The organism is Paenibacillus sp. 01T431 (assembly GCF_056398625.1).
The window spans coordinates 288,357-344,812 of sequence record NZ_JBFTPT010000006.1; the positions used below are offsets into that span (position 1 = coordinate 288,357).

General features: G+C 41.7%; 72 protein-coding genes (1 of these 72 only partly in view). 11 read left to right on the plus strand and 61 right to left on the minus strand.

The genetic code is table 11. From position 1 onward, the window contains the following. A protein-coding gene (locus tag AC1DM9_RS13410; RefSeq protein WP_477580371.1) for a nucleotidyltransferase crosses the window boundary here: on the plus strand, positions 1–319 show its 3' end. Its footprint begins 932 nt before the window's first position; the window shows 319 of its 1,251 coding nt (coding positions 933–1,251); its start codon lies off the left edge, out of view; the stop codon is at positions 317–319. A gap of 20 nt (positions 320–339) precedes the next feature. Here the strand turns inward: AC1DM9_RS13410 and AC1DM9_RS13415 are convergent, their stop codons facing one another. Next, complete coding sequence (locus tag AC1DM9_RS13415) at positions 340–1,395, minus strand: YlbL family protein (protein ID WP_477580373.1); 1,056 nt, start codon at positions 1,393–1,395, stop codon at positions 340–342. Between the two features lie 208 nt (positions 1,396–1,603). Between AC1DM9_RS13415 and AC1DM9_RS13420 the strand changes: the two genes are divergently transcribed. Beyond that, positions 1,604–2,875 carry a nucleoside recognition domain-containing protein gene (locus tag AC1DM9_RS13420; protein WP_477580375.1) on the plus strand — a complete coding sequence of 424 codons (1,272 nt, stop codon included), beginning with the start codon at positions 1,604–1,606 and terminating at the stop codon, positions 2,873–2,875. Between the two features lie 39 nt (positions 2,876–2,914). Here the strand turns inward: AC1DM9_RS13420 and coaD are convergent, their stop codons facing one another. The 7 genes from coaD to AC1DM9_RS13455 form a co-directional block, all read right to left on the minus strand. Further along, entirely contained in the window at positions 2,915–3,418 is a 504-nt protein-coding gene (gene coaD, locus AC1DM9_RS13425; protein ID WP_076268326.1) for a pantetheine-phosphate adenylyltransferase, read from the minus strand. Further along, complete coding sequence (rsmD, locus tag AC1DM9_RS13430; protein WP_441881336.1) at positions 3,405–4,001, minus strand: 16S rRNA (guanine(966)-N(2))-methyltransferase RsmD; 597 nt, start codon at positions 3,999–4,001, stop codon at positions 3,405–3,407. The genes coaD and rsmD overlap by 14 nt, the downstream gene beginning before the upstream one ends. A 53-nt stretch (positions 4,002–4,054) precedes the next feature. Then, entirely contained in the window at positions 4,055–4,255 is a 201-nt protein-coding gene (locus AC1DM9_RS13435) for a hypothetical protein (RefSeq protein WP_076268324.1), read from the minus strand. A gap of 131 nt (positions 4,256–4,386) precedes the next feature. Next, positions 4,387–4,785 (minus strand): (deoxy)nucleoside triphosphate pyrophosphohydrolase, encoded by a 399-nt coding sequence (locus tag AC1DM9_RS13440; protein WP_477580378.1) that lies wholly within the window; start codon positions 4,783–4,785, stop codon positions 4,387–4,389. Next, positions 4,782–5,621 carry an HNH endonuclease gene (locus AC1DM9_RS13445; protein WP_477580380.1) on the minus strand — a complete coding sequence of 280 codons (840 nt, stop codon included), beginning with the start codon at positions 5,619–5,621 and terminating at the stop codon, positions 4,782–4,784. Before AC1DM9_RS13445 ends, AC1DM9_RS13440 begins: the two co-directional genes overlap by 4 nt. A 345-nt stretch (positions 5,622–5,966) precedes the next feature. After that, on the minus strand, positions 5,967–6,278 hold the full coding sequence (locus tag AC1DM9_RS13450) for a YolD-like family protein (RefSeq protein WP_477580566.1): 312 nt from the start codon (positions 6,276–6,278) through the stop codon (positions 5,967–5,969). A 56-nt stretch (positions 6,279–6,334) separates the two neighbouring features. Continuing rightward, complete coding sequence (locus tag AC1DM9_RS13455; protein ID WP_477580382.1) at positions 6,335–6,580, minus strand: hypothetical protein; 246 nt, start codon at positions 6,578–6,580, stop codon at positions 6,335–6,337. Between the two features lie 322 nt (positions 6,581–6,902). Between AC1DM9_RS13455 and AC1DM9_RS13460 the strand changes: the two genes are divergently transcribed. From AC1DM9_RS13460 to AC1DM9_RS13475, 4 genes are all read left to right on the plus strand, one after another. Next, on the plus strand, positions 6,903–7,781 hold the full coding sequence (locus tag AC1DM9_RS13460; RefSeq protein WP_477580384.1) for an ATP-dependent DNA ligase: 879 nt from the start codon (positions 6,903–6,905) through the stop codon (positions 7,779–7,781). Beyond that, positions 7,778–7,978 (plus strand): hypothetical protein, encoded by a 201-nt coding sequence (locus tag AC1DM9_RS13465; RefSeq protein WP_477580386.1) that lies wholly within the window; start codon positions 7,778–7,780, stop codon positions 7,976–7,978. The genes AC1DM9_RS13460 and AC1DM9_RS13465 overlap by 4 nt, the downstream gene beginning before the upstream one ends. A 278-nt stretch (positions 7,979–8,256) precedes the next feature. Continuing rightward, positions 8,257–8,652 carry a DUF3888 domain-containing protein gene (locus AC1DM9_RS13470; RefSeq protein ID WP_477580388.1) on the plus strand — a complete coding sequence of 132 codons (396 nt, stop codon included), beginning with the start codon at positions 8,257–8,259 and terminating at the stop codon, positions 8,650–8,652. A gap of 191 nt (positions 8,653–8,843) precedes the next feature. Then, on the plus strand, positions 8,844–9,341 hold the full coding sequence (locus tag AC1DM9_RS13475) for a hypothetical protein (RefSeq protein WP_477580390.1): 498 nt from the start codon (positions 8,844–8,846) through the stop codon (positions 9,339–9,341). Positions 9,342–9,551: 210 nt separating this feature from the next. On the opposite strand, the gene AC1DM9_RS13480 is transcribed toward AC1DM9_RS13475, so the two are convergent. The 36 genes from AC1DM9_RS13480 to AC1DM9_RS13655 all read right to left on the minus strand — a co-directional run bounded on the left by AC1DM9_RS13480 (position 9,552) and on the right by AC1DM9_RS13655 (position 41,850). Further along, a complete protein-coding gene (locus tag AC1DM9_RS13480) occupies positions 9,552–10,274 on the minus strand; it encodes a DNA-methyltransferase (protein WP_477580392.1) in 723 nt (240 codons plus the stop codon). Between the two features lie 99 nt (positions 10,275–10,373). After that, positions 10,374–11,132 carry a peptidoglycan recognition protein family protein gene (locus tag AC1DM9_RS13485; protein WP_477580394.1) on the minus strand — a complete coding sequence of 253 codons (759 nt, stop codon included), beginning with the start codon at positions 11,130–11,132 and terminating at the stop codon, positions 10,374–10,376. Then, on the minus strand, positions 11,116–11,352 hold the full coding sequence (locus AC1DM9_RS13490) for a hypothetical protein (RefSeq protein ID WP_477580396.1): 237 nt from the start codon (positions 11,350–11,352) through the stop codon (positions 11,116–11,118). Before AC1DM9_RS13490 ends, AC1DM9_RS13485 begins: the two co-directional genes overlap by 17 nt. After that, a complete protein-coding gene (locus tag AC1DM9_RS13495) occupies positions 11,352–11,609 on the minus strand; it encodes a hemolysin XhlA family protein (protein ID WP_477580568.1) in 258 nt (85 codons plus the stop codon). Before AC1DM9_RS13495 ends, AC1DM9_RS13490 begins: the two co-directional genes overlap by 1 nt. A gap of 59 nt (positions 11,610–11,668) precedes the next feature. Continuing rightward, complete coding sequence (locus tag AC1DM9_RS13500) at positions 11,669–11,875, minus strand: hypothetical protein (RefSeq protein ID WP_477580398.1); 207 nt, start codon at positions 11,873–11,875, stop codon at positions 11,669–11,671. Between the two features lie 68 nt (positions 11,876–11,943). Continuing rightward, positions 11,944–12,477: a hypothetical protein gene (locus tag AC1DM9_RS13505; RefSeq protein WP_430059958.1), complete on the minus strand. Its 534-nt coding sequence runs from the start codon at positions 12,475–12,477 to the stop codon at positions 11,944–11,946. Positions 12,478–12,518: 41 nt separating this feature from the next. Then, positions 12,519–14,627 carry a phage tail spike protein gene (locus tag AC1DM9_RS13510; protein ID WP_477580400.1) on the minus strand — a complete coding sequence of 703 codons (2,109 nt, stop codon included), beginning with the start codon at positions 14,625–14,627 and terminating at the stop codon, positions 12,519–12,521. Between the two features lie 9 nt (positions 14,628–14,636). Next, positions 14,637–15,152, minus strand: a complete 516-nt coding sequence (locus tag AC1DM9_RS13515) for a phage distal tail protein (RefSeq protein ID WP_477580402.1) — start codon at positions 15,150–15,152, stop codon at positions 14,637–14,639. A 10-nt stretch (positions 15,153–15,162) separates the two neighbouring features. Next, positions 15,163–15,294, minus strand: coding sequence for an XkdX family protein (locus AC1DM9_RS13520; RefSeq protein ID WP_477580404.1), 132 nt, complete (start codon positions 15,292–15,294; stop codon positions 15,163–15,165). Beyond that, on the minus strand, positions 15,287–15,631 hold the full coding sequence (locus tag AC1DM9_RS13525; protein WP_477580406.1) for a hypothetical protein: 345 nt from the start codon (positions 15,629–15,631) through the stop codon (positions 15,287–15,289). The genes AC1DM9_RS13520 and AC1DM9_RS13525 overlap by 8 nt, the downstream gene beginning before the upstream one ends. 11 nt (positions 15,632–15,642) lie before the next feature. Next, positions 15,643–19,842 (minus strand): hypothetical protein, encoded by a 4,200-nt coding sequence (locus tag AC1DM9_RS13530; RefSeq protein ID WP_477580408.1) that lies wholly within the window; start codon positions 19,840–19,842, stop codon positions 15,643–15,645. Between the two features lie 15 nt (positions 19,843–19,857). Beyond that, positions 19,858–20,250 carry a phage tail fiber protein gene (locus tag AC1DM9_RS13535; RefSeq protein ID WP_477580410.1) on the minus strand — a complete coding sequence of 131 codons (393 nt, stop codon included), beginning with the start codon at positions 20,248–20,250 and terminating at the stop codon, positions 19,858–19,860. A 14-nt stretch (positions 20,251–20,264) separates the two neighbouring features. After that, positions 20,265–20,819 carry a phage tail domain-containing protein gene (locus AC1DM9_RS13540; RefSeq protein ID WP_477580412.1) on the minus strand — a complete coding sequence of 185 codons (555 nt, stop codon included), beginning with the start codon at positions 20,817–20,819 and terminating at the stop codon, positions 20,265–20,267. Further along, positions 20,816–25,720 (minus strand): transglycosylase, encoded by a 4,905-nt coding sequence (locus AC1DM9_RS13545; RefSeq protein ID WP_477580414.1) that lies wholly within the window; start codon positions 25,718–25,720, stop codon positions 20,816–20,818. Before AC1DM9_RS13545 ends, AC1DM9_RS13540 begins: the two co-directional genes overlap by 4 nt. Before the next feature lie 92 nt (positions 25,721–25,812). After that, the gene (locus AC1DM9_RS13550; protein ID WP_477580416.1) at positions 25,813–26,016 is read right to left on the minus strand and encodes a hypothetical protein; all 204 of its coding nucleotides are present in this window, start codon (positions 26,014–26,016) and stop codon (positions 25,813–25,815) included. A gap of 46 nt (positions 26,017–26,062) precedes the next feature. Continuing rightward, complete coding sequence (locus AC1DM9_RS13555) at positions 26,063–26,377, minus strand: hypothetical protein (RefSeq protein WP_477580418.1); 315 nt, start codon at positions 26,375–26,377, stop codon at positions 26,063–26,065. A gap of 47 nt (positions 26,378–26,424) precedes the next feature. Continuing rightward, entirely contained in the window at positions 26,425–27,207 is a 783-nt protein-coding gene (locus AC1DM9_RS13560; protein WP_477580420.1) for a hypothetical protein, read from the minus strand. 29 nt (positions 27,208–27,236) lie between these two features. Then, on the minus strand, positions 27,237–27,413 hold the full coding sequence (locus AC1DM9_RS13565) for a hypothetical protein (RefSeq protein WP_430059938.1): 177 nt from the start codon (positions 27,411–27,413) through the stop codon (positions 27,237–27,239). Positions 27,414–27,418: 5 nt separating this feature from the next. After that, a complete protein-coding gene (locus tag AC1DM9_RS13570) occupies positions 27,419–27,853 on the minus strand; it encodes a hypothetical protein (protein ID WP_477580422.1) in 435 nt (144 codons plus the stop codon). 4 nt (positions 27,854–27,857) lie between these two features. Next, positions 27,858–28,439 (minus strand): hypothetical protein, encoded by a 582-nt coding sequence (locus AC1DM9_RS13575; RefSeq protein WP_477580424.1) that lies wholly within the window; start codon positions 28,437–28,439, stop codon positions 27,858–27,860. Then, positions 28,436–29,005 (minus strand): hypothetical protein, encoded by a 570-nt coding sequence (locus AC1DM9_RS13580; protein WP_477580426.1) that lies wholly within the window; start codon positions 29,003–29,005, stop codon positions 28,436–28,438. Before AC1DM9_RS13580 ends, AC1DM9_RS13575 begins: the two co-directional genes overlap by 4 nt. A gap of 6 nt (positions 29,006–29,011) precedes the next feature. Further along, the gene (locus tag AC1DM9_RS13585; protein ID WP_477580428.1) at positions 29,012–29,398 is read right to left on the minus strand and encodes a hypothetical protein; all 387 of its coding nucleotides are present in this window, start codon (positions 29,396–29,398) and stop codon (positions 29,012–29,014) included. A gap of 43 nt (positions 29,399–29,441) precedes the next feature. Continuing rightward, a complete protein-coding gene (locus AC1DM9_RS13590; protein ID WP_477580430.1) occupies positions 29,442–29,831 on the minus strand; it encodes a hypothetical protein in 390 nt (129 codons plus the stop codon). A gap of 16 nt (positions 29,832–29,847) precedes the next feature. Beyond that, a complete protein-coding gene (locus AC1DM9_RS13595; protein WP_477580432.1) occupies positions 29,848–30,864 on the minus strand; it encodes a major capsid protein in 1,017 nt (338 codons plus the stop codon). A gap of 15 nt (positions 30,865–30,879) precedes the next feature. Then, entirely contained in the window at positions 30,880–31,248 is a 369-nt protein-coding gene (locus AC1DM9_RS13600) for a head decoration protein (protein WP_477580434.1), read from the minus strand. Position 31,249: 1 nt separating this feature from the next. Beyond that, positions 31,250–32,524, minus strand: a complete 1,275-nt coding sequence (locus AC1DM9_RS13605; RefSeq protein ID WP_477580436.1) for a hypothetical protein — start codon at positions 32,522–32,524, stop codon at positions 31,250–31,252. 5 nt (positions 32,525–32,529) lie between these two features. Next, positions 32,530–33,978: a hypothetical protein gene (locus AC1DM9_RS13610; RefSeq protein ID WP_477580438.1), complete on the minus strand. Its 1,449-nt coding sequence runs from the start codon at positions 33,976–33,978 to the stop codon at positions 32,530–32,532. Between the two features lie 20 nt (positions 33,979–33,998). Further along, on the minus strand, positions 33,999–35,453 hold the full coding sequence (locus AC1DM9_RS13615) for an AAA family ATPase (protein WP_477580439.1): 1,455 nt from the start codon (positions 35,451–35,453) through the stop codon (positions 33,999–34,001). Next, the gene (gene terS / locus AC1DM9_RS13620; protein ID WP_477580441.1) at positions 35,446–36,165 is read right to left on the minus strand and encodes a phage terminase small subunit; all 720 of its coding nucleotides are present in this window, start codon (positions 36,163–36,165) and stop codon (positions 35,446–35,448) included. The genes AC1DM9_RS13615 and terS overlap by 8 nt, the downstream gene beginning before the upstream one ends. Positions 36,166–36,411: 246 nt before the next feature. Next, entirely contained in the window at positions 36,412–37,014 is a 603-nt protein-coding gene (locus AC1DM9_RS13625; protein WP_477580443.1) for a tyrosine-type recombinase/integrase, read from the minus strand. A gap of 62 nt (positions 37,015–37,076) precedes the next feature. Next, on the minus strand, positions 37,077–37,787 hold the full coding sequence (locus AC1DM9_RS13630) for a hypothetical protein (RefSeq protein WP_477580445.1): 711 nt from the start codon (positions 37,785–37,787) through the stop codon (positions 37,077–37,079). Between the two features lie 125 nt (positions 37,788–37,912). After that, positions 37,913–38,149 (minus strand): hypothetical protein, encoded by a 237-nt coding sequence (locus AC1DM9_RS13635; protein WP_477580447.1) that lies wholly within the window; start codon positions 38,147–38,149, stop codon positions 37,913–37,915. A 792-nt stretch (positions 38,150–38,941) separates the two neighbouring features. Next, positions 38,942–40,036 (minus strand): GTP pyrophosphokinase, encoded by a 1,095-nt coding sequence (locus tag AC1DM9_RS13640; RefSeq protein WP_477580449.1) that lies wholly within the window; start codon positions 40,034–40,036, stop codon positions 38,942–38,944. A gap of 198 nt (positions 40,037–40,234) precedes the next feature. Then, positions 40,235–40,627 carry a hypothetical protein gene (locus AC1DM9_RS13645; RefSeq protein ID WP_477580451.1) on the minus strand — a complete coding sequence of 131 codons (393 nt, stop codon included), beginning with the start codon at positions 40,625–40,627 and terminating at the stop codon, positions 40,235–40,237. Positions 40,628–40,715: 88 nt separating this feature from the next. Further along, a complete protein-coding gene (locus AC1DM9_RS13650) occupies positions 40,716–41,381 on the minus strand; it encodes a phiTE_072 family protein (RefSeq protein WP_477580453.1) in 666 nt (221 codons plus the stop codon). Further along, complete coding sequence (locus tag AC1DM9_RS13655; RefSeq protein WP_477580454.1) at positions 41,374–41,850, minus strand: hypothetical protein; 477 nt, start codon at positions 41,848–41,850, stop codon at positions 41,374–41,376. Before AC1DM9_RS13655 ends, AC1DM9_RS13650 begins: the two co-directional genes overlap by 8 nt. Before the next feature lie 146 nt (positions 41,851–41,996). Here AC1DM9_RS13655 and yjcZ point away from each other — a divergent pair, with 146 nt between their 5' ends. Beyond that, positions 41,997–42,092, plus strand: a complete 96-nt coding sequence (gene yjcZ, locus AC1DM9_RS13660) for a sporulation protein YjcZ (protein ID WP_477580456.1) — start codon at positions 41,997–41,999, stop codon at positions 42,090–42,092. A gap of 404 nt (positions 42,093–42,496) precedes the next feature. Here the strand turns inward: yjcZ and AC1DM9_RS13665 are convergent, their stop codons facing one another. From AC1DM9_RS13665 to AC1DM9_RS13730, 14 genes are all read right to left on the minus strand, one after another. Further along, positions 42,497–43,231 carry a DNA-methyltransferase gene (locus AC1DM9_RS13665; protein ID WP_477580458.1) on the minus strand — a complete coding sequence of 245 codons (735 nt, stop codon included), beginning with the start codon at positions 43,229–43,231 and terminating at the stop codon, positions 42,497–42,499. A gap of 9 nt (positions 43,232–43,240) precedes the next feature. Next, the gene (locus AC1DM9_RS13670; protein ID WP_477580460.1) at positions 43,241–43,783 is read right to left on the minus strand and encodes a site-specific integrase; all 543 of its coding nucleotides are present in this window, start codon (positions 43,781–43,783) and stop codon (positions 43,241–43,243) included. Positions 43,784–43,960: 177 nt separating this feature from the next. After that, positions 43,961–44,434: a DUF2538 family protein gene (locus AC1DM9_RS13675; RefSeq protein ID WP_477580570.1), complete on the minus strand. Its 474-nt coding sequence runs from the start codon at positions 44,432–44,434 to the stop codon at positions 43,961–43,963. Between the two features lie 26 nt (positions 44,435–44,460). After that, positions 44,461–44,709, minus strand: coding sequence for a hypothetical protein (locus AC1DM9_RS13680; RefSeq protein WP_477580461.1), 249 nt, complete (start codon positions 44,707–44,709; stop codon positions 44,461–44,463). A gap of 407 nt (positions 44,710–45,116) precedes the next feature. Beyond that, positions 45,117–46,115: a DnaD domain-containing protein gene (locus tag AC1DM9_RS13685; RefSeq protein WP_477580463.1), complete on the minus strand. Its 999-nt coding sequence runs from the start codon at positions 46,113–46,115 to the stop codon at positions 45,117–45,119. Between the two features lie 15 nt (positions 46,116–46,130). Beyond that, positions 46,131–46,451, minus strand: coding sequence for a hypothetical protein (locus AC1DM9_RS13690; protein WP_477580465.1), 321 nt, complete (start codon positions 46,449–46,451; stop codon positions 46,131–46,133). A 132-nt stretch (positions 46,452–46,583) separates the two neighbouring features. Beyond that, positions 46,584–46,778, minus strand: coding sequence for a hypothetical protein (locus tag AC1DM9_RS13695; protein WP_477580467.1), 195 nt, complete (start codon positions 46,776–46,778; stop codon positions 46,584–46,586). Further along, positions 46,762–47,121, minus strand: a complete 360-nt coding sequence (locus AC1DM9_RS13700) for a hypothetical protein (protein WP_477580469.1) — start codon at positions 47,119–47,121, stop codon at positions 46,762–46,764. Before AC1DM9_RS13700 ends, AC1DM9_RS13695 begins: the two co-directional genes overlap by 17 nt. Continuing rightward, positions 47,118–47,249: a hypothetical protein gene (locus AC1DM9_RS13705; protein WP_477580471.1), complete on the minus strand. Its 132-nt coding sequence runs from the start codon at positions 47,247–47,249 to the stop codon at positions 47,118–47,120. Before AC1DM9_RS13705 ends, AC1DM9_RS13700 begins: the two co-directional genes overlap by 4 nt. Continuing rightward, positions 47,246–47,569, minus strand: coding sequence for a hypothetical protein (locus AC1DM9_RS13710; protein ID WP_477580473.1), 324 nt, complete (start codon positions 47,567–47,569; stop codon positions 47,246–47,248). The genes AC1DM9_RS13705 and AC1DM9_RS13710 overlap by 4 nt, the downstream gene beginning before the upstream one ends. A gap of 58 nt (positions 47,570–47,627) precedes the next feature. Further along, positions 47,628–47,765, minus strand: a complete 138-nt coding sequence (locus tag AC1DM9_RS13715) for a hypothetical protein (protein ID WP_477580475.1) — start codon at positions 47,763–47,765, stop codon at positions 47,628–47,630. A gap of 61 nt (positions 47,766–47,826) precedes the next feature. Continuing rightward, the gene (locus AC1DM9_RS13720) at positions 47,827–48,078 is read right to left on the minus strand and encodes a helix-turn-helix domain-containing protein (protein ID WP_477580477.1); all 252 of its coding nucleotides are present in this window, start codon (positions 48,076–48,078) and stop codon (positions 47,827–47,829) included. Between the two features lie 162 nt (positions 48,079–48,240). Beyond that, positions 48,241–48,435 carry a helix-turn-helix domain-containing protein gene (locus tag AC1DM9_RS13725; RefSeq protein ID WP_477580479.1) on the minus strand — a complete coding sequence of 65 codons (195 nt, stop codon included), beginning with the start codon at positions 48,433–48,435 and terminating at the stop codon, positions 48,241–48,243. 77 nt (positions 48,436–48,512) lie between these two features. Then, positions 48,513–48,710 (minus strand): helix-turn-helix domain-containing protein, encoded by a 198-nt coding sequence (locus AC1DM9_RS13730; protein WP_477580481.1) that lies wholly within the window; start codon positions 48,708–48,710, stop codon positions 48,513–48,515. Positions 48,711–48,861: 151 nt separating this feature from the next. Between AC1DM9_RS13730 and AC1DM9_RS13735 the strand changes: the two genes are divergently transcribed. From AC1DM9_RS13735 to AC1DM9_RS13750, 4 genes are all read left to right on the plus strand, one after another. Next, positions 48,862–49,260 carry a helix-turn-helix domain-containing protein gene (locus tag AC1DM9_RS13735; protein WP_477580483.1) on the plus strand — a complete coding sequence of 133 codons (399 nt, stop codon included), beginning with the start codon at positions 48,862–48,864 and terminating at the stop codon, positions 49,258–49,260. 70 nt (positions 49,261–49,330) lie between these two features. Next, complete coding sequence (locus tag AC1DM9_RS13740; RefSeq protein ID WP_477580485.1) at positions 49,331–49,957, plus strand: ImmA/IrrE family metallo-endopeptidase; 627 nt, start codon at positions 49,331–49,333, stop codon at positions 49,955–49,957. Continuing rightward, positions 49,954–50,334, plus strand: coding sequence for a hypothetical protein (locus AC1DM9_RS13745; RefSeq protein WP_477580487.1), 381 nt, complete (start codon positions 49,954–49,956; stop codon positions 50,332–50,334). Before AC1DM9_RS13740 ends, AC1DM9_RS13745 begins: the two co-directional genes overlap by 4 nt. A gap of 20 nt (positions 50,335–50,354) precedes the next feature. Next, entirely contained in the window at positions 50,355–51,530 is a 1,176-nt protein-coding gene (locus tag AC1DM9_RS13750) for a tyrosine-type recombinase/integrase (RefSeq protein WP_477580489.1), read from the plus strand. Positions 51,531–51,594: 64 nt separating this feature from the next. Here the strand turns inward: AC1DM9_RS13750 and AC1DM9_RS13755 are convergent, their stop codons facing one another. The 3 genes from AC1DM9_RS13755 to AC1DM9_RS13765 form a co-directional block, all read right to left on the minus strand. Then, positions 51,595–52,719 carry a retron St85 family RNA-directed DNA polymerase gene (locus AC1DM9_RS13755; RefSeq protein WP_477580491.1) on the minus strand — a complete coding sequence of 375 codons (1,125 nt, stop codon included), beginning with the start codon at positions 52,717–52,719 and terminating at the stop codon, positions 51,595–51,597. Positions 52,720–52,946: 227 nt separating this feature from the next. Next, positions 52,947–53,258, minus strand: a complete 312-nt coding sequence (locus tag AC1DM9_RS13760) for a hypothetical protein (protein WP_477580493.1) — start codon at positions 53,256–53,258, stop codon at positions 52,947–52,949. Beyond that, positions 53,255–54,148: a phosphoribosyltransferase-like protein gene (locus AC1DM9_RS13765; protein WP_477580495.1), complete on the minus strand. Its 894-nt coding sequence runs from the start codon at positions 54,146–54,148 to the stop codon at positions 53,255–53,257. The genes AC1DM9_RS13760 and AC1DM9_RS13765 overlap by 4 nt, the downstream gene beginning before the upstream one ends. Positions 54,149–56,456: the final 2,308 nt, after the last annotated feature.

Here is a 56,456-nt window from a genome sequence, read left to right on the forward strand (position 1 = left end):
AACGAAGCTGCAGCGTTCACTTCTTGCTATTCTGCTTGGACATCAGAAATCTGATTTCACACCGGATAAGCTTGCTTCGGGTGTTGAATATATAAGAGTGCTTGGTTTTACGGAAAAAGGCAAGCTTTTATTGCGACGCATGCGAAATTGTGCCAAATTGCCTGTGCTGCAAAGCGCAGCAAGAGCACCAAAGCCCTTCCGTTATTTGGAGCTTGATACACAAGCGAGCAGTGTCTATTCACTAGGCGTACCGGGCATTCATGCCCCTCAATCGTTATTCCGTGATTTTACGGAAAGACCCGTAACCATCGATTCCTAATCGAAATAAATAAATGAAAATTACCTTTCGTTCCCAGCGAGATAAACTTTTACTTGCTCCACAGCTTCCTTCAGCGTACTAACGCTGACCACCTTCATCGAGGCGTTAAGCGCTTTTGCTTTCGCCTCGGCATCCTTATAGTTATCAGAAGGAACAAGAAACAGCTCCGCGCCTTCCTCGATTGCAATGACAACTTTTTGCTTTATTCCACCGATAGCTCCGACCTCTCCGAGTGGAGTAATCGTGCCTGTCGCCGCAATGCGATGACCTCCCGACAAATCACCGTTCGTTAGCAGATCCAGGGATTGCAAAGCAAAAACGAGACCGGCCGATGGCCCCCCAATATCGCCTACTTTTATACTGATGCGGTTATTGTGATCCGATGGGTCCAAGCCGCGTTGTTCCGTCAAGTTTACGATGCCCAGAACACTCAAGAGCTGCTCGTTAGTCGAAACAGTTTTTAATGTATCCGATGAGTAAGAGACCTGTAGTTGCTGCCCTTTGCGCTCCACATCAAATAAAACGTTTTGCTGCTTATCATACCCTCTCAGCGTCTCAAACAAATCTGCCAAGCTGTTCGGCGGTTTTTCGCCATGAATGCTTAAAAGCTTATCTCCTGCTTTGAATGAACTTTTCAAAGGGTGATCGATAGGATTTACTTCCGTAATAACAACGCTGTTCAGCTTGCTTGCATAGGGTAAACCTGCGTAATGATAAGCAGCTTCAATCGCATTGTTTTGCGAGCCCTGCATGATGATGCTGAGCCTTTGTGCATACTCTTCTTTTGTGTATCCTTGCAGCACATCTCGTTTGAGATGCACATCCATATTCGAATTCCACATCGATTGAATAGTCCGCAAAAAATTAGGCTCCGTCATTTTCACTGCTGTCAGCAAAAAGTCGCCTTTTCCTAAAGCATCTCCCTTTTCAATCGTTACCATCGGTTTAACAGGTACAGCTATCCCCGGCTCATAAACAACATAGGGCGTTGGAGCATATAACAATACCCACATCAAAGCCGCTGTCGATACAGCGATCGTTGCTATTCTGCGAAAATCTGATCGTTGTTTTTGCAATCGCACACCCCGTTCAAACTTCCAATTTGCAAGTCAAATATAGCATTAACTATTCTGAGGCAGACAAGCTGCTCCAAATGGTCTATCCATGACTTTATACGCGTACTATTTAACGTATATGATTGTCCATCTCATGATGCCCTAGCCCTGCCTTTCGGCGTGTCGCATCATTTCTATTTTTGCAGCAGATTAAAGGAGTGGAGTAGCATTGGCTAAAACAGTTATGTTAGCGTTCCTGTCCATATTGCTCGTTGTTGCCATCATCATTCAGCCAGATGCTGCGTTTCAAGCCTCGCTTCAAGGACTCACCGTCTGGTGGAATATTGTATTCCCCGGTTTATTGCCGTTTCTCGTATTGTTTGAGCTTATTGCAGCCTTTGGGCTCACACATGCGCTAGGCTCTCTGCTCCAGCCGCTGATGAGCAGACTGTTTAAACTGCCAGGTGAAGCCGCGCTTGCGATAGTTCTTGGTTGGATGGGTGGTTATCCCGCGGGAGCAGAAGCGACAGCTTCCTTACGCAAAAGAAACGTCGTGACAAAACAACAGGGCCAGCGGCTGCTAGCCCTCGCTCATATGCCAAACCCATTATTTATGCTTGTCGTTATTGGCGCAGGCTTTCTGCACAAGCCCATTGTAGGTGCCATTATTGCTGCAGCCGTATGGATATCCGCGCTATGGGTCATGTTTATAATGACGCTGTTCAGCCGTAAAGAGAAGCCAGGTCAGGAGCGGTCAGATCAGGAACAGCCTGGTCATCAACTAGGTCAGAAACTATCAGCCACAGCCAATGACGTGGAGCATCGCAGCACTATCCTTCATCGTGCAGCAGAGGCATTTCGCCTCGGAAGAGAGCAGGATGGCCGCAGCTTCGGCAAAGCGCTTGGCGATTCTGTTGCAGCAAGCGTTCAGAAGCTTATGATGATCGGCGGATTTATGATTTTTGCAGCTGTGCTTGCAAAATTATCAGAGCCGCTGCTCTCTCCTTGGCTGGATAAGGCTGGGCTAAACTTTATTAGCCAGGCTTTTTTTGAAGGTCATATGGGTGCTTATGCGGCTGCGATCTGGGATGCTCCCGGAGCCGGTATGCTCGGAAATGCTGCCGCTATCGCAACTGTGCTTGCATGGAGCGGACTAAGCGGCATTTTACAAGCTGGATACTCCATTACGGGGACGGACCTTAAGCTGCTCCCATTCGCATTATGGAGAATCATTCATGCTCTCCATGCCTGTGTATTTATGATCATCCTGTGGAAGCCGCTCACTTCAATGCTTCGTCCGATACTCGCACCTGGAGCAACGCCAACGTTGGCGCCATCTAATCCTTACTCTATACAACACACTGTCGCTGAAATCATAAATGCAAATGATTTACCATTTTTATGGCTGTTATCCATATCAGCCTGCATCCTACTTACTCTTATGGGACTGTTTGTATCCCTCATTCTTCTGCCATTCCGGAGAACAGGTAAATCGATATAATCCAAAATAAGATAAACAATGGCTTTTTCAAACATTTATTTAAATTTTCGAGTTATATTTCTCTCTTAGCTGCTTCTCCACAATTGGCGGTACCAGCTCATGCACTGCGCCGTGAAATTGTGCGATCTCTTTGACGATGCTTGAGCTTAAGTAGGAATACTTCGGATTCGTCATCATAAACATCGTATCTATTTCATCATCAAGCAAATGATTAGTTGAAGCGAGCTGCAGCTCGTATTCAAAATCAGTTACTGAACGAATGCCTCTAATAATGACATTAGCTTGCCGTGTTTTCATAAATCGAACGAGCAAATCCCGGAAACTGTCAATTTCCACATTTGGAATATCGCGCGTCACTTCTGTAAGCAGCGCTTTGCGCTCCTCCACGCTGAACAAAGGATTTTTACTCGAATTGTTCAATACAGCAACGATTAACCGATCAAATTGCTTGGCAGACCTTCGAATAATATCCAAATGGCCATAAGTTACAGGGTCAAACGTGCCGGGATATACAGCAACGCGCTCTTGTTTATTCGTTAACATCGGATTCACTCCCGTCTTGATGACTGTCATCGCTGTAATATTGATATATAGAAACGGCAATATCCCCGTATTTCGCATGCTTCAGTTGGTCAAAATATTCCAGCTTCTCCGGGTAACGGTGAGCTGCATCGTGCTCGACTACGATAATCGCATCCGGCTCAAGCATCTGATTTTGGGCAAGCTGTGTCATAAGACTATCCATCGTAATCATTTTGTATGGCGGGTCAAGAAAAACAAGCCGGAACTTTTGCTCCCGCTTCGCTAGCGCTTTCAATGCGCGCTCCGCATCATTTTTATAAATTTCAGCAGCGCTTCCCATCTTCGCCGTTTCAACATTTTGACGGATCGTATCAATGCTTATTCTTTCCCGATCAACAAAAACAGTACGTTCTATGCCTCTGCTCCAAGCCTCAATACCTAATCCACCTGTACCTGCGAACAGATCCAGTGCCATTCCTCCGTCAAAGTAAGGTCCGATCATACTAAAAATAGCTTCCTTAACCTTATCCGTTGTCGGTCTCGTATTCATACCAGGCACAGCCTTAAGCGTGCGGCCCTTGGCCTCGCCCGCAATGACTCTCACTTGCAATTGCCCCCTTCTATCTCATTCCCGCCTATCGTACCATAGAATCCCGTTCATAATAAAGCAGTTGCAACTCGAAAATTGTGGACGCCGCTTGCCCATATCTGTACGACGATATTTTTTTCATTTTGAACAAGTATATTTACCAGTAATAAGGACAAAATAAATTTATCGGCGTCGCAAGATGTCGTAGACAACCGCGGAGAAGACTTACGTTTCCCCATAAGCTCTTCGTCCGGTTTCTCCTCTCCCATGAAAAGGGCGCTCCGAAAGGGGCGCCCGATTTTTTGTGTAAAGCCTTATGTAGCAAGGGTTTTACACTCGCTCGATTTTCTTCAATTACAAGTTGTCGCCCAATTGTCGCCCGTTTTATAAAATAAAAAAATCAACGATCTATCATACCAAGTAGTTTGTTGACTGTTGGAATGTCTGCCGGTGCCCAATTATATGAAGGTAATTCCTTTATATGTACCCATTCCACTCTCTCATGTTCCCTTGCTGTTGGAATACCTGATTCAATGATTGCTAAATATGTTATCAACCTAACTGTTATTTCTTCATATTCATGAGTGACATCTGCTATCTCCTCAAGCACCTGAATTTCACAGCCTAATTCTTCATGTATTTCTCGTATTAAAGCTGTATTCTTCTCTTCCCCTGATTCTACTTTTCCACCTGGGAACTCCCACATCCCTGGGAGAGACATTCTGTCAGATCGTAAAGCAGCGAGTACATAACCCATGTCATCTTTGATTACTGCACCAACTACAATAATTTGTTTCATACTAATTCACCTACTAATTGTTGGGCTTTTTGTTTAAGTATTTGGACATCATTTTGATTATCAACGATGTGCATTTTTTTATGACAGTTAGGACATAATGCAACAGTGTTCAGTATAGAATCTTCTCCACCTCGAGATAACCACTCAATATGATGAGTTTCTAAATAAGGATCTCCATTCTTTTTGTTAAATGGAGCATTCAATTCACATAATTGACACTTTCCATTAGCCCTTCTCCTAGCATATTCAGACACAAATTCATCTCTCTCATATGTTGTAACCGTTGTTTGCCTTTGTGATCTCCCTCTTCCAGCCCTCAGCGCCCTATTCCTTAATTCAGCATCAGTTAATTTCTTAGCTTGTTTTTCATGCTTATCTCTTAATTCATTTATAGTCTCAATAGGTAGTTTAACTTGCTGAGTTTCATCGACCAATTTAACAGGAAAAACCCAGACTTTTCGTAGTTGTTTCCTATCATCTAATTGCTCTTCAGCATAAGGCTTTTCAGATAAATAAACTTGACCAATGAATGTATACTGACCAGATTTAAATACTTCGAATAAATAAACCTCTACAGAATTATGATTTGATTCATTCAAAGTCCTATTTTGCATAAATGTAAGGCTCTGATCCCCAGTACGCCCCATACCTGTATAGTGGAAAACTCCATTTATCCATCGATCATCGTAAAATCCATCCGTATGGTCTGATACAATTACTAATGTATTTGTAACATTAGATTTTCTCATCCCACCTTGAGGGGAACATTTAAAGATATTACAAAGTTGTTCATTGTTAATAATAATTCCTGGTGACAAACCGTGATTAAATGTCATTACTTATATCCCCTTTTCTTTCATAGCCAACCTAATTAGAATTCTTAGTTCACTAAAAAATCCCTGCTCATTCCATATGTTATCTTAAAAATAAAATGAATTGAATCTCTTCCGGGACGCCATTAAGAACTACCTAGATCATTTTAATGATTTACATAAACCCGCTAAAGCCTTGATTAACAAGGATTTAGCGGGTTTTCTTTTGTTTTGCAGATCGTAAGAATACGATAGAATACGATAGGTTTTGATTTTTTTTTACACTTTTTTTACACACTTGTTTAATGTACATAAAGATAAGGAAAAGCCCTTATTAATTATAAGGGCTTTTCAACTTCTTCAATATAATTAACTACCTGCTGACTGTACCTTCATTATATCCATAAACGGAACCTTAATCATATCACCATGATTTTCTACATGAACCGACTTTGTTCGCGAGTCCATCTTTGTTATTTTTCCAATCACAGGTTGATCCCAGTTCCAAACAATTAGCTTTATTTGCAATTCTTCTTTTTGGGCTTCGACCAGACGCTCACCCAATTCCTCCATCTCAAATTCATCTCTCGTTGGTCTTTTCGGTCCTTTTGCTTTTGCCATGTCTACATCCTCCAATTCTTTACGCTGCCTATTTATTGCTACAACATGCTCAGGTAACATCATGCGGCTACTAGACCACATTTTATTGCTCTCTGGATCTAATCGATTAACCTTCTTCATTTAATCCATCCTCGGGGCATTACCGGCTTAGCTGCTTCGCGGTTATATAGCACTTTGAACGTATTAGCTTTTCTATCCCATAAAATAAATCCATCTTTGACTAGTTCGTTAATTGCATCTTTCACCTGTTCCTCTGTCCGCTGAGCCTTTTGACTTAAATAATTGACATCTATTATAGAAGGATCGTTACGGTACACGTTCCACATGACTGTTAAAACTTTGCGCGCTGCATCATCAAGCATGCTGTTTAATCAACTCCACATCAATTATGCTTTCTACATTAAATACACGTGGCGCATTTGCACTTAGGCAAAAGGCTCTGACCTTTCCATTGCGCACGGATAATACCTGAATTGATCGAATTGATATATTCTTTTTTCGGTCATTATAGATGATTTGTACTGTCTGGCCGATATATTTTTCAATCATGACCATCACTCCAATACGAATACTTGTTCTTATAATATACACGAACACACGTTCTTTGTTCAAGTTGTTAGAATTATTTTTTCTTATGTGTCAATCATAATTGAAAATCAAGGAAAAGGTGATTTTATGAATCTCATGACTTTGCCAAAAGTCCCAATGGCTCCGATCACTTCCTCTGAAATACCTGTTGGACCCGAATGGGGATACCAAATAAAATGGGACGGTGTTCGAACACTTGTAAGAATGGATGGTAACGGCGGGGTAGAGATATTTTCGAAAAGGGTTGAACCTAGAAACGATCGTTTTCCTGAAATTGTTGAATTGTTAAGTCCGCTGCGGATCGGAGCCTGTGTGTTAGATGGCGAGATCGCATACTTTGACGGCAGTAGACCTAACTTCCAGCGGGTTCTAGTGGGAGTAAATCGCAAAAAATACGATGAGAATATGATATTTGTAGCTTTTGATATGCTGTATGATGATGGCAAGGACATCCGGTCACTCCCATTTAAAGAAAGATACGCTCGGCTTGCTGCAAAATTTCCTGAGAAGCAGCCGCGAGTTTTTATAACGGATTTGGTATACGATGGCCCTGCACTTTGGGATTGGGTAAATAAGCGTGAGTGGGAAGGAATCATATCTAAGAAGCTGGACAGTCCGTATGTCGAAGCTAAAAAACATAAATATTGGTTCAAGAAGCGGAAAGAAGTTCGAATTACTGCCGATGTCGTAGGCATAAAACTCAAAGCAGGATATGTATCTAGTCTTGTGCTGCGGTACGAGGGTAGATATATTGGTCATGTCTCGGGCATTGATGCAGCATCAAAAAAAGTACTCAAACAATTTATGGAGCAACATCCTGGAGAATGCCCATTCCCTACCCTTTCGGCTGGAATGAAAAAATCTAATGTAGTTTGGCTGGCAGTCCCCTTTCCATGTCGTGTAACTGCCCTTGAGTTTAGTGATTCAGGTATATTAAGACAGCCCAAGTTGCTTGGTTTTGGAGCAGAGGGATGAAAAAAACAAATGAACAAGAAACAATAATCATTGAAATTGATCATGCCTCTAAAGAATTAGACCTTGTTGTAGGAAGAGTTATGCATGGCACGATGGGACCGGAGGAAGTAACTGATTGGCTTGAGCATGATGCAGTTCAGATTTCGGATGTCTTAGAAAAAGCCAGAGAGTATATTGAGGACAAAGAAGAAAAATAAACAAAAACAAAAACACCCCACCAACCGGAATGAAGTGCACCCCTTATAGTAGACATTGGAAAAACCCATATGGGAAACCGATGATACTTTAGGGGTGTATTTTTATGAGAAAAAGAGAGCAACCGAATGTTAAACTAGACTTCATTAAGCTAACGGGCAGTTTAGGTTAATGAATACACCTCTCTTTTCTGGACAAATTAATCTATGTTTGGTGGATTAAGGTAAAGGAAGGGTCGAGGTTCTTGAGGGCAATAATATGCTTTGTAATCCTATTCTCATTGGTTGGAACGCAATTTTGTAATGCAGTTGATGAGAAGCCACTTAAGGACTCAAAAGAATTGCAACTTCAAGATATGCTCGTATTGCTTTTGCTTCCTCATATGAGAGAGAAACTTGCTGAGGCGTATTCGGATGTATTTTCTGTACCAGGTTCACCCGATATTTATCCTTATTTTGTTGATGTGAAGGATATAAAAAGGGTTAATGGCTTCCGTGGTTTTGATTTTTTGATTACTCTTGATGTACGTCCAACAGTTGGACCTCATATCCCTGTCGGTGAAGATGTTTTTATATATCGAATCTCGCCAGCTGGAGTTGAGCTTAAAAATTTTGAACATGTTAGAGGACCAGATAAGAATGATTTCCCCCCAAATTATCAAGATCTTTTGAGGTAACGGGGTACGTTAGTTGAATAACACACCTTAGAGCAGGCGTTACGATAGCCTGCTCTTTTTATTAAACTAATGGGCAGGATAATTCAATAAACCTCTACAGGTAATTATTGACATTCTACATAATTACATGTAATCTGATAATAACATCAATGATATAGTTACGTGTAATCTTTTGAAAGGAGAATGTAAAGTTGGCTGAAGAAAAAATTGATCAAACGGTGGTTGCTGAAGAAGAACAAAAGGTTTTTGATAATTGGGGTAGTGAAAAGGCCGAGGATGAGGATGAAGACCCCGAAAAGGCTTTACTCGAATTACAGGAACAGCGTGATGAGCTTCGAAGACTTAACCAAGCAGGCATGCTCAACGATGAGAGGCTTGCATTTCACGAATCACAGCTTGATCAAGGAGTCCAATATTACGAATACGCCTCTGAAAAATTGAAAGCAACGGGCAAACGAAGCAATGTCATTACAGTTCGTCTAAACGATGAGACGCTTCAACGCCTTGATGACCTTGTGTCAGTCGGTGTTTCCCAAAGTCGATCACAGGCCGCATCCATGTTGATCAGTGAAGGGATCAATGCAAAATTCGAGTTATTCAATGAAGTTCGGAAGCATAACAAGGAAGTCAGCAGTAGCCGTCAAAGGCTACAGCAGATTTTTGAAAATGGATTCAGAAAATTTGAGTAACGATCCGATCGCGTTCGCCTGACAAAAGAGAAGCGAAAATTTGGTTCTTCCTTAAAAATCTCTTGGTGATAGTGATTATTTCTAAGTTCAACCGCTATGTTATGAAGCTAACGGGGAACGATAGTTCAATCATTCATTGAAGTGGCAGACCAGAATTTGGTCTGCCACTTCGTCATTTATCAGTTCATTTCATAGTGCGTTTTTCATTGTCTACAATTTTGGGGCTTGACCACAATGATTAGTGGGCTCTTTTTCATTTTCTTGGTTCAATCTATTATTGGTGAGATCGAAATATGTTTTATCAATTTCGAATCCAATTATATCTCGATTTAATTTCTTAGCAGCCAGAGGAACTGGACCCGATCCAACAAAGAAATCGGCAATTGTTTCTCCTTCAAAACTGCTGTTCAAAATAATATCATCCATTAGCAAAGCTGGCTTTTCAGTTGGATGAACGGTTTTATTCCCAGAAATCCTTGGAATGCTCCAAATGTCTGTAGTCGATCGTGTTGGAATCCTTCTTGCCTTACCGTCACCCTTTACAGCAAATATAATAAACTCATGGCGGAAACGATATTGATGCCCCATTCCCATATGCACTTTGTCCCAAACAATGCAGTTTTTTATAACAAATCCACAGCGCCTCATCCACAATGCCAATTGAGGGTACATACGCCAATCAATAAAAACGTAAATATGATGCCCTGGCTTTAAGATTCGATGAGCTTCACGCAGCCATTGAAAAGTAAATCTTTGATAGTTACGATCTGACAAGTTATCGTTTGCAATAATTGAAAAACGTGGTTTTTTTGATTTTGTTTGAGTCGTGCCACCAAAACCCAAATTATAAGGCGGGTCAGTAACAATCAAATCTATACTCTCATCTTTAATGTACTTCTTTGAACCTTCTATACAATCCATATTATAAATCATTTCTCTTCTCCTATCGAACGTATGTTCTTTTTATGGGTAAAAAAAAACACCAGCCGAATGCTGATGTTTTAATTTTTAAAACTTAGTATAGGTATCTATCTACTTAATTTTATGAATAGCACGCAATGATACTGCTAGAGTGCGCCAGCCTTCAGCAGTGAATTTAGGATCGTGAATAATACTGCCTAAATCAATATACATGAACTCTTCACCAAACCATGGAGGAGCTGGCACAAGGCGCTTTGATTCCACAAGTTCCTCAAGGTGCTTTTCTTGCTCTATAACTAATTTCGCCAAATCCTCATATGCCTTTTTTTCTGATGCTGTCATTGGTTGATCCTCCTCTTTAATAGGCTGCAGTTTTGCCGCAACTCTTGATTTAAACTCCGTCCACCCTGCCCATGTACCGTTGCTATACATTAGTCGAGGGCAAATCTTACCGCTCCAATCATAATGCCGACGTAGCCGATCCACGCCCCAACCGTACTGCTTCAGCAGTTTCGCAGCCAACTCTACTGCGTTACTCAGAGATTTGAAATAGTCTCCACTCTCACAAATCTCAATGCTAATCGATGTTCGATTGCCACTTGCAGCGCCGTTCCCGTCGCCCGCATGCCACGCATTCTCATTTAGCGGCAAACACTCAATGACCTCATGCTCGTCCACAACAAGATGATAAGATGCGGTCCGGGTATTAGACGGGTTCGTGAGCCACGCCCTTTCATTTCTCGCTGTGCTTGTCGGATTCCCTGTGTTGTGAATAGTTATAGATGTTGCTGCCATCAATAGCGCTGGACGGCGGTTATACGATGTACTTTTTGGGATATGATCATTCCCGTACTTAACCACTCTTACCATCTCCTTGTTTTTTCACATAGTTGTATGCTCCGCTGGCTGTAAGTCCGATAATTGATATAAGTGTCATTGCCTCTTTGATGCTATTAGGCACCAAGACGAATACAGCGGCAACAAAAAGAGAGGCGATATGTGTCCACCTCTCTGTTAATCCAAACCCTTTAGCAACGCTAATATAAGCAGCTACCAACACCGCGATTTGTAAAATTTCGGTTTCATTCATTAACCTATCCCCTTCCATAGAAATGAAATAGCTCCAGCGATTAAACCGCCAATAACGGTTCGCCAGAGCCATTTTTGATTATCTTGCACTTCATTTAATCGATGGTGTGCTGATCGTGCGCTTAGTAAAGCTTCTGCTGCTTCTTTTGCCGCTGCCGTAGCTGTTTCTTTCGTTTCTGTCATCGCATCGATTTTCGTTTCAACACGAACCATTCGTTCGCGAATTTCTGATAATACTTGAATATCGTTACCAGTCATACCCGCCACTCCGTTACCCCCTCTATACTTTCATTTTCTATTTATTTAAAAAGACTTGATTACTCAGGTCCTTGTGAAGATTCTTGATTTTGTTTTTTGGATTCTGCGCCCTCTATAGTTTTGCCGAGCCACATTTCAATTTCCTTTAAAATGTTTACTTGTTGAGAACCATGGAACATTGAAATGGCGATGATACATTCCTTGATTTCTTCAACCGGATTATCTACATCTACAACCAATTCAAGCTTCTTTTTAATATCAGCCATTTGATACGACTCCTTTAATTAAAATAACCCCCGATGAGTATCGAGGGTAAGTTTCAAGTAATATTAATTCACTTTTCTAATTCATTAATTTGTTTATTTATACTTACAAGTTTTATTTTAAGTTCATTTAACTCCACTTTCATTTTTTCCGCACTTGCCTTTAATTCATTAATAACTATTAGAGAATCAGGCCGTAATTCACCAGTAACACTATCAATGCCACGTTCTTCTCGGAATGGGATGGTCTCAGTTTCAAGAGTGCGGATACTAAGTTCTAATTCCGCTATTTTCTTTTCTGTATATGATTTATCTACCTTCAACGCCCTTAACTTCTCAACTTGTCCATCATCCGGCAACGATGTTTCAATATTAATCACACCCTTTTTGTATGTTGCTTTCGCGCCTAGCGCTTCGGATATATCTCGTACAGGCGCATAACTTTTCCCTTCAGATATCACAGCACTACTCAGTTTTTGTCCATTAACTACAACAAGCGCTTCACCTTCAATTTTTTTACCAATTTTCGAAATACTATCAGCCAACACTTGTCCTGATGCCATAAGTAGCGCCCCTGCTACAAAGGATATAACAACCTTCTTCATTATTCGACCTCTTCTCCCAATTTTTGAGTTTAGTATAACACTCAGTTTTGGGCATGGCTATGACTAGCTGCTACAGACCAAAATACACTTCCAGTGACTTCACCTTGACTATTAACAATTGCAAGCCTTGTTCCATCAGGTATACCGTGATTGTGTCCACCTGATAAACCTGTAGAAATACCTGATATCGCTTTAGCATTGAGGTCTTGTTGAAGTGTGCGATTTGTTTCCATGTTATTCAGCTGTGACCAATTATTTAAGTTCGTTTTATTTGAAAGATAGATCCCACCACTTGCCTGTATTTCAAAATCGCTATTTGCCAAAATCCCCATTCCTGCCAGTGAAGCTACTCCGTGACCAATAGCTAAATTCGCATTACCTTGATTCATCACTAACGCTGGGGCAGGATTTGAACCAAAACCCCTTACCGAAGTAAACAATGCATAATTGCTAGCATTTTGATAAACTCCAAACAAATTACCTGTATTCGACATCTCGCTTCTTGGATAAATGCCTGAATCCCTCGTTTGTATTTTTGCCCCTGTCATCGTTCCGCCAGTAATAGTCCCATATGCTGATATATTCCCTGAAAACGATCCACTTGTTGCATGGATATCACCGGCTATTGTAGCTTTACTCGCTAACAATTCCCCTGCCATATTCACCCGAAATGGTGAGCTGCCGAAATCTTGATGACCTAGATGAATGCCTGCTTGGTTCGCTTTAAAGACATTGTTACCTACCCCAATTTCAATCTCGATGAAATTCCCTAGCTTACCTATAACTTTTTCCGCTACCAATCCCGCCGCAGTTAACGCCGCATCAGCTGTGACACCGCCATCTCTTGTGATATAAAGCCCTTTAGATGAGAGCACGACTTGATCATTCGGAATCATCTTGCTTCTCAGTACAATACCGCGAGGATCGTAAATGATTTCAGACTTAGAATTGTTAATGTCATAAACGGCTTGAGCAGCGAAGTTTTCAAACACTTCCGTCCTTACTTTCCCACCGCTCATGATATTGTCTACAATCTTTTTCGAATCATTTAAATCTGCAAGAATATCCTCATAGTCCCGTAAGAGATAGTTGGCTAGTACCATATCGGGCTGTTTGGCAGGATTAAACAATGGTTCCTTTAATTCAATTACCCTTGCTTCAATTCCGTTTACTTGCATTTCTGCATCAAATGTTTTGATTGTATCTCCTAAAAAAACCTCCGGCTCCTCTTGATCGATTCTATGCAAGTCAGCTACATTAATAGGAACATCAATAGCGGGAACCTCTCGTTCTCTCATCGACTTACGTACAGCCTTAAGAAGCTCGATCGGGTCCTCGATTTCCTGATTAATATATTCCCCATCGAAATAGGTATTAGTGGTGTTCGACCAATAAGCTGCATAAGGAGAAATTAGGTAGTTCACCTTAATCACTCCGCCAACAATCGCACTTGGCACTGCATTTAATAAGGCGTACTCTTCACTCGTTAGATTTGATGCTGGAAGACCGATGAACGTCCTGCCGTCTTTCATCTCACTAAATAAGCGCGTAACAAGCGTACTTGCGCTGTCCTTAAAGTTAATGTTGATAATGTTCTTCTTCAGACGCGCTTGATAGCCCCGATTCATGCCGATTTGCTTTTTTATGTGAATCACAAAATTATCCGGTTCGATCTCGCAGCCATATGTGTTGATGATCTTATTGAGCGCCTGCAGGCAATCCCCCCTTCCAAAATCTTTAATATCTTTTAGGTCAAATGTGTCATCAATAGTAAACGTGAATTTACCACCTGTTGCAGCTGAAACAGCGTTTAAAAGGGTTGAGATATTAACGCCGAACGCTTCAGCGATATAAGACGAATAAGGAAATTTGAAATCAGCGAGCTTGAACATGATATGCGAACAAACATATTCAACCATACGTTTTACGCCTTCCCTTTTTCTAGACCGCTCGTTAATGACATAATATTGCCCGCGATCATCTTTGACGTGTCCTTTTATCGGGATGATATCAAAATCCTCGCTAGACATTGGAAGAAGGAAAGATAGCTCATAATCACTATTGATACGGCGGCGGCGTTCAATTTCTGATGCATCAGCAACCGCCCCTAAGTGATTTAGGTTTTTGTCGTATAGAGCCAGTCTTTTCAAGCCATCACCTCAATATAAATATTTATCTCGGAATGTTAACCTCATTTGAACCGATCGACCGGATGCCGGATCGGTATATGTGATTTTATTACTTTCTGGATGGAAGTCGAAGAAATCACCGTTATAGCCGGTAATCACTCCGTTTTTCGTTACCTTAAGTTTTTGAGCATCGATAACTATTCGGTCACCAGGAGCAAACGCTCCAGCAATCTCGATATATTCAACGTGGTACCTGCTACCTGCTGCAATCATTTCTGATATGGCAGACATAACAGCACCGCCGCTTATGATGTTACGTATGAACGATGATTCAAACTCTGTAATGGCTTTCATCTCAGCAGCTGCAGTAATAGCCCGCAAAAAAGACGCCTCCATTGCGGATAGCGTCTCCATCGTTGTACTCGTCTTTATCTGCCGGATTAAGCTTGCTGACATTTCGGTTGCAGACTCCATGATTGATCGACCATATACATTAACTGAGATCGATCGATTAAATGGAGTGCGGTTAAATGCTCCTCCAAACATAGATTACCTCCTACTCATAGTCCTTGCCGGATATTTCTTTGTATTGCTCTGGTGAGATCCACCCTTTTAAGGCCACAGCCCTCCGTAATGCAGACTCATCTATTTTTTGAGCATCCCATAATCGCTTAATGGATTCAAACACTGCTTACACCCCCTAGTGCATCCATAACCAGTGAGTCAATTGCTGCTTGCTGTGCGGCTGTCTGGCTTAATAATTGTTCAATAAGCAACTGTTCGTCAGTCTTAGGGAGAGGTGCATTCGCAGCTGCCTCTTCCTCTGGAGTCGCGCTCCTAGCAATGACGTCTATCAAAATACCGTCCTCAGTTACAAGCGTGAGATACGGTGCGTATTCATTTAACTTTTGAAAGATTATTGCGCCTTCTGGCGTTGTTTCATCAATTTTATAGCTATTTGGATACATGTCTTCTGTTATCCAATCAGCTAAATCGAAACTACCATTTCTATGAACTGCTAACATGTTCATCCTCCTTATCTGTATGCAATATAAAAGTAGACTTTGCCTGACTCATTAGTTTTCGGAAACCCTTGCGTACTTACGTATGAAACATTAAACTTTGGCGATAGGTTGAGCACTGCAAGGGGTGAACTTCCTGCAATACTTATTGCTTGATAACTGTTTGATGCCATGTGAATGGCTAGTTGTTCGATAGTGGGAGCAGCACTTCTAGCAAACACAGTTACATAGCTCGCTTTAAAAGGAAGCTCTACATCACGACCCGTTGTCCCATCACCCATATATGTTCCTACAACGAATGGCATGTATCCAGTATGGTACACTTGTTGACTCCCAAGCGCTAAGAACATTTCTCCATCGTCGCGGATAGTTGCGACTACCGTCCCGTCTTTTCGTTTGAAGGGATAACGCCATCCGGTTCCGTCACCAAACCTAATACCAACGGCGTGTGGTGAAGAGCCGTTTTCAAATGTTACATCTCCCGTCATTGTGCCACCAGCCAAAGCAAGTTTTAAATCCGCATACGCTTTATTTGCGATATCATCAGCTGCACTAGGCGTTGCTACTTGCGCCCTGGCGTTAGTATCTCGTTGGATCATACGGCTAGCTGTAGGTGTACTGACAGCGCCGTGAACACCTGAGGTAGCGGTGATATGCAAATTTGTTGATTCTAACGATATTGCCGGAGGCGTAAACCAGTTCGCCTTGCCTGTTATCGCTTTAATCATATTAGCGAGCTTACTCCATAACCTAGTAGGCGTATCAGGTCCAGTCGCAGCTGCTACCATATCGTCAATTGTTCGATTACCTATTTTTGCATCAGTAACTGAACCATCTGGATGATCTAGCGTTTCAACTGTTCGATGTGTATTCAAATCAAAGCGTGTATTCGCGGCATAAGCCTCATCAAGCATAAGACGCCAGTCTTGTACGCTGTCTTTTGTTTTAATATCAGTAATGTCTTGCGTGTTTTTAGCAACCGTACCGCCTAAAGTGCTTTGGTAGGTTAGGGTTGCATCGATGATGTTTGTTGTCATTTTGTACTTGTCTAGCGGCTGATAGGTGACGGTGTATTCTGCGGTAGCATCAAAATCCGCCTCTAAAATTTGTATTTGAGCAGTTATATTACCGTATCCACCACTCGGATTCGGGTACTTAGCTTTGCTTTCGACAACTCCGTTTTTATAAACACTCATGATCATTTCAGCTTTGTTTTTAAACCATGAAGCCGGAAAAGCATTCGCATTTATATAATAAACTCCGTTGTTTAAGATTGGATTTGCTTTCTCTCGAATAACAACTCCCTCAAGCAGCTCGATTTGATTACCTCCAGCTTGCAGCCCGATTGACCCCTCAGCTACAATCGTTTCTTCTACCGACGTCGCAAGCTGATAATCAAGCATGTACGGTGTGTACGATAGTGATCTTGCGGTAGGTAAAACACTGACGTTTAGTTCGACGTCGAGATCGAAAGCGTCAGTATTGATAGTGGATGGTACAACCAAAGTGTTAGTACCTGGCTTGGCATCCCCCACCTTCAACGGAGTCTTCTGATCGTATAAACCAGTACCATTCACAGCGTACCCCTGCATAGTTCCCGTGTTAGCTGTAGTTCCTATGTGTATCGCGGTGTTAGTTACTCCTTTTGCCGTGGGGATCGCTGGAACGGTTACGTTGATCTGTTGCCCTTCTGTGATGGTTATAGGCACCTCATTCGTACAAAGAGTACCTCCTGCGCCATTAACCCATCTATACGAGACGTAATAAGTGCCAGCTGGTAACGTATTTCCGGTTCCCGATGCTGTAACTACGGGCAACACACTAGGATTTTCAATCAATGCCGCGGCGTCTGCGTAGGCGATGAAATGGACAAAACCGTTCGCGTCGATAGCACCTGTTATATTCGATCCGACCATAACAATACTTAATTTTGTAATAGCAGCATTCCCATGAGATACCGCATTAACCCACGCCCCACCAGTAACCGAAAACATAGACAAGCTCGCCTTATTTCCAGCTGGCCCGCTACCCGAAACAAAAGCATTTGGTATTAACTTGGATACATTAGCTTTAAGCCATGCCACACGCTCAGCAATAGTTACTGAGGAACCAAACAACCATGAGCCATGTTTACGAATAACGTGTTCGATTAGGTTTTTGGAAAACTTCATTTGTGCTATATTTGTATTTCCGTTAGAAGGGTTATATACAATCCCGTCTAACGTTTTAATTTTATCCAAATTCGCTTGGATCTCCGCGCTCCAGGATGCAGAGTTAGGAGGCAATAATGTAGGACTATAACCATGTACTACGCTGTGCGGATTTTCCACAGTGCTTCCCGCGATTTTGCCCTCGAAATCCGCTTTCGGACTAACCAAAGGTGTCCACTTTCTCGGCCCCACTAAATACTTAGTCCCTACCGTTCCGTTATTGATCTGCCAGCCGTTGAAGAATGCTGAAATTTCCGTCGCTAATGGCGTGTAGGCGTCGTCAAATCCCGTTTCGTTGTCTGAAACTATAAGGTCATATCTGTCATTAGATACCGATCCATATGTGTCCACTACGGGAGCGTCGAACATTGACCCGGAAGAGGCGTATGACAATATCTTGCCGTCGTACTTCGTCAGCGAACTATTTTGCGGTATTGTAACACCGCTTGCAGCGACGTACCTTTTCACTCCAGCGTAATCAACAAACGACCATGTTAACGAACCATCCACTTTCACACCTGTCCTATATCTCCGCGTAACCGTTCCTAGCGCGTCGTTGTACGTGTCGCGAACGCTGCCGTCCACGTTAGAAGCAAGGACGGTCGGCAACATTAGATAGTCGTCGTTTTGTGGTTCAAATTGCGTTGCAACGCTGCCTAATTCCAGTTGCGGATTGGTGAACCTTGCAGTACCGACGATTGCACAACGGAAATATAGACGAACTTGATTTCTTGCGCCGCTGTTGAAAGATCTAGGTGTATTATCATACGTGGATAATACGGTCGATGCATCGATATTGTAAACGGCTATCGTCGCGTTAGTGCCGCATATACAACTGAATGTATAATTCGTATTCGGCACCACGTCTGCCACAATAGAACCATTACCAAAAGCTATACTTGAGACAAAATCAATAGTATAGGGATCTATAACCACTGCCGTGTAACTTGTTGATAGCGGAACACTTGTGAATGGAGCCACGAGGTTCTTACCCTTCTTGCGAACAGCCGGATTGCGCAAGTGTTTCACGTCACCCACGTACGGGAACTTGTCGCCAAGATTCTCGCCTGTGTACTCTGGATCTACGTCGATTTTCGCATATTCCGCTGCCGAAACCTCGTAAAGGCGAGCGCCTTCGAATTGAACCCAATTTGTTGAACCCAACGGATCTTTATTGTACAGCCTGTAATATCCTGAAGTTATCGTTGTCGCTGGGTTGAATTTAACGTAAAGTGTTTGCTTTGTTGCCGTTGCAGTAACTGCTTTTTCAACATATGTCGCGTCATAATCACATCGTATCGACGCCGCAACTGACGTATTCCCCGCTAGCTCAACAAGCGAAACGTAATATTTTCCAGCCTCAAATGTCACTAAACTGCGGTATACCCCTCTTGTCATCCCGGTATCGGATGCAAGCGCCGTGATACGTTGTGCCTTACCTCCGTAAGTGTTGGCAACAGAAGCGATTGTCTTTTCTCCCGTTGAGTTATTGGGGAACCATTCGTCTGCTATTCCATCATTATTAGAGTCGTTTTTAAAGCTTCCGCTTCTGCCTAATCGATTTATCAGTGTACGTCCACCAATCATCACATCAGTCGCACTCGCCTGAGACGTATTAATATTATTAATTCCTCGTTTAATCGTTGCAGGTATTGTGGCCGCTTCAGATTGCATGGCATTTAGTGTATCTATATTCTGCCTTGCAGAATCCCAATCTGCTGCTGTAAACATACGAGCTATCTTTGTGCCTGTCGGCCAACTTCTCGCAGTTGTGCCGTTGTAACCTCGCGTTACACCTGTAAGGGTATTTCCGGTTTTACCTGTATAAAGAATTGTCTCCGCTGTCTCGTCAACACCAATAACTGCAATGTTCGGTGCATCGGGTAAGATTGTACTAGCAACGCTCTGCAAAGGTATTGTTGTTACGCTGGCATTAATAGCAGCTGATAGCTCCGTTTGATAACTATTTGCAACACCTGGATACATCGGAAGTAAATTTGCCATGTCATGTCCTCCTCTCTATTGCGCATACCTAATTAGTATCTTGTTAGCCTCAGCAATGAATCGATCGTTCGTCTGTATGGTCCTTGGATCAATCTCAGCAAAATGTAACAAATTGCCGCCTGTCACCGCGTCCATCACGCCGACATGTGTAACTAGCCCCCAATTCGCTGTAGCCACAGGGTAAGGCGCATCTGCCGTCAGTTTAACCGTCATTTTGCCGCCGTCTAAAGCAGCTGCTGACAGGGTGATAAGCTGCCTTGCATATGCTCCTCCATTTACCTCTGCCCCTGTATTGGCTGCTGTGGGACTTGATGTATAAAGTGCGAGATACAATGCGCTGGGAGGCGTAAAAGAAACGCCCCGCAATGCATTAAGATTTCGTGCTGCCTGATAATTGGATATAGCCATGGTGTGTTCAGCTCCTATTCAAGTTTGTATTCGTTTTTGATCATGAAACCGTTTATGGTATTGCTACCGATATTCGTTAAAACAAAAATCGGACTAGCGCTTAGATCGCCGTCCGATTCAATGGTTATCGTATGAGGTGATTGTGAAATCACAAGCTCCTCTATATTTTCCTCGTCACTCTCAGGAAAGGGATTGTGCATCTTAAGCGGCAGTTGGAACATGCCATCATAGATTATTTTCTCAATGGACAGTGTTCCAGCGTATCGCGCTCGATATCTTTTACCTGGTAGGTCGCTATACGTTATGGTGCGATCCCCGCGCTTAGCGTCAAATATGCGAGCAATTTCTCTGACCTTGGACTGGTAATCCAAAGTAGCATTATCAGCCATCAATATACATTCGTGTTCGATGACCCTCGAACCGTATTCCGATCCGAAATCCACATCACCATCTCTGCCGGCTATTTGTACCGTGTAATCCCTTGTTTCAGGTAGAGGAGGTATATCCCTCCTCTTAAACCCAATGCCAAGAGACGACCACGGGATGCCATCAACATATGCTTCAATCATCGTGATTTGCCTCCTCGCGATTGAAATCTCCGAACCACATTGTCCCGCTCCGTCCAGTACGTCTTAGCTGTGGAAGAATCATCGATGTTAACATCGCCCGTATGAGAAACGGTGTAGTAATTGTGATTCACAACGGATTCTGATGAGCCTGAAGCCATCGAGAAGCTTGGCATGCTGTAGGAAAGGTTCGGCATCGCAAAATTCAAAAGTTTGAATAAATTGCTTTGTTGCCTTTCGTTAAAAATAAGCTCACCTGCATGCGCAATCACAGGAACAGCAGCTCCACGATTACCAAGCACAGCGCCGCCTTCTGAGAAGTGTTGAAGCTTGCCTGTATCTTGCTTGACGTTATACAAATCGCGTATCTCTTTGTTGCGAGCTGCTAGGCTAGCCATTTTTGATTTATCGCCGCTGGCTTTGGCAGCATCCCACAAGTCTTTATTGTTGTTGTATTCTTGTAGGTCCCGTTCTTCTTGTGACATGGAGATGCTGCTTATCTTACTCATTTTTGATTGGTAGGCCGCGATAAAGGCGTCAAGCTGGGTTAGGATCTCAGCATTCTTTTCAGATTCTTTTAAAATCTGTATTTGCTTCAAAGTATCCGATTGCTTAATGGTTTCGTCTGAGAAATCCTTAAAGGCACTAATCAAAGCATCGTAATGTGTTTCAAGCGTTTTAACTTGATCATCATACGCTGCAACTTTAAGAGCCTTTTCTTCCTCAAGCTTCTTCTTGTCCGCTTCTAAGCTTCGAATGGCAAGTTCGCGACCGCGATCCAGCTCCATCTTTGCGATTTCCTTAATTAAGTCCTCGCGCTCTTTGATTCCTTCAGGACCAACAGCCGACTGCAACAGTAATAACCTAGCTCGTTTTTCAGCTAGCTGGGTATCATAATCGTCATCGGCGTTCTGCTCTTTCATGGAGGCAATAACGGCATCGATCGCTTTAATCTTTTCATCTTGAGCTGCTACGAAAGCGTCCTTCTCATCGTTGATCCGCTGTATATTGTCCTTCTTAGCCTTTTCAAGGGCTTTGTCTTGGATTCCTATGAGTTTTGTGGTATCAGCGGTCTCTTTATCGATAAGCTGCTTCTTAAGGGCATAGACTTGCTCGTCAGCCCGCTTCCGTTCCTCTGTTCCTTTCAGGTAACGCGCTTGCACCCGCTCCCATGCCTTCAGCTCTTCTTCAAGCGATAATCTGCCCATAGCCTTTTCATGCGAAATAAACGACTCTGACAAAGACATTGTCTCACGCATCGCGGCTTTCTTCGCTGCATAAACCTGTTCGTCCAGACTCATTCTGATTTCTGAGCCTATTTTGTATCGCGCCTGTACCTTCTCAAGCCAAGCTAATTCCTCCTTGGCTGATACTTCCCGCGTACCCTTTTGATGAGCAATCCAGCTTGTCGAAGCGTTATAGGTATCCTGCTCTTTCTTCTTGGTTTCTTCGATGAGCTGCTTCCTAAGCGCGTACACCTTCTCGTCAGCAGCCATTCTTTGTTCCGAGCCTTTAATATATTGAGCTTGCACTCGTTCCCAAGCAGCAAGTTCTTGCTCTGTAGACAGTTGACCCATTGCCTTGTTATGATCAATCCACTTTTGAGATGCGGCAAACGCCTTAGCGAGTGGGTCATCCTTCTTTGAAGTTTTCTTCTCTTTTTTCTCGTTTTTTCCCTTATCAGGCTGAATGCCAAAATTAGGATCGTTATAAAGATCAGAAAGAACTTTTATTTTATCGTCATAAGTCGAGAGTGTCTTAAAATACTCGTCATAATAGCTGTTTATTTCTGCAAGTGCCGCATCTTCTTCAGCAATTTGTTTCTTTGCATTTTGCTGAAGGATATTAGAAGGGTTAAAGCTTCCATAATCACCGAATAGCGGCGTTGTTGGCATGGAGGCAACCTTTTCTAGTTCTTCGCGCTTCTGATTTGCTCCGTTAAGCTTTGCCTTTAACGTGGCTAAATCTCGAATTCCTTGCATCTCTACGCCATAAGCTTTTAACCTGTCTTGCGTTGCAAGCATTGTATTCGCGGCCGATGATTTTTCGCTTTTCAGATCATCAATTGCCTTCTGAATCTTCTCTTTACGCAAAACCTCAACAGCATCTTTTTCGAACATCCAACCATCTGCTGCCTTATAAATTTTATCCGTCAATTCTGGATACTGAAGAATAAGGTCAACCGCACTTTCTGCATTCATGGCTTGTCCCGAATTTAATTCTTTCAGGACATTATTCAATTCGTTAATAGCTGTGCTGTTGCCTTCGATTTGTTCTTTGAATTTCTCGGCAGCTTCTCTCGCTTCATCTTCGCTTTGTGTCAGCTTGCCGTTTGATCCCGCCAATTGATCTATGGCCATATGCCCGAGTTGAACATTTAAATCAGATAACGATTCCTTMAATTTGTTATTGGCTTCGGTCAATCCTGAGACTTTTAATTTGGCAGCTTCCAATTGATCCGAGTATCTTTGCTTATCAGACATGCTCCGACTTTCAGCAAGCTTCTTCTCCACATCGCTCAATCTTTTGGTTGCTTTCTCTAACTCGGTTTGTTTCTTAATTTGTAATTCAACCGTTTCGTTTCGTTGATCGTTCAAAACAACATTTTGAGCTTCCTTTTGAGCAGCAACCAGGTCATTCATTGCAGCCACTTGCAGGGCAACAGCTTCGTCTGTATAACCCGCAGCCTTTAATTGTGCAGCGCCTTCTTCACCGAGTGTTATCGCAAAAGCCTTCGATACCTCATCGAGCTGCTTTTTAACTTTAACGCTTTTTTCAGAAGACAACGTACCCGAATCTAATAGTTCTTGGTATGACCGCTGAGCTTGAACCAGTTTAGGTAAGAACTCAATTTGTCTTTCATATTGACTTACCAATTGCTGAGAGGCTGAGCTTTCGTCTTTCATGCTTTGGATATGTTCACGCTGTTTCTTCTCAGCAGCTCCGAGCGACATGACATAAGCTGCGATTAGACCAACCGCCAAAGTAATGCCTGCCGTCCAAGCAGCTGTTACCAGCATTGATGCTCTAGCAGCTGCGGTGAAGGCTACCATTTGACCTGTTGCAGCTGTATTTAAGGCAATATGCATTTCAATTGCCGTATTCAGTGCGACTTGTGCAGCTCTGTACTGCGCATATAGAGGTGCAATTAATTTATAAACTGCAATTAGTCCAGCAATGCTTGCCGTGGCTGCAAAAACACCTTTTGGAATCTTAGTGATACCGATTAACAGCTGATCAATGATATCAAGCGAACCCTTAATAGCTGATCGTAGGCCGTCATCGCCTGCCTGGTTAAAGATTTCTAGCAATGAAGTCTTCGCTTGCTGCGCTTTACGCTGGATCGTATCCATTTGAACTTGCAGGTATTCCAGCGTCATACCCGTTGATCCAATCGACGCTGCTGTTCCAAGTAGAATATCCCCTGCATTTAGGGAAGCAGCAAGCTTAGCAAATTGATAAACGCCGCGTGAAATGGCTGCATACGACTGTGTTAAGTCATAGTTCTTATCCGTAACCGCTATGGAAAGGTCAAGCAAAATATCTTCTGCTTTTCTCCACTCTTCCATCCCGTCAACAACAACTTTCGTCGCTACGCCTAAACTTTCAATTTCGGATACTGCTTTATCCGTTCTAATCGTACCGAGAACGGTTTTCCACATGTTACCGAGATTTTCCCCAGACAAAGCGGTATTCCGAATACCTGAAGAAATAAGACCATTCATAAAGTCAAATGATACGCCTGTTTCGTCTGCGATTTTACCTGTACGTTCAAAAGCAGCGCCAAGGTCACGCGCTGGTGCCATTGTGTCATGCGCCACTCTAGACCAGGAGTCCAGCACCCGATTACCAATAATCATGGCATCATTTGAATTTTCGATTTGGACCGCGTATTGCGACATAACCGATTCCATTGATTTGGTAGCTGACTCCAGACTTACAAGGTCAACCGTGCTGAGCATAGTGGACTGTCGAACCAACTCCTGTACAACTTCAACGTCTTTGTACATCCGGCCCCATAGTCTTGCGGATTCTGTCACGTCCATAATCTCCGCACCTAGCGCATGAGCGGTATGAATGAATTGTGTGGTTTGTTGACTTAGACGCTCTGTGTTCATGATCATTTCATGGGTGCCTTCAGCAAAAGAGACAAAGTACTTCTCGTTGGTTTGAACATAGCCGGCCATGTTTGCTTCAATGCCGACTAAGCCCTCTCTTAGTGCTTCTTGAGCAACATGAATGGAAGAATAAATGCCTTGGAACACTGTGGCATGCAAGGCGGCATTTTTTATCTTATCTAGCATTCCGCTCGAGTTTTGGTAGCTGCTTGTGTCGATCGGGCTTGATGACTGGTTTAACCGATTCAATCTCGCTTGATGCTCTGCTGTTTGCTGCTCAATGCGTGTTTGACCATTACGCATTTGTTGATACTCACGATCCAAGCGAGCTTGAAGTGCGTTATCGCGGGCGCCCGCTGCATTGGCCTTACTCTGCAGTGCATCCATTCTCTTTTGATGTTCGCGTTCTTGCTGCTCGATCGCTTCATTGCGACGTCTAACCAGTGTCTCTTGCGCTTTTAGTTTTTCGTCCACAATGGCATTTGTTTTATTTAATGATTCTGTTTTAGCTTTGAGCAATTCCGCTTGAGCATTACGCTGCGCCACAAGTGCATTTGACTCCGCAATCATCTTCTTGCGCCGTTCATCCGCGTTCATTGCCATTTTGTCCGCTGCTTTAGCCAGTGACACATAGTTCTTTTCCGTATGAGCTAGTTCAGCATTTAATACCTTAAAGGATTCCGCATTTTTTCTCGCGCCGCCATCAATTACCTTAAAAGCTGGAGCCATCTTTGTTATGTCTAGATTAAGCCTTGCGCCTACTACATCTTTATTTAAAGCTTCCATTTAATCACCTACCTTTCTTCAAATCTCTTATACATAAAACAAGCACACCATAAACATGATGTGCTTGTTTTATCCGTTAAGGGACAGCTCCCTTACCGATTGAAATAACCTAGAATCTCTGAAATTCCTGTTTTGGACAGCTTTTTTGGTTCCTCGATTGTCCCGCCGTGCAGTTTAATTTCTTCCTTCATCTCCTCGTTTAAATCGTCGAAGATGGCTGATATTTCATACCAATTATGATCATACCAAGGCTTAATTAACTTGCGGCGTGATAATCGACCATAAAGCTCTTGCATGGTTAACGGTTTGCTATCTCCAGACGATTTGGGCTTATCCGGTCCCTTACTTACCGAAAAGAAATCGATCCACAGCGGATTCCATTAATTCCGGAATGCTGTCTTCGAATTCCTCCTTTGTAAAACCTTCAATGCAGATAATGTTGAGGATTTCAATCCATTTACCTGCTGCTGCTGCTTTCTCCTCTTCGCTACCAATCGCAACAGAGAATTTGATTTTGAGTAAGCCATCGCTATACAGTTCATTTACTTCTTTGATTTGTTTTACCGTTCCGACACGTACCCGCTTCATGATATCTGCTGAGAATTGTATTTCTGGACCGATCCCCATAATTAAATTCATTTGCTCTTCTTGTTCCACTTTTGTTTCCTCCTTAAGGAGGGGCTGGTTCAGCCCCTTATATTTTACTAAGTAGCGATAATGTCAATGACTTTGCCGTCTGCTCGTCCCGCATCCAGAATCGCTAGATCGATGGAATTGGCTGTTGCGGATTTCCGTTGCTGGTCGATGGTGAATGTACCAAGCATTTGCGCCTTATAGATGATAATGATGCAATCAAACCATTCATTGGTTTCATCATCGAGGGCTTTACCATAAGCTACAAACTTATATGCTTTATTTCTCGATGTTGTCTTGAGCGATGCAACTGATGCTGTTGTCGAGTTGTAATCATAAAACACCCGAATATCCTTGCCTACCAGCGTAGCATCACCAAGAGTAATGACTCCAGCTGCAGTAATGCTATATTGCAAAGCAGTCGGTGCAGAAGCAACGCGAGTTAATTGCGCCCCGGAGTTAGTTAATCCTTTTGTAGCGACAATGATTCTTTCTGAACCCGCGACAAGTGACGCTCCTTTGGAGAGCGTTACTGTTGAGCCAGTTAATACAGCCAGCTTCTCCACATGTGGAACAATTGTTGCCGCTGTTGTTAGCGTCGCTCCCGTAGCTGCTAGCAGCTGGTTGTAATCCAACAATGCATTTTCGATTTGAATGCCCGATTCCGCATCTTGCTCCGTAAGGTGGAATGAATATTTACTCGTACCGCCGTAGACCCTTTGCTGCTTGGCGTCGATGTTGAGCGTCAGTTTGTTCAATCGTTCGAAATACGCTGATGGATCGCCATTTACGATATCAAATAGTGCTGCATTCGAAATATCATCGACAACCCATTGCTTTGCTGACAGTGACATGCTTATTTCCTCCTTTAAAATAAAAAAGCCTAACCGTTAATGATTTCGGCTAGGCGTTTGTCGATCTCTTCAATTCGTTTGAATTCCTTCTTGGTCTCATAACCGTCAATTGGGTTAAAGGATTCCCAAATCCCCAGCTTCTTGGCGAGTGATATTTTTTCTTGTGTCAGTTTTTCTTCCTCACTCTGCTCTGCTTGCTCTTTCAACGTCCTCACCTCCTGACATAATCGACATCATAAATAGCCATATATCCTTTAACACCCGTGATGCCTGTAGTCAAATCGTCGTCATAGGCTAAGTGGCATTTAAACGATTTAAACGACTCATGAGAAATGTATTTGTCATGCAGGAGTTCGAAAGCGCACTGCGCAATGTTTCGCGCTTGAACAGCTGTTGGTGCGTAAAAATCCAAACAAAACTTACCTTGAAATACAAGATGGTTGCGGCTGCTGAATTGCCCTGGTTTCACATACATCATGATTTGAGGTACGTTTTTGCTCGTTATTGCCTGGTCGGGTTCCTTGCTTTTCACAAGTCTCAAGCTGGCATCTTTTGGCAGTGAAAGCGGCGTAAGACCAAAGAACGCCATAAATGCTTCATCCTGCTTAAAAATACTGTATAGTCCATCTATTAGCGCTTGGCTCAAGCCGTCACCTCATTCTAAAATATTTATGATACGGAAAGTCCTCTATCACTCGCTGCAATCCATCAAGAATTCGTTGCCGATTTGACTGCAAAGCAATCCTTAAGAAGAAAGTCGGCGGAGTAGGACCAAAACTACGATCTATTTCCCCGCGAGCTGCCATCTCCTCCAAATCCACGCCAGCATAAGAACCGCCTGACTCTCGCATCGTGCCATCGATCGCTTTATATTTCCCTTTGCCGCGACCAGCAACAGCTCGATTTGATTTAGAACGGTACCTATTCCATAATTCTGAACTCATGTACCGACTTAAGCCTGGATTGTCGCTTTGCCCTGCCATTAACGATCCCTTACCGAACTGTTCAAGCCATGCTTGCCAGTAATCCGCAGTTATCTCCATGCTAAACATATTTGATGCGAGCACTTCAAACTGCTGCCTGACGTGGTTTCGAACTTCTGGATAATAGCGAACGTTGCCTTTTGCTGTTTCTGTGACCAAATCAGAAAGATTGATGATCTCAGACAAGAGCTCATTCTTTAATGCTCGTTCAGCTGCCACCGAATCATAACCTGCATACCCGTTACTCATCGCATATCCTCTGATACTTGGATATTCAATAAATTGGGATACTTCATACCGTCCACAACGTCAACCTGAAAGGGAATTCCATCTATAATCAATCTGTCGGGAGAAGGCAATTCTTGCGGTCGCATTACATCGACAGAGGTTTGAAGAATGACTACGTATTTGGTTGTTGGGAGCAACCCTTGATCCTGTTGCCTTAAATCAGCTGTGACATATTGAACAAAGCTAACAACTCCCTCTTGCACTGTAATAAAGTCCGGCGCGCCTACAGGGTTATCGTTTACATCAAACTCTTGTCCATAACGCTGAACATCAATAGCTGCGTTTGATTTGAGCAATGAGCAATATTTATCCCGCTCAACTATCTGCCGCATAGTTAGGACCATATAGGACGCATCTACTTCCACGATATCGCCCAGCGCAATGATAGATTTCGGAGCAAACAAACCATTATAGACGTATTCTTTGCCCATTACCGTCGTTGCTTTAGTTTCACGGGATAGAATTACCTTTTCTGACGTCCCGTTGATTAGACAAGCAATTTGGCGCTCTGGGAATTCATTGAACACATTCCCTCACCTCGCCCTGTGTGAATCTATCAAACGTGTTGGTCCCGAAACGCCGAAAACAGGGATAGTCGATTGTGCACTACCCCCGTCTTCAATTAAACCAATATGCTCAAATGCTTCATCGACCAGTGCAATTGAGACCACTTGCCAATCTACTATCTGGTTTTCGATAGACCAATCAAAATCTTTTTTTGACTTTTTGATTCTCGCTGCCATGGAAGGAGCTAGCATCGCGGCCACCATACAAATAGCCGCAGCATAGAGGTAATTGGCATCATCGCCTACTAACTCTGAGTATTGCGGCACGTTTTTAATTACTTTGGCTTCTGCGATCGGTAACACAGAAGGAGCGTCAATGCTGGCGTTGGATAATATTTCTTCACCAACGCCCAAACGCCACCTAATTTCGTCGTGATAGGTTTCGGTTGTCAGAATCCTATTCGGCAACCGAACCACCACCAGCAGCCGCAATTGCTGCCATCAGCTCATCGGCGCTCATCTTGGTATAACCCGAAATTTTCAATTCTTTAGCGTTTGCCTTAAGGTCTCTGAGATCATTCTCCGCAATAAGTGCGTCCAATTGCCCTTGCAGTACCTCTTCGCGCTCCTTGGACTGTTGAAGCTCCGCCTGAAGCTCCAGTTCCGGAATTGAAGGGTTTTCGCTAATCACTTCATCGCTTTCAATAATTACGGCTAGCAATTCACCCGATGCTGCATTACGTATTTGTTTCTTTGCGATCTCCACCAAGCCGTCAGGGGCATCAGTTACGATATCCCCTGCGTTGTATTCACCAACAGCATCCACTAGCACTTTTACAATTGTCACGGTAGATTCCTCCCTCTTACGCTACTGTAGCGAAGATATGCCAGTTTACGTATTTTAGTTTCGGTAGCACCGTTGCACCGTTAATGACTTGCCATTGGTCAGGATCGCCTTTAATTAGCTTTGGCAGAGCGAATTTGCCCGGGTGACCAGTGAAAATGTCCTCGTAGTTGTTCGGGCTTGTCACGAGGTCCATCATCGAACCAGTAACGCCTTGTCCGACGATAATAACCGCATTGTCGGGAATAAAAGGAAGGAATGTTCCTGTTTCATCAATATAGCCGCCATCATAGACTTCGTATTGCAACCCGTTGAGGTTCTGATCAATGATAGTTGCCAGTGAATCTGCTGTTACGATATTTTTTCCATGAGTATTTTTCAAAAGGTCTCTAATTTTTTCATTTTGCTTTAGGTACGTATCTACCTTTTTGTTCGCAATGACTTTAACAGCTCTTGCACCGCTTCCACGGAATCGAAGAATCCAGTCATCTAGATCCTTAAGCGGATCGGCGGTTGCTGTATTGCTCCACAGAACGGAAGCAGTAGGTTTATTGTTTGCTGGAACACCGTAATCAATCGTAAAAGATGGCTTGGTGGCCGTCGCTGGAATGACTAGCTTACCAGTCAGTGGCTGCCAACGCATCCATTCAAACCTTGTTTCAAGTCGAGCGTTAAGGTTAATCATGCGCTCGATCATGTACTCCTCTGCCCATAGCTGATCCAGCTTCGAACCCGGTTGGCGCAAGACTGCCATTTTTTCGCGATCGATAATAACTTTTTCCCGCCATTCCTGATTCGTGAAGCTCATTGACTTGACGAGTGGAGGCGTGTGAATTGGTGATGGATCGTTAAGGCCGGTTGGCGGCGTCATGCCTGTATCGTCATACGTGATATCGTATTCGATTGTAAGACCGCGCTCCGTTTTCAGGTCCACGCCTCCTGTGAGCAATTGGGCACCTCGGAATGAGTTGATATCCGTACGGATATTTTGAACGACTTCAGTTAGAAAGTATGGATCTAGTACGTTAACTGCCATTATTGTGTATCCCCCTTATGCGAAGTAGCATAGACGCAACGCTGTTTTAGCAGCTGCATCAATGCCCGTCAGTTTTGATTCTGTGAAAATGCCTGCGATCCATGCGGAAGCTCCAATATCTGAAGCGGATGTATCCTGATCGTTATCCAAGATGCACACAGCAACCTGTGAACCGTCTGTAGCTGCAGGTTTGTAAGGGATGAACTTTTTGGATGCCGTTATTTTCCCAAGCACTGTTCCTTTTTTAATTACTCCATTACCTTGTGCCAAGAGCACGCCGCCTGGTATCCGCGCCTGAAGATCGGTTGATGCAAGAACTTCTATAAATTCTTGCGTAAATATCTGCCCCGGTCCCGGAGCGCCATTGTACTGAGCATGATTCATATTATTTGTCCTCCTTAACTAGATGACCATTACCCGAGCTTTTAAGAGCTGTCCGAGCCTCTTCACGAGCTAATGCTCTGATTTCTTCAGGAGTTTTTTCTACTCCGGTGTTTTGCGAATTACTTGGTGCAGCTCCACTCAAAGCACCAGCTGGCAAATCAATATTAGCTCCCTGTGTATGTTGGCCGCCCCCGCCCAGCGCCGCTTGTGCATGCGCTTCATACGAAGCGTTGATTTTTTCAATTTCCGAGACAGGCAAATGAGATAGCGCCGTCTTCATTGCTTCAACGTTAAATGCTGCGCCCAGCGCACGGATGCCTGCGCTACATGCCTGATCAGTAACTTTTATCTTATACGCTTCGCCATCTGCCGCTTGTGCGCTTAATGATGCAATCTTGCCAACAATGTCCGAGTCATTCGTTATACCTAACGCTGTACGAATCTGACCAAGTAAACCGCCTGTTGCTGCAAGAGCAGCTTTTTGTTCATCTGTCACTGTTCCATCTCCTTCGGCCAATGCGTTGGCCTGTTCTTTATTTTGATGTTTCTTTGATACGAAAGCAGACATACCGCCTTTGTTCCCGAAAAAATAAAAGACGCGACCATCGCCATCGAGCGACTTCGCATCTAAGAATAAGGGCTCATATTCGGTTTTTGATTGCTGAATGTCCTCTTCTTGCGAATGCTCCGACAGAGACCCGCGAGTAATGCCTGCGCCTTCATACCCTCCGTCGAATACAATGGAGTTTTCCATGATATAACCATCATCCGCTAATACCAGGCATTCTTTACCGTCATATTGCTGACCGCGCATATGGGAGCAATCAGCACTCCTGAAGTAATCCCCTCCGCATATGCTGCATGTATGCTTGGTGGATACGAAACCCGCTGAAGTATCAAATATCGTGCCGGAATCAATACCTATGGCTAATTGATCAGCTGAAATCCCGTTTGCTTCCAATCCCTTAGCCATATAATGATCACCATAAAGCTCCAGTTCACCATTTTCCTCAACGATACGACTATCGAATGTCCTGCCATAAGGGAACGATAAAGCTTCCCATTTCTGCCAAGGATGATCCACCAATAAGGCGACACCTTCTCTGACTTGATCAGCCATTTTTCGAAGGAAGTTAGGCGTAATCTTCATTTTGTACTTTTCAATCCGTTTGGTCCCGATGATTTTAGCTTGAAACACATGCACCTGCTCGTCGGTTAATTGAACCAATGCCTTTTGATTAATCTTTGCTAGCTGTTCCGCTGTCGGTTTTGCCATTTTTGTTATTCACCTCCTTCCTCTGGCTCAATTGCCTCACTTCGTTTATGCTGCAACTTTTCTACCAGCTCAGCAGGAATCTTGGCGTCCAAACCAAGTGTCCAACGAACTTCCTCTGCTGCCTCTTGTGGCGTAATATAAAACTCCTTCTCAGCCAAAACATAGTTATTAATCTTGGAGCGCCTATCTCTTTCAATCTCATTTTCAGATCGTAAATCAATAGGAGCATAATCAACTTCAACATTTGTCTGTGTCCCCTTCACCCTCACGGACATAGAAAAAGCCCGCTGCCAGAAACGTTTGGTTACGCTCCGTGCGGACTCTACATTTTTGATGTATATTTGGGTATCGATCGAACTGTATGTCTCAGTTGAACCTTGATGACGGGATAAGATGGTCAGCAACGTCTTAAGCGATGTAGCCATTTGCGTGTCGATGATATCGATAAGTTTCTTAATATCAATCATCGGGCCTGTGCTGCCGCCTTTTAAATACTCGACCTTGACGCTGTCCCAATGAACAAAAGTATCATCAGGGTTCAGGGAATTGAAGTGCGTCATCACCTCGCCCATCCGTTCCGTTAAGAACTTCTGTTGGGCTGCCGGATTGTTCTGTATGGAAGTAGGAGCATTCTTCAGCATAATCTCTTCCATCATCGAAATGTCCAATCGTGGATAACCTTGATTATGGACCACCGCTTTCAGATCCTGCAGCACTTGAAGGTGGAAGAATACCACCTGGAGCACTGGCAACATCGGCGTTCGCCCGTATGGGTCATCGACCATCGGATCGAATTCTTCATAAATGAATGTCGGCGTATCAATCTTTTTGTATTGGCCGAACCATTCCTCTCCAACTTGCCTCCTTGGATGCTTTACGTATTGCCACGGTGTAAGTCTGTCAGTGTCAGACTCTCTCCTAAACCAAATAAGTGCCGGATCGACTGGGACGATATCAATCACATCGTTGCATTGCTCATTCAGCACGACTTCGCCAGCACAAGCCCCTCGGACCATAACCATCATCCGTTGTATCGTGTCCAACTTGTCCAATGACCGTCCGTGCTGATAACCAGGTGACGGCAGCGGAGTATTAAGCATGGTCTTTAACTCGTCCAGTACGTGTTGTCCGCTTTTGTCGTTATTCTTATTAGGCTTCTTTGCCGTAAACGTTAACGTTGTATCTCCCATCCTCAAATAGGTGTACAGGGCATAGGATACATCTGGATGAACAGATATAAGCAGCTCTAGCAATTCCTCGGCTGTGTAGCTTTGAAGCTTAGTAAGATCGATGTTGTGCGCTTGCTGATACTTCTTTGGAAGCCAGTTGAATATGCCGAATGGGTTCGTGCTTTTAGGAACTGTTGCCCGGCCTACTCCCGTCATCCGCTTAGTCACAGATGCGGGAAGGACGCTCATTGCAACAGAATAGATTACCTTTTGATACCATTTCAAGTCTTCACCCCCCTCCTACACTACCTCCGAATAGTCACTCCACCGATAAATGGAGTCATTACGCGCTCGTTCTGCGGATCAAGCATGTATTCACCAAAGGCCAACACGAAAGCATCTGCTCTGTCAGGAGATTTAAGCCCGCGTTTCTTCATGTCATCCTTGCTTTCGAGCATGATCTTGCCCTTAGATGTCATTCGCCATTTACGAGTAGAGAGCTGTGAAATAAGAGTGTCATCGTCGGGAAGCTCAAACTCTGGCGGCAATCCACTAATAAAGGCTGTCATGTTTCCTTCCAACTCTCTCCGTATTGCTCCCCACATCTCTGAGCTCAAGTTCCCATAGTGCTCATCAAATGTTTTGCCGTTGTTGTTTATCGGTACAATCTCCCAAAACAAACCTTCTTCGGAGACGATTTCTTTCAGTCGATCGGTCACGCCGCCGCCGACTCCGGTATCATCTACTCGAATAATTACTCTTTCAATGTTTGCATGCTCGAGCATTATGTCCTTTGTTAACCTTACTACCCAGCCTGCTGTAACCATCGTATCCTCTTTATGATGATGCTTCTGTCCGACAGTCTTCTTACCGATGCCTGCATAAATGGATGTTTCATCATCACCAAAACGGGCAACGTCACAGCCGACCGTTAATACAGTGCCGGTAGGTTTTACCTTAACTTCCCTTGCTGCAAACTCCGCAGCCTCCAATGCAATGAATGTGCCTGCCTCACCGCGAGGAAACTGCCCTTCTACCCGAACCCGCCATACATCGCTACCGTCGCCGTATTTTTGCTTGAGCATTTCAATGTTTTCTTTGCTGGTTCTCGGACTATCGAGACAAGATACCTGATGCGTTTTGTAGATGTTGCGATCCCTATTATGTGAATCAAAAAAGAACCCGCTCGTTTTCGTTGGGTTCCCGCACATGAAAAGCTTATTGTACTCTCCTGAGAGTGTACCGAATATGGCAGCCATAATGCGATCATCAACGCCTGACGCTTCATCTACGATAAACAGCATGTAATCCTCGTGAAAGCCTTGCATGTTCTCAGGCTTGGTTGCAGTCCGTGCTGTGGCAAACCAGCGTTCTTCATTCTTTCGCATGTAGACTTTCGTCTTTGTCCATTTGAGGATACGTTTCAGAATTGGGCTTTTAGACTGCCATTTGCTTATCTCAGCCCATAGAACGTCATTGAGCTGCTGCCGCGTTGGAGCTGTACACACAACGCGAGGGAACGGGAAGCAACATAGGAACCAAAGCGCAATAGCAGCTTCAACCGCTGTTTTCCCAACTCCTTGACCTGATCTTACGGAAACTAATCGATGATTGGCTATATCGTTTGAAACCGCTTCTTGCCATTCGTCCGGATTAAAATTAATAATTTCTCGAAAGAAGGTATTCGGGCTCTTTCGGTAAACCGGTATGCGCAGTTTGAATGCGGCCATTCGTTTGGTCAAGCTATCTGGCTTACTCATCACCCATAACCCCGCTTACCCAATCGTCGATTAATTTCGAATCGTCATCTTTGTCATCTTTATTAGTAAGCTTTTCAACTTCAAGCTTCAGCTTTTGGACTCGTAATTTATGTTCTTCTTGAACTTCGTCCACAGGCATAGAGCGCAGCATGTCTTCATATTGCCTTATTAAACGCGCGATTATATTCAATGCCGTTGATTGAGACGAAAGGGCAACGGCTTGCTTGTCCCAAGGCTGTTGATACTCCCACTCTTGTTCTGTACCGAACATACCTGGTTTCTTCTTGGTCAGAACTTTTGTAATATCGTTTTGATCTTTGACATGTTGAATCGATTGTGAGCGTATAAAGTTTGTCCATTTGATCCGTATACCCTCCCACAGAATATCAAGAGGAGATAGTTCGGCGGTCATATCATAAATTTGTAACGTTTCCTCATCTTGCGGAAGAAATTTACGAAAAAGGCCATGTTTTACGGCTTTGTCATTCCCAACAGGACCGCCGCCCTTATTTCCCTTTGCATTCTTATTGCCTTTAGGAGCACCGCGACCTTTGGGTTTTATTTCTTCCCATTTATAATAACTTTTCCATTTACGGACAAGCGCTGCACTAATTCCTAATTCTTCTGCAATTGCTGCCGGCTTCATCGTTTTCCCACTATCAAACCACAGCTTGAAAGCTCTTTTTTGATCCGGGCTTTGTTCTCTCGCCATTACTTCATCAACCCCACCTCCGAGTGAATTGAGTGGTTTTCCTATTTTCGCCTCTGCGCGCCATAGAAGTTTAAATGCGCTGTGCGCGAGCTCGTTGTTTTCGTTACATGATGAGTACCCTCTTTCTCCTAGTTACTGTATCTAGAGTGCCACTTAACTAGATTTCTGTTGCACTCAAAGAATCACAGAAATGCGATGAAATCAAGCTTTTTCCTTGTTTCATTTTTGAGTGCAACATCGACCATTTTATGTGAAACTCAAACGTAAAATGGCTTCGTCCATTGCGTCCTGAGTCAAGCCCAAATAACGCAAAGTTTCTTCTTGTGTCTCATGTCCGAACATTTCCATTAGTAACGCTATGGAGTATGCTGCTTCATGTGGATCAGCGTTTTTAATGAGCTGGTATCCCCAAGTTTTGCGAAGGGAATGTGTCCCTATATTTTCAAGACCAAAACGACTTGCGACGCTGCTAAGCATCTTCCAAGCCGTCTCTCTTCGTATCGGTTCACCTACCGCACCTGACAATTTTTTACGCTGCCTTGAAGCAAACAAGTACGCATCGTCCGGCATGTCTTTAATGTACCAAATGAGGTCATCTTGATAATCAGGATGGATGATGAATTTTTTCTTTTTCCGTAGCTTCTTGCGGTTTTTGGTTTTTGATGCCACGAAACTTATGTGAAGCTGATCCCGGACGTGCCCGACCTGAAGTCGTAGAAGATCCGATACCCTGAGTCCACTGTGTATTCCCATTGAAAATAACAGGTAATCTCGGAAACTCTTGACCTTAAGAAAGTTTTTAATTTGGATTATGGTCTCTTTGTCTCGAATGGGTTGTACCTCATTCATTGCCACCACCTCATTAGTTGGATTATAGACAAAAGAAAAAGCACTCTAAAGTGCTTTCATTACTACATAAATTTATTAATCTTATAAGCATTCAACAGCAGTAACTCTTGTTGTGCACGTATGTCTCCCTTTTCTTCTTTCATTTGAGCGTAACAATAATAAAAACCGATTTGTCCTCTAGATAACTGAGCTATTAATATGTCGACATAATTCTTTTTAGCAGAATCATCAATTGAAGCTTGATTAGCAACATATTGCAATATGAAAACAAAATTAGTATAACAAAGATTTATATTTTTGATTATTGGGGTATATCTTTCCATTGCATCAGTAATTGATTCCCCGTGAGTAATATAGCTTTCTATGTATTCATAATATTGGTCTAGCAAAGCTTTACCTTGAGGATCCGTGTCATCAATATATGCTGACGAAACAATAGTATCATGTGCGCTAATCATATTAAAAAAAGTATTCTCAAACCGTTGGATAATCATACTCTCTTTTTGTCCTGCTAATTCTTTTGTTGATTTTGCAACTTCTTCACGCTGAAGTTTCAGTTCTTCTCTTTGAAGTTTTAATTCTTCTCTCTGAATAATTATAGTAAAAATAATTCCTGCGAACGCTAATCCTGAAAACAATGAATTAATTGCCCCAAACATATCACCAGCTTGACCTCTTCCTGATGTACCCCAAAAACATGTCATTAAATAGCCCGACATCAGCCATACAATAAAAATACCTATGCCCCAATAAATAAACGTTCTATATTTCAATCCAATACCTCCATTATTTAAATAAATAATTCCAATTTTCCTATGAACATGATATTATATGCTTAAATCCGAAAGCATCGGTCGAAGAGTCGTATGGGAGGGCATCCCTGCGACTCTTTTTGAGTCTAAATTAAGTCCGTAATTTTCGGAAAAATATTTATTGACCAATACCAAGCCCAACCGGCTGTGATGAGTAGTGCAAGAATTTGGAATAATCCTCCTTTTATTCGTAGTACAAACTTTATTATAAATAGAGCAATTATTATTGGAATAGCCAAAAATCCTAAAATTTGCAAGATTGCTAAAGCAGCATCCCACATGTTGTTCTGCATGTCTTTGAAAATACCATCAATCTCGTTCAAAATCCAATACCTCCTAGTAGTTTTGAACTATAGATTCGACATTTTCCTTCATTTCCCTTTATTGTATGCCCTGCAAAGTGTGTTTCCAGGATGAAGGTGCCTCCTCATCATAGTTTCAGGTGCTACCTGACAGTGCAGGGCTGCTCCTCTCATAAGTAGTCATCAACTACATACTGATGAGAGTCTATGTGTGATGCGCTATATGCGCTTGTCACTGTTGTCTACCGTGACGTCGTTCTTTTCGATTGCGAGGCGCTGGAGCTGCCTGCGGGGCGAATCTCTTTAGTAAGTTTTTCAGCCATTTTTTCATCTTTTGGACACCTCACTCTGCTGCAGAAATGTTTTGAACCTTCATGTCTGCCCCATGGACAGCCGCGGCATTTAGCCGGTTGTTGTTTGCTGTCGCTTACTGTGGGTAATCGTCTTGTAAACCTCAACCGGATCGCCTCCTATACATACAAAAAGGAGCCGCATTAGCGACTCCTTGAAATTATCAATTGCTCAGATCGTCGGAATGATCCGGCAAACTGAACAAGGGACAAGTCAACCTTGTTAAGGGCATTTAACCCCACCTCATCATCACACGCTTGGCGACTGGCGCCTAAGGTCTAAAAGACCCACCGCGTGACCGAGTCCTACAAGTAATAAGGGTACAGTAGGATTCACCCGAGCAACGTTCTGCTCTATGAATCTAACTGTACCCTGTAGGCACTCTTATTTTTGACGCTGATTTCACGCGATTTACGCGCATTGTTTTAAAATAAAATCCGAGTAATCACAAAAACTTAACAATTACATAATCTCATTATAAATTTCATAAATCTTATTAGCGAGATGAGTTTTATCTACCGGGTTATCCTCAGTTTCACCTAATAATCTTGTGCTATATCTTTCTATTAAATTAAAATCATTAGCTTCTGCAATTAATAAATGACAAAAATATATAATTAGAGTATCTTTCCCAATCTGTATTTTCTTTGAATTATCCACTTGAAAAAATTTAGAAGAGAATTTTATGATCTCATCTTTTCGTTTATTTAGTGCGCCGTCCAATTCTAATATTGTCTCTATATTATTGTAATCTAATGGTTCTATAAGTAATCCTATAACATTTAATACGTCTGTAAATTCGATTTCTGGTCTTAGAGTTTCAACTCCAAGAGCAATTTCATTTACTATTTCTGAGCTTAGTATATAAGATTTCAATGAAAGATTGTCAATTAAGACTTTCGACGGTTCAGTTTTTATTTGTTCTGGGATTATCGCCTCATACTCATTGAGTTCGTTCCTAATTCTCAAAAACTCTATATCAGTTAATTCCAACATTCCTGCAAGTCTAGAGAAACTTCTTCTAGTGTCCTTAGGAATTCCGCGTTTACTTTTGTAACCAAGATCATGTTCAATTTCTGCCCAAGCATGCTGCAGTATTGATCTCACTTGTACTTCAACATATAAATTTGAATAGGAACTATACTCAACCAGTTCTGCTCGGTTAGATTTCAACTTAATAATGTAATGAAGTGATAAATAACCAAAGCGGTCAGGATCGTGTGTCTTCCTTTTGTCGATAGACTTTTCATAGTCAACTTCGAATTCATCTTCAATAATTGTTGCTATTTTATCAACATCATCTGAAAAATAAGTAATAATTCTTACACCCGCTAAATCAGTAACATCGGTAAGATTTTGATATTTTTCTTCATTACCTTCCTTACTAATTTTCTTTGATAAGCTATCTTCATCTTTTTCTCTAAATGGTATTGCACTGATAGTGATTCCTTTTGATATAAGAATATCATTTATTAATTGAGAAACTTTCGATGCGAAACTTTGATATAACCCTTTTTTACTTCTGTATTCGTTTAATAAGAGTTCCTTATTACTCATATCTGCCCCTCATTTCTTATACATTCCAATTATTACATAATAGTACTATTAGAATCATATATAAAGGGTTCTACAAAATTTTATAGTTCTAAAAAATCATCTACAGTTAATTACAGAATTTGTTGTTGAATTTCTATAGACGTTACCGATTTTAATGCTGATGTAATACATAATATATTGGCTACCATCCTGAGGTACTTATTCCCATAGCTTTAACGTATTGGCTATTGATTCAATACCACGATTGATTTTACGATCTACCGTTGACGGATGCCATATTTGAAAACGCGCAATGGTTACGTGATGTGGCTGCCCTTTAATATATCGGACATCGATCATTCGTTTAACATCATCATCTTGAATTAGGTTGACTGCTCGATCAATGTTGACAACACTCGCTTTGTAGGCATTGTACACGCCTAACTGTTTTGTAGCAAGTGAATCAATTCCTCTTACTTCGAAATCATCAACAACCGATTTCATGCAGCGATACCGCGATAATGCGGCTTTCGCTATCTTTAATTCAGATTTAGTCGCCTTTGGAAACAATTCTATCTGTTCACCATACCAGTCCATTGCCATTGCCAACATTCCCCACATCCCCTTTATGTTATAATGGAAGATGAGTTTGCACAGAAGTCCTCCGGCGCCCGTTCCCCAACAGAGCTGGAGGTTCCTTTTATTTCCCGGTGCTTAGTTCCTCTTTTAGGATTTCGGCAAATATCGGAGCAACAACTTCGCAGAATGTCATTGCCTGGCGGTCGCCGATAGTTTCAACGTCCATACAATGAGCGAAGTAATCTCCGTCAAAGAATTCATTTAGGTATCTGGTAGTCCACAAAAGGCCCCAAAAGGCATCCGCTGACATTTCTCCTTCATTTTCAATATTCTCCAACTCGTCCCATGCATCTCTAACACGATTGTTGAGTGTTGGGTATATCTTTTTCTTGTCTTCCAGCATGTACGAATAAGAACGTCTTTTTTCTCTGTACTGCTGCAGCAGTTCTTTCTTCAAAAATGAAATATTCTTTTCTGGATCCACTCTCGAAGCTCTGTCGCGGTCGTGGATTTTGTCGTACAGATAGCCTCTCGCTTCCCCGCCGCGGCAAATTCTGATTAGAAATGCTTTAAAATTTTCGTTATCCGACATGCGCCAGAAGTGATTGAAATTACCGCAATCGCTAATGACATTGAGGTCGCCAGTTTTATTAATGGTGATTGTAGCCGATTGGCAACGATGGCTGCCGATCTGAAGGCGATAAACTTCCGATACATCCTTTTCAATCCGGTAGACAATCGGCTTATCGTCTTGCGTTACAACAGTGCTTTGCATTGTATTAGGCATGTGAAGCAACCTCCTTTTCTGTATAGTCGCGAATGACATTGCCTTGCTTATCAAAAAACTTTGTTTCCCACCATGGGTGGCAGTTTCCCGGCCTTGTATCGCCGTCCATCAAAACCATGAGATTAAATCCGTGGTATCCAGTAATCGTGCCAGCCTTTCCGTTCACCTCGACCCGCATTCCCATATATGTAAACTCGATGCCGCGATTTACCTTCATTCGATCAAAGTTTTCACGGTCCATGAAATGCGCCGATGGTGATGCTGGACCAAGCTTTCTTACACGCAGCAACGGTAGCAACTTCCCGAAAGGAATATCCCAACAATCGCTCATTAACTGCCAATATTCGTATTTTGCTTTTCCAGCCGTAGCAGCAATGATTTTTTTGGGGTATTCCTTATCATCCCAAATGTCATAAGTACGGACTTCAAAAGTAAACAATTGCTTCACCCCATGTTCTTCTGTAGTCATTCAACATTGTCTCAGTAAATCGTTCACACTTATCGTCCTATCCTTTTATATAAGGCTAGTATCATTCGGGAACAAACATCCAATCACTCAATTCTATCAATACATACTCTACATGGTAGTCAAAACACAGGGAGGTGAAGTGAATAATGCACAATAACCTTGGTACGATTCTGGTGCTTTTCATTCTATTAGTAATCATCGCTTGTAGTTGCAACCGCGACCGCAACCGTAGCAATTACTAGCTCATAGACGTAAACTGTGTACGCCAACTTTTATAATTCACTAAGACTTAAGGAGGTAAATTGAATAATGCACAATAACCTTCGTACGATTCTAGTTCTTTTCATTCTGTTGGTGATTATCGCTTGTAGTTGTGGCGTCTTCGGCCGCGAAGTGAGACGTGACGATAGACGCGACGATAGACGCGACGATAGACGTGACGATAGACGCGACGATAGACGCGATGTGAGACGTGACGATAGACGCGACGATAGACGCGAAGAAAGACGAGAAGAAATACCCTTTTTACTACCCTTTTTTATTTAATTGCGTAACCTCAGTTCGTTAATTCCTAAAATAACATTAATGAGAAGGCCCATTCTATGGGCTTTCTTTTTACTAATGAAACTTAATATTCAGCGAATGTTCATACGATCAGTTGTGTCTGAACGCTTTTAAGACGGTCATTCGCAATGTCGATGTATCGCTGCTCCTTCTCTATCCCAACGAAGTTCCTGCTGCATCCGGCTGCAGCCACAGCTGTTGTTCCGCTGCCGATACAGTTGTCTAGAATCACATCGCCCTCGTTCGTGTACGTCCGGATAAGATATTCGAAGAGTGCTACAGGCTTTTGCGTCGGGTGGTACCGCTCTTTATCCCTTGGGTAGTACAATACGTCCACCGGATAACGATCCGTTTGCCCTCCACCTTCGGTACCGATAGCCGTCTTCCCGTAATTGCTGCCATCGCTTGAATGCTTTTTATAGCGATTGACTGGCTTATGACCACTGGTCTTTTGTGGGTTATATGTTGGTAAGCTTTTATAGAAGACAAGCACGTTTTCATGGATCTTCAACGGCATTCGCTTTGCATTAAGAAATCCGGTACCGTTGCTTTTCATCCATATCCATTCGTAACGAAGTAACTGCAGGTTGCTGGCTCCCAGAACCTTATCAAATGGAGTCTGAGCTGTAAGGACAATTGCGCCACGATCTTTAATCAAACGGTTGTACTCTAACCAAAGCTCGTCCAGTGGAATAACGCTATCCCAAGAATTTTCCGTGGTACCGTATGGCAAATCACAAAGTATCATGTCGAACGACTTGTCAGGCAGGCTCGGCATGATTTCTAAACAATCGCCACAATAAATCTGATTTATCATGCTGACACCTCACAAGTGGAAGCCGCCAACGGCCTCGTCTATAATGTCTTGATTGATACCAATGTAGCGCATTGTTATGCTCGGCGCCGAATGATTGAATATCTCCTGCAGCAAGGCCACATCCTTGTATCGTTTGTAAAAGTGATAGCCGAAGGTCTTGCGGAGCGTATGCGTCCCAATCTCTATCAGACCGACTTCGGCTGCCGCATAATTGAGAATACGGTACGCCTGCACTCTTCCGATATTCTGCTTTGTTCGGTATGATTTAAAGAGCGGATCGCTATCCTTCATGCCTTTGGTGTACTGGTTGATGATCTCGCGCAGTTCCGCATTGATCGGGAACCGCTTTTTCTTCTTGGTCTTGCCTTCAACTATTCTGATGTGCGATTTATTCCGTACATCGCGTACGTGCAGCTTAAGCAAGTCACCAATCCGTAACCCTACGTTAATTCCCATGACTAGCAAAAACCAATCTCTCTCCGACCGTTTCCTCAGCGACGCCTTCATAAGCTCCAGCTTTACCATGCTTCGAATAGGTTGTACGACTTCCATTGGCTTTCCCTCCTGTCATGAACACTTGATTTTTCAATTCTATCCTTGTATACTAACTTTCAAGCTCTAATTTCACGTCTGCCAAGACCTTACCAATGCGGTTGTGCCTCCGACATTGGATGAATCACTGTCTGAAGGATGATATTAGGGCCTTTTTTTATTTCGATCACTTGATATTTATGCAGATACATCGATAACAAAACGATCCTTGCGAATATCTAAAGACTGCACGAACAATTTGTATACTTCATCGCCAGCATTGCCTAGCCATCCCATCAAATCAAAGTAATGCTTGCTACCGGTGTATAGTTCTACAGTTGATTGAACTAAACCCCGATATGAGCTGGATAGTTGTCCAACTATATCTGATTCCGTCCAATAACCATCTTCGTCATTCCCAATCCATTCTCCCCAATACCAGCCAATTGGCCCGTTGGATTTATTCCAGTCAATTCTATGAAAAATTTCAGGGTGAGAAACAATATAACAAGCTGCCGCATACTCTGGATTCTTGTGGCAATTAAATTTTTCTAGCAGTTGAGTAAAATTCACTCCGTGTTCCTTGGAAGAAAACCAAACATCACCCAACGTCATACCATGTTTAGTCGGCTTTCCAGACTCTTCTTTGACCGTTTTTTCAACATTATTCATATCCAATTTGATGCACCCTCCCGTTTTCATTCATTTACCAAATCAAATAAATCAATTTGTCCATCCAATTCCTCAACCCATCCGTTATCTACCCAATGCTTTGGAGCATACTTGCGGTATTCGATTGGGATTGGTTTATCAAGGCGAAACCTCTCGATTGATACCTCAGAATAAACCCACTCAGATAACGCCTCGACTAACGGAGGAACCGCACCTGCATATTCTTTCAGTGTTTGGCTACCAGGCACCATAGGAACGCTCAATACTCTTGTCACTTTCAAACGCTCCTTTGCTTATAATTTTTATAGCGGTTTGGGTATTTCCGCCGTAATAACTCAGCATGTGCTGCAATTCTGTCTGCCCAATTTGCTACATCATCCTCGTTGGCGATGTTTCTAAGCTGCGCGATGCTAGCCTTGCTATAATCCAGCCGCATTAATCGATACACTCGAATTTCTTTGGTTTGTCGTCATTCCTAGCACTCCAATGTCTTCCCAGCATTGCTGCTAATTCGGAATGTGGTAATAAACCAATGAGGGCGATGAGAATCTCTTCTTTTGGATGCCTGAACCGGTTCGCAATATTCTGGATGGTCTTGCCTTCCTTGTGCAGTTGCAGGAGTATTTTTGTCTGATGTTTATGCTAAGAAAAGTCCAATTCGTCGCAAACGATAACTTTTCGCTCAACCTTGGGTCTGGTCATGGAATGACTCCTTTCTCGACTCTCGAAGGATTTCTTTAAACTCAGCGTCCGTAAATGGAGGCTTCCCTTCGATTTTGCGTCCGAGGTCATGTATTTTTCGTAGCTCGTTTTCTGAGATTGGTGATTCGCATTTGTCCTCTGCGACAATATCGATTTTTGGTTTGCCTGAGCGTGAAGATGTTTGAGTGATGCTTGCGGGCTTTTTTTCTACGTTCCACGGCTCGTCTACACCTTCGGCTTTATATCGCTTAAGAATGCCGTTAACATAGGTTAAGTTTCTTTTCCCTGCTACGGTAGCGGTTTTCATAGCCTCACACACCCAGCGTTCACCGTAATCGTCGATGAAATCATTGATTTTATCAGCCGTGACAGAACTAAGTGTTCCAAAGCCTTCTGCTTCGTAAAGTCGAAAAGGATTAAATACAGGGTCAACACCACTAGCCACAGGAGGTTTTGTTTCCGCCTCTTGTTCGGTACTGGTATGGTTCTGTTGTGTCTGGTTAGGTAAGGTCTGGTTAGGTAAGGTAAGGTCAGGTACTGTAGCCCCGTGACGGCTTGTTTCGTCACTAAGTGTCACGCCTGTGTCACGCGTGACATTGTTGTGACTCTCTTTGCCTTTCTTCGCATTTTCCCGTGACTTCCTTTTCCGTTCCTTATTCTTTTCGCGGTTGTCCACTAACCGTCCCGCGTAATCAAACCAGTCGTGTATAGTGACACAGCGTTCCACTTTGTCTACAAACCCCGCATCTACAAGGGCTTGCAGCAGATTCTCTGCTTTCTCTGTCGGCCAGTCGATCGCCTCAGCGATGTCCTCCGGATCGTAATCTGATATGTTTCCGTCTTGTGCGTAATCAACCGCCCACCACCATAACATATGTAAGTGACCGACAGCTGTTGGCACCGTTACGCCTAATTTTCGCGATAAACGCTTCGTTTTCGGATGCCTTGCTAGTTCTTGGTGACTCTCTATCCAAGCCAAAGCGCATCCTCCTTCCTATTCCGTTTGCTCCGCCACAAGCCCGATAAGGTGCTTGATTTCGGGAGAGTAGGGTACTAGATATTCCGATCTAATTGATTCCCAGAAATCCATGTCAGGCCAACCGCCTTCGGGATCGAGAAGCGGCACAAGTTTTAAACCGTGCATATCGCGGCGCATAACCGTTCCAATAGAACGGATGCTCCACATACGCTTTAGCAGCATACAAGCTAACTCACGGTCTTTTACATGCTGGATAATCAAACGGAACAGCTTGTTCCATCGATGGCTATCAAATTTTTGCTCAGGCAATGGATCTGTTAATAAATCTATCTTCACTAAGCACCTCTCTTTCTGCTAGGTTAATAGGTTTGAAGTTATCAAAGAGCAGTAATGCTTTCTTGCGCTGCATCGTCGGAAGCCCTGAGTTGGCGCTCAGGACGCCCGACGATAGAGGCAACGCCTTTATCGTTATTCTTGTTTCTTTTCACTGAACAAACCTTCAACCGCTTGCATTACATCCATCTGTCCAGCTCGAAACATAGCTATAAACAAGCTCTCAGCAGCAATGCGCGTGTCATAGTCCCAACCCATTAACCATTCGGTAAACTTCTTTTCATCCAGCTCTAATGGGCGTTTAAGAATAGCCTCAAGGCGCTTCTTCATAAATATCCCTCCTTACAAAAAACGCAGTACCTGATTCGCGGACAATTCTCTTGAATCGGATGCCCTCGGGCTGCTCGTCCAACCATAAATGACAGTTTTTACAGACATGAAATAGATCCTTTACCGTTGTTTTGTGGCGGATGAGACGTCTTCCGATGGTATGAGCCCGTTCTGTCGCTCTATCCCCTCGACAATGCTTTTGAATTTCACAGATGCCTCCAGAACGCTCTTTAAGCTCTTTATCTACCTTTTCGCTGATATCTCCAAGCTGACGCTGTGTCTCCTTAATACGCACTTGCTTACCTGGCTTAGGGGCTGGGTTGAATTGGAGTGATAGATTCATACCTTGTTGACCTTTACGTTGACATTGCCTAGCTGCTTGAGTTGAAAAGCGTATGCGTAGGCTTTTAAGACAGACATTTTTCCGCTGACAAATCCTTCGTTCGCTGTTACAAAAGCTTGTTTCTTCATATTGCCAACTCCAATCGTTCAATGATTTCAGAAGCATCTTTTCGTAAGGAAGAGGAATATCGTAAAAACAATCTGATCGTGGCTCCGTAAGTGAATTTAGTTTTAATACCCTCTTTACAACTCGAGCTAGTGGAGTAACGAATCTCAACAAAGTCTTCTGCATCACCCATCAATGCTGTTATATCAACACTGCCATTAGACTCGTATGAATACTTTGTAATTGAAAACAGATCAAATCCTTTTTCGAGGTATTTTTTAATTTCTCCATGTAGAAGCTCTGGAGTTTGAATGGTACTCAATTCAGTCATTACTATTCCCATATGAACCATCCTTTGCCGACCGCTCAGTATGTGTTATAATGGCGGTAACATATTTTCATTAATTTGCGACCATTTCGGGGCCTAATCCGGAGTGGTCGTTTTTCATTGCCTCAATTTCCGCCGATAATAAATCAACTGCTGCAGGAATCACAAACGGATCTGCATTGCCTGGACGATTAAGTAATTGCCATCGCATGCGCATTAACTCGTACCTACGCCATTCCACTTCTGAATTACTCAAATAACCATCTCCTTCATTAAGCAGCTCCAGATACTTGTAAAACCGTTTGAATCATTGAAAGGCTATCCACGCCGTACATGTAACAGACTACTATTTCCCTTGCATTTGTAAGGTCGGCCCAGCGCATGAGTGTATGTATGTCAGGGAGCTTATGATCTTTCTCAAAACGACTAATGCAGCTTTGGGTGCGATTCAATAGCTCCGCCATTTTTTCTTGACTGTAACCAGCTCGTTCACGGCACGCTTGTAGAATTATTCCAAATTTCACGTTTTCACCCCCTATTTATGCTGAATCGCAATAGTTTAGGGGAGTCAGTTGTTGTAATATTGGCTTATACCGTTCCTGATTTACTGTGTGTTGCCGATTACCAACGTTCCCCTCATCTTGCCCGGCATCCTTCCCGATGTCGGGCAGTTTTTTGAATATGGTTCATATCGCATCTACTTCTAATGCTGCCGTTTCTTTATCAGACATCCATTGCTTTAAGGTCTCTATTCTGAAAAAAATCCGGGTGCGAATCCTAATAGCAGGTATTTGTTTCAAGCGAACCATGTCATAAATCAGCCATGCTGATACGCCGATGAAATCAGCTGCTTCTTGAACATTTAAGGTTTGGCGTTTCATTTTAGTTTTCCTTTCTATTAATAGTTTTTTTGAAATCACACACTTTTCACAGTTGTAATTTGTTCCTTAAAGGAACATTATTTTTCAAAAAAAAGTCCCCATTTAAACAACAGAACATTAGCAATAGATTTTGCAACTTCAACTGAAGGAGTTTTGGAGCCATTTTCAATATTAGTATAATAACTTCTTGAAATACCAGCATCGTCCGCTACTTTTTCATGTGTTAAATTTGCTTTTTCTCTAATTCCCTTTAGCCATACTCTCGTAATAAACACCTCCAAATGTTCCCTAAAGTAACTTTATAAATGAATTATATGTTACTTTAAGGAACATGTCAATGAATAAGTTATACTTAAAGGAACATAGCTTTAAAGTTTCTCTTAGGAACATTATAATAATGCTATCCCATTAAAGTTGGTGTTCATTATGCATGTTTTTGGTAAAAGATTAAAAGCTGAACGTGAGCTTAAAAAGAACTCTGATCCTAAATGGACGCAAGAATACGTTGCTAATCTGATTGGAGTTGCTCGCCCTACATATACTGCATATGAAAATGGAACAAAGGAACCTCCAATTGACACAATTAATAAAATAGCTGATACTTTTAATGTTTCAATTGACTATCTACAGGGACGTACTGATATTAAAAGCCTTAGATTAAATCAAGATTCAGATTCTGAAATTTTTATTGCTTATTTAGGTGGACCACCGGAAGAAATTGATGAGGAAGAAGCCGAGCATCTTAAGAAAGAACTAGAGATGTTCAGAGCATTCAAAGAAAAGCGTAAAAGGGAACGGAGCCAAAATAACAATGATAAAAAATAATAGCCTTTTCTTGGGCTATATTTTTTACCCATAAATACGAACATACATTCTCATTAGGAGGTATTCTACTGTGCATTTTTTCAATCTTGACCTATACAAACCATCAGACATGGAACTTTGGATTAATAAAAAATACCAAGATCGAGGAATTCATAGCGTTTCTGATTTGAATATTGATGATATCGGCGCCCTATTTAATACATACATCGCCTACTCAGAAGGTGAATCAAAGGTCATTTATGATAACGATAATGACTGCATGATTTTTATTAACATTCATCTAGAGGCATACGAGCAGCGTCTTGTCTTTTTCCATGAATTATGTCATCCAGCCATGCACGTAGGAGATCAGCGAAGCCTCCCTTCTGCCTTTGTGAACTTACAGGAATCACAAGCCGCTCTGTTCCAGTTATACTCTGCTATGCCGGCTTACATGCTTGAGGAATTCAAGTCGATACAACACAGCTCCTACTACCTAAAAATACTTTCTGAAGCGTTCAAGTTGCCCTATTCATTTGTGAAACAACGTATTGAACAAATACTTGGTCGGATAAATAGAGAACGTCAAGACCATAACTTACGTGCTCGATTTACGCCTGCCAAAGTTAAGTATGCTTATACAGATACAACGAACAAAATCCTTGACCAATTAAATAAACAAATATCAAACAAACAAGGAGAAATAACCTCACAATGAAAATTTCTGTACTATATGATCTCGATATCGATAATGCTCGTCTTTTTCCGCTTTGGATGATGATTAATTATTTTACTTTTGATTGGACTAATACAATCTACATAAGTATCGAAACCCCATTCGAGCGATTTACTTTTGATGAAATCGAATCCGATGTACTATCTTTGTCTGTTCCGGATCATGTCTATGTTAGACATCCCGATGATCCTACTCTTTTTGGCATTCATCTACCTTCACTTAGGAACTACATCATTAAGACTTTAGATGGCTCCGATCAACAAGTTGAAGTAAACGACATTCAACGACTCATGCTCCGAATCACAGATATTGAAGACGTATTAGAAGCAGAAATTCGTTCGAAAGTTCAATGGAAATAAACAAAGAACGGAGGAATAGTATGTCAAGCATTCGTAAACGTAGTCAAAACTCTTGGTCTCTAATTGTAGAACTTGGTTATGACACCATGGGTAAAAAAATAAGACGCTATCAAACTGTCAAAGTCACTGACCCAGCTTTACTAAGAGCCCCAAAACGGTTACAGGAGTATTTAAACACGGAATTAACTAAGTTTAAGATCATGGTGGAGTCAGGAGTTTATCTAACACCTGGCAAAATGACATTTAATGATTTCCTGAAGGATTGGGAGAGGAATTTTGTTCTGGTCGAATTAGAGGAGAAAACAATCACAAGCTACTTATTCCACACTAAGAAAAGGATCGCTCCCTTCTTTGGCCATTTGTATATGGAACAAATTAAAACACTTCACTTACTCAACTTTATGGATATGCTTCGGCAGCCTCATGCACGCCTTGATGGTTCGGGTCCGTTAAAGTCTGCAAGCCTAGTGTATAACTACCGCGTATTAAAAAGCATATTTACAAAGGCGATGGAATGGAAAGTCATTAAGGAAAATCCTATGACCGGTATTAAGAAGCCTAAAGAGGACGATGTCAAAGAAATGGAGGTTTACGACGAGAATGAAATCAAGCAGCTATTTGAGGCTCTTGAGCATGAGTCACTTCAATTAAGGACTGCCATCACTTTGGCCGTTACAACAGGCATGCGCCGAGGAGAAATAGCGGGTCTCGAGTGGTCAAAAATCAATCTCGAACTCGGTCATCTATACATCACTCAATCCATACCTAAATTGAAAGAAGGAGCTCCCATTTTAAAGCCGCCTAAAAACGGTAAGTCACGAAAAATCGCACTCTCCGAATCATTATTGACTGAGCTTCGTTTACTGCTCGCTGAACGTGAAGCAGAGCGGTCTGAGCTCCTTGATCAGTGGGCTGATGGCAAACATTCATTTATTTTCTGCCATCCAGATGGTATGCCCTACGATCCACAATGGTTCACAAAAAAATGGATTGACTTCCATCGCCGTCACCAGCTGAAGCCAATCCGTTTACATGATTTAAGACATACATCAGTATCATGGATGATATATAAAAAGGTTCATTCAGAAGCGATAGCAAAGCGTGTTGGGCATTCAAACATAAAGATGTTGGAGATCTATGGTCATATATTTGAATCAGTTGATCGTGCTGCTGCATCTGTTTTTGATGATATGTAATATTAGAATTTTTCTAAAAAAAAGAGTTATCAAATTCTTCTCTGCATGCTAACCATTAAGTTCTTTAATCAGCTTTTTTTTTAAATTGAGCTAGTAGTGTTTTAGCATTATCAGTCTGTTTAAGTGGTTGAGGTAGCAGTGATTTAAGAAACGCTATACCTTCCCGGCACTCTTCATCTTTTGGATTTATATATAAAATAAAATTCCCCATACCTAAAAGACGATATAGATAATTCTTTTTGTTTTCTAATTTTTCATGTTCAAGATGTGAATTTAATCCGTATTTCTTAATATAATATATATTTTTCCGAAAATCTTTTCTATAGCTTTTGGAAGTTTGTAGCTTTTCATTTACGATTATCCCTGTAACCTCTTGTTGTTGTGTAGATAATCTAACTCTGGTTTTGCTTTCATTAATCTCAAACCCTTCGGATTTCAATACATATTCAAGGAAATTAATTACACTTCCTTCATTGAAATCACCTGAAAGAGTAATATCATCAGCATATCTTGTATATCTTATATTATTTTTTTTTGCATAGCTCGATATCCTCTTATCTAGATTACGCGTAATCAAGTTAGACAAAGCAGGGCTAGTTGGAGATCCTTGTGGTAATGAACCTTCTAATGCACACAAACCAGCCAGTAATGTTGATACAGCTTTTGAATAACCAATCTCTTTAAAAAAACCTAACACTCTTGCAAAACTAATAGAACCAAAATAGTTACTAATATCAACAGTAAGCAACTTTTTTTGTCCTCGATGAAATCGGGCATTATCCTTAATGGAAATGTTTTTTTTATAAGCTTTTGCATATTTACTCGTTTCAATGTTTGTTAATATTTCATCAAGTATCCATCTCTGAACTACTTTCAAGTTTGGCAAGGGTTCTGAAATTAATCTCGGTTCCCCATTTTTTTTAAGTATTATAAATTCCCTATAAAATTTATATGGAGAGTTAGAAGCTTTAATTAAATAATTTAAATTCATACCTACAAGTTCAGACAAATGGAGCTGATCAAAAATAACTGGTAGCCCGTTGATAAAAATTTTATTTGCATAATTCAAACAGTCATTAATATACTCGTCACTCTTATTATCAAGCATTGCAGTTAATGTGAATTTTTTAGAATATGCTTCCCAATTCATGTTTATCATTCCAATTAATAAATTTTCTCGATAAGCCATATTACAAACACTTTCTTTTAACTTTTCACTTAAATGGTTATAAAGGAAGCGGTTTTCTTACTTTATGGCTATTTAAGTGACACGGAGGCGTAGCCGGAGTTTGTTAATAGTTTTGAAGGAATCTCCCGATGTATGAGGAACTATTAACACAAGGCTTGAAAATAAAGTCCTTCTTCCGTTTGACGACTCGTCAAACAGTGTGGTTTCCCACAATAAGTCTAATTGGCTTATCGAAAATTTGTATCCTTTGGTAAATAAATATCGAATTTATCCTTTTTCTCCATTTTATACTCTAACTGCGGACTAATCCATGACTCAATCTTTTTTCTACCCAGCTTTTCATTGAGTTCTGCAAATTTTGACGAACCATCACTAGTAATTCTCATTCCTTCTTCGTCTAAAGTGATCAGTTTATCTTCTAATAAAAAAGCTATCATATCAGCGATTTGGCTGTATTGTAAATCTAGTTTAAGTAAAGAGTCAACAGAACCTTTGTTTTCTATTAGTTGTAAGAGTAAAACTAAATGTTCATCCTTCAATTTACATACCTCGGAAATGGACAGTGTACTTTCCTTGTCTTCTTATCATACCAAAAAACCGGAAAGGTATTATTAGGCGTCCTAATCATAGTAACAAGCGCCTCTGATTGTTTGTAACCAAATCTTTCATTATCTTTCACTCTTATTGTTTTTTCAATACTTTCCATGAGTTTAATGTTCTTCGCTAAACTCTGTCCCACGTAGTATCCGCTAATTGCTTTATCCAAAAACTCAGTTGCAAAAATTCTTAAACCTAAACCTTGTACTACTGCAATACTTTGTTTCATTGCAATAAGAGAGAAAACAACCATATCTTTCGTTGGGATACCCTTTCTTGTTAAAAAATTAATTGCTTTTATGGCAGTATCACCAGTTCCAACAAAATCATCAACTAATAATATTAAAGAGTTTTCATTTCCACTGTAAGTTTTTAAATCATTTACATTATCCGGGAAATACAAACTTTTATTTCGAATAAAAGATTGATGAGGTATCACTACACTTCGCAATAAATATTGAACCATTTTCGAACTTTTATTTTTGTTTAAGTCACTCGGTGATATTAATGGAAAAATAATCAGATTAGAATAGCTATTGAAATTGAGACTTGCATCTACGCTTAACGTCTTCAACAATGCCACTATTCTACTCACATATTGCTCAAATCCAACCCATAAAAATCTATCAGTAAGTTCTAAAAACAATAACTGCTCATCTTTTCCAAGGAGATTAAGAATAATACAAAAACGATCAAATAGGCTCATATCCTCATTCGTGATAGCCCATCCCTTTTTATTAAAGATTAAAATTAATCTACCCATAGTTTCTGCATCAAGTGATTTTGACATAATCCCCACTATCATAAAGTATAAATTTTCCTGCAAAATCATTCTACTTGATTCTTTTACATTCTACAAGTAAAGAATTGATATGTTTATAATTTTAAAGAGAACGCTATTATATAAATTAGGACTAATAAAACTTTTAGCTTCTAAATGTGCCAAAATTATATATGCGAATTAGTGATATTCATTTTATTCAAATAACTATCTACTCATGATAAATGTCGCCCATTTGTCGCCCAAATTCTCTAAAACCAGCTATTTTCGGCAATTTTGAGCATATAAAAAGACTGGAGAAAGCCTGTAAAACCACGATCTTACGGGTTGTACCTAATGGATGAACTCTCCTCTCCCATGAAAAGGAGCCCTAGTGATAGGGCTCCGATTTTTTTTGTCTAAACCCTTTGTTTATAAGGTTTTTTGCACTCTTACGTTTTTATTATTTTTATAATTGTCGCCCAAATTTAAAAAGCACCTATACCTGACTCTATCTATTGTAACTGTACGTTCCTAAAAGCTAGAATCCCTTCCGGGACACCATTAAGAACTACCTCGATCATTTTAATGATTTACATAAACCCGTTAAAGTCTTGAATAACAAGGATACACTTTTTTACACCCTTGTTTATTGTACATAAAGATAAGAAAAAGCCCTTATTATTTATAAGGGCTTTTCGGCTTCTTCTATATAATTAACTGCCTGCCGACTATAACTTCATTATATCCATCTACGGAACTTTAATCACATTCCCATGATTTACTACATAAGCCGACTTTGTTCGCGAGTCCATCTTTGTTATTTTTCCAATCACAGGTCGATCCCAGTTCCAAACGATTAGCTTTATCTGCAATTCTTCTTGTTAAGCTTCGATCACAAGCTCACCCTCACTCCAATGAGAACACCTCTCCACCCCATTTTATTTATTGATGTTGCTTCAAATTTCTTACAATGTATCACGAAAATAGGACTTTCGATGTAAAATTTCGAACTCTTCTAATCAGTTTTTCTGCTTCCAACGCCATAAGTATTTACATTAATTTGCTGTAGATACAGTTTCGATTCCAGTAAGATAAACTGTAACAGCTTCTAACTCATCTATGCACTCAACCTTACCAGAAAGAAGTATAATGTTGTGAATGGTTTACCCATGTCGCTCATCCTTGTTCACCTCTCATGATTTTCAATATTCAAATCGGAACTAATAATAAATCATTTCGTATTTGTCATTAAGGGAGTTGGTATAATGTTCATATTAATTCTTGGTATTGCTATTTTAACACTCGGGATATATTCGATAAAAAAACCTAATTCTTGGTTATTTAGGCGGATTGGTGACGATTCTGAAACGAGTGACAGCCAACAGACTTTTAACCGAGACCGCGGTTTAGTAATTTTGATTATGGGAGTTATATTTCTCGTAGGTGGCCTTCTTAACGTAATTAATTAACCCGTATAACCTCAACAAGTTATTCTGTTTTCATGCGGTACTATTTAAAGTTGGTACTCACTCCTTACTAAAAATTTCTGTATCATGGGATCAAAAGGAGTGATCCATGATGCAGAAAATAATGAAAGTAATACTAATCATATTAGGAGTATTTATCGTTCTTTTTTACGCATACTTATTTGGATTATGGTATATCATTCGTAACGTTTCATTTGCTCCTTAAAAGTTTTTATGTGAAACCTCTTCATGATCCTCGATATTCAAACGGTTAATTGAAACCAAATTAAAATCCGTGTTACACTAAACGTAATATAATCCATGAAATGAAGGGATAACGCCATGTTATTTTACAAATTACAGCCAGCATTTAAATTAATCGCTTTAGGACTTACTGCCTTCGGATGTTACATTATTTATAATTTGTTATTCTAATGGTTTTCAATGTTCATTCTTGATTATTAAAATCTTCCTCGTCATCTTTAATCATGATAGGATTCTACTCCGATCCGTAAGCCGCACAAACCAAATCATCACCTACTCGTTAAAACGATATCCCAAATCGTAATATCTTTTTGCTGGATGCATGCAATACCTCCTCATGACCCTCGCCTTTTTAAACACTTCATACACATAGCCTACCTTTATCATTCACATTAAAGCGTTATTCACCATTTTATTAAGATCCATTGTCATTTAAATACACTCTCCTCATTTTTGGTTTAAAACAGATCATTATTGTGCCACCCACCTATGGCATGCGCCGAGGTGAGATAGCTGGCTTAGGATGGTCTAAAATCAACCTTGAGCTAGCCCATATTTATATTACGCTAACCATACCACAAATAAAAAACAGCTCACCAGTCTGAACTGTGACCCATAAGAGGGCACTTTTTTCAAAGTGTCCTTCT

What these genes read in the sequence shown, in the direction of transcription:
- coaD (WP_076268326.1), bottom strand. Translation starts at nt 3,418, where the DNA reads ATGTTAACGAATAAACAAGAGCGCGTTGCTGTATATCCCGGCACGTTT.
- AC1DM9_RS13435 (WP_076268324.1), bottom strand. Translation starts at nt 4,255, where the DNA reads ATGGGAGAGGAGAAACCGGACGAAGAGCTTATGGGGAAACGTAAGTCT.
- AC1DM9_RS13440 (WP_477580378.1), bottom strand. Translation starts at nt 4,785, where the DNA reads ATGAAACAAATTATTGTAGTTGGTGCAGTAATCAAAGATGACATGGGT.
- AC1DM9_RS13445 (WP_477580380.1), bottom strand. Translation starts at nt 5,621, where the DNA reads ATGACATTTAATCACGGTTTGTCACCAGGAATTATTATTAACAATGAA.
- AC1DM9_RS13450 (WP_477580566.1), bottom strand. Translation starts at nt 6,278, where the DNA reads ATGTTACCTGAGCATGTTGTAGCAATAAATAGGCAGCGTAAAGAATTG.
- AC1DM9_RS13455 (WP_477580382.1), bottom strand. Translation starts at nt 6,580, where the DNA reads ATGCTTGATGATGCAGCGCGCAAAGTTTTAACAGTCATGTGGAACGTG.
- AC1DM9_RS13460 (WP_477580384.1), top strand. Translation starts at nt 6,903, where the DNA reads ATGACTTTGCCAAAAGTCCCAATGGCTCCGATCACTTCCTCTGAAATA.
- AC1DM9_RS13465 (WP_477580386.1), top strand. Translation starts at nt 7,778, where the DNA reads ATGAAAAAAACAAATGAACAAGAAACAATAATCATTGAAATTGATCAT.
- AC1DM9_RS13480 (WP_477580392.1), bottom strand. Translation starts at nt 10,274, where the DNA reads ATGATTTATAATATGGATTGTATAGAAGGTTCAAAGAAGTACATTAAA.
- AC1DM9_RS13485 (WP_477580394.1), bottom strand. Translation starts at nt 11,132, where the DNA reads ATGGTAAGAGTGGTTAAGTACGGGAATGATCATATCCCAAAAAGTACA.
- AC1DM9_RS13490 (WP_477580396.1), bottom strand. Translation starts at nt 11,352, where the DNA reads ATGAATGAAACCGAAATTTTACAAATCGCGGTGTTGGTAGCTGCTTAT.
- AC1DM9_RS13495 (WP_477580568.1), bottom strand. Translation starts at nt 11,609, where the DNA reads ATGACTGGTAACGATATTCAAGTATTATCAGAAATTCGCGAACGAATG.
- AC1DM9_RS13500 (WP_477580398.1), bottom strand. Translation starts at nt 11,875, where the DNA reads ATGGCTGATATTAAAAAGAAGCTTGAATTGGTTGTAGATGTAGATAAT.
- AC1DM9_RS13505 (WP_430059958.1), bottom strand. Translation starts at nt 12,477, where the DNA reads ATGAAGAAGGTTGTTATATCCTTTGTAGCAGGGGCGCTACTTATGGCA.
- AC1DM9_RS13515 (WP_477580402.1), bottom strand. Translation starts at nt 15,152, where the DNA reads ATGTTTGGAGGAGCATTTAACCGCACTCCATTTAATCGATCGATCTCA.
- AC1DM9_RS13525 (WP_477580406.1), bottom strand. Translation starts at nt 15,631, where the DNA reads ATGTTAGCAGTTCATAGAAATGGTAGTTTCGATTTAGCTGATTGGATA.
- AC1DM9_RS13530 (WP_477580408.1), bottom strand. Translation starts at nt 19,842, where the DNA reads ATGGCAAATTTACTTCCGATGTATCCAGGTGTTGCAAATAGTTATCAA.
- AC1DM9_RS13535 (WP_477580410.1), bottom strand. Translation starts at nt 20,250, where the DNA reads ATGGCTATATCCAATTATCAGGCAGCACGAAATCTTAATGCATTGCGG.
- AC1DM9_RS13540 (WP_477580412.1), bottom strand. Translation starts at nt 20,819, where the DNA reads ATGATTGAAGCATATGTTGATGGCATCCCGTGGTCGTCTCTTGGCATT.
- AC1DM9_RS13550 (WP_477580416.1), bottom strand. Translation starts at nt 26,016, where the DNA reads ATGCAAGAGCTTTATGGTCGATTATCACGCCGCAAGTTAATTAAGCCT.
- AC1DM9_RS13560 (WP_477580420.1), bottom strand. Translation starts at nt 27,207, where the DNA reads ATGTCACTGTCAGCAAAGCAATGGGTTGTCGATGATATTTCGAATGCA.
- AC1DM9_RS13575 (WP_477580424.1), bottom strand. Translation starts at nt 28,439, where the DNA reads ATGAGTAACGGGTATGCAGGTTATGATTCGGTGGCAGCTGAACGAGCA.
- AC1DM9_RS13595 (WP_477580432.1), bottom strand. Translation starts at nt 30,864, where the DNA reads ATGGCAGTTAACGTACTAGATCCATACTTTCTAACTGAAGTCGTTCAA.
- AC1DM9_RS13600 (WP_477580434.1), bottom strand. Translation starts at nt 31,248, where the DNA reads ATGAATCATGCTCAGTACAATGGCGCTCCGGGACCGGGGCAGATATTT.
- AC1DM9_RS13605 (WP_477580436.1), bottom strand. Translation starts at nt 32,524, where the DNA reads ATGGCAAAACCGACAGCGGAACAGCTAGCAAAGATTAATCAAAAGGCA.
- AC1DM9_RS13615 (WP_477580439.1), bottom strand. Translation starts at nt 35,453, where the DNA reads ATGAGTAAGCCAGATAGCTTGACCAAACGAATGGCCGCATTCAAACTG.
- terS (WP_477580441.1), bottom strand. Translation starts at nt 36,165, where the DNA reads ATGGCGAGAGAACAAAGCCCGGATCAAAAAAGAGCTTTCAAGCTGTGG.
- AC1DM9_RS13625 (WP_477580443.1), bottom strand. Translation starts at nt 37,014, where the DNA reads ATGAATGAGGTACAACCCATTCGAGACAAAGAGACCATAATCCAAATT.
- AC1DM9_RS13640 (WP_477580449.1), bottom strand. Translation starts at nt 40,036, where the DNA reads ATGAGTAATAAGGAACTCTTATTAAACGAATACAGAAGTAAAAAAGGG.
- AC1DM9_RS13645 (WP_477580451.1), bottom strand. Translation starts at nt 40,627, where the DNA reads ATGTTGGCAATGGCAATGGACTGGTATGGTGAACAGATAGAATTGTTT.
- AC1DM9_RS13650 (WP_477580453.1), bottom strand. Translation starts at nt 41,381, where the DNA reads ATGCCTAATACAATGCAAAGCACTGTTGTAACGCAAGACGATAAGCCG.
- AC1DM9_RS13655 (WP_477580454.1), bottom strand. Translation starts at nt 41,850, where the DNA reads ATGACTACAGAAGAACATGGGGTGAAGCAATTGTTTACTTTTGAAGTC.
- yjcZ (WP_477580456.1), top strand. Translation starts at nt 41,997, where the DNA reads ATGCACAATAACCTTGGTACGATTCTGGTGCTTTTCATTCTATTAGTA.
- AC1DM9_RS13665 (WP_477580458.1), bottom strand. Translation starts at nt 43,231, where the DNA reads ATGATAAATCAGATTTATTGTGGCGATTGTTTAGAAATCATGCCGAGC.
- AC1DM9_RS13670 (WP_477580460.1), bottom strand. Translation starts at nt 43,783, where the DNA reads ATGGAAGTCGTACAACCTATTCGAAGCATGGTAAAGCTGGAGCTTATG.
- AC1DM9_RS13675 (WP_477580570.1), bottom strand. Translation starts at nt 44,434, where the DNA reads ATGAATAATGTTGAAAAAACGGTCAAAGAAGAGTCTGGAAAGCCGACT.
- AC1DM9_RS13695 (WP_477580467.1), bottom strand. Translation starts at nt 46,778, where the DNA reads ATGAAGAAGCGCCTTGAGGCTATTCTTAAACGCCCATTAGAGCTGGAT.
- AC1DM9_RS13700 (WP_477580469.1), bottom strand. Translation starts at nt 47,121, where the DNA reads ATGAATCTATCACTCCAATTCAACCCAGCCCCTAAGCCAGGTAAGCAA.
- AC1DM9_RS13705 (WP_477580471.1), bottom strand. Translation starts at nt 47,249, where the DNA reads ATGAAGAAACAAGCTTTTGTAACAGCGAACGAAGGATTTGTCAGCGGA.
- AC1DM9_RS13710 (WP_477580473.1), bottom strand. Translation starts at nt 47,569, where the DNA reads ATGGGAATAGTAATGACTGAATTGAGTACCATTCAAACTCCAGAGCTT.
- AC1DM9_RS13715 (WP_477580475.1), bottom strand. Translation starts at nt 47,765, where the DNA reads ATGCGATGGCAATTACTTAATCGTCCAGGCAATGCAGATCCGTTTGTG.
- AC1DM9_RS13725 (WP_477580479.1), bottom strand. Translation starts at nt 48,435, where the DNA reads ATGAAACGCCAAACCTTAAATGTTCAAGAAGCAGCTGATTTCATCGGC.
- AC1DM9_RS13735 (WP_477580483.1), top strand. Translation starts at nt 48,862, where the DNA reads ATGCATGTTTTTGGTAAAAGATTAAAAGCTGAACGTGAGCTTAAAAAG.
- AC1DM9_RS13745 (WP_477580487.1), top strand. Translation starts at nt 49,954, where the DNA reads ATGAAAATTTCTGTACTATATGATCTCGATATCGATAATGCTCGTCTT.
- AC1DM9_RS13750 (WP_477580489.1), top strand. Translation starts at nt 50,355, where the DNA reads ATGTCAAGCATTCGTAAACGTAGTCAAAACTCTTGGTCTCTAATTGTA.
- AC1DM9_RS13755 (WP_477580491.1), bottom strand. Translation starts at nt 52,719, where the DNA reads ATGGCTTATCGAGAAAATTTATTAATTGGAATGATAAACATGAATTGG.
- AC1DM9_RS13765 (WP_477580495.1), bottom strand. Translation starts at nt 54,148, where the DNA reads ATGATTTTGCAGGAAAATTTATACTTTATGATAGTGGGGATTATGTCA.